The 51,928-nt window shown below is 65.6% G+C and carries 60 protein-coding genes, 3 tRNA genes, 1 other RNA gene and 1 pseudogene (1 of these 65 cut by a window edge); 28 read left to right on the top strand and 37 right to left on the bottom strand.

Annotation, left to right across the window (positions count from 1 at the left end; genetic code table 11):
- The 5 genes in view from cbiB to CB0205_RS14970 are tightly spaced (at most 60 nt apart) and all read right to left on the bottom strand, a layout consistent with a single transcriptional unit that may run on beyond the window.
- Nucleotides 1-215, bottom strand: partial view of an adenosylcobinamide-phosphate synthase CbiB gene (cbiB, locus tag CB0205_RS0113800; protein WP_010318137.1) — the start only. The gene continues 811 nt to the left of window position 1, outside the view; only the first 215 of its 1,026 coding nucleotides appear in the window; the start codon lies at nt 213-215; its stop codon lies beyond the left edge, outside the window.
- Nucleotides 216-234: 19 nt separating this feature from the next.
- Complete coding sequence (gene ilvC / locus CB0205_RS0113795; RefSeq protein ID WP_010318136.1) at nt 235-1,230, bottom strand: ketol-acid reductoisomerase; 996 nt, start codon at nt 1,228-1,230, stop codon at nt 235-237.
- Nucleotides 1,231-1,290: 60 nt separating this feature from the next.
- Complete coding sequence (locus tag CB0205_RS0113790) at nt 1,291-1,893, bottom strand: ATP-dependent Clp protease proteolytic subunit (protein WP_010318135.1); 603 nt, start codon at nt 1,891-1,893, stop codon at nt 1,291-1,293.
- A 36-nt stretch (nt 1,894-1,929) separates the two neighbouring features.
- Nucleotides 1,930-2,607, bottom strand: coding sequence for an ATP-dependent Clp protease proteolytic subunit (locus CB0205_RS0113785; protein ID WP_010318134.1), 678 nt, complete (start codon nt 2,605-2,607; stop codon nt 1,930-1,932).
- A gap of 32 nt (nt 2,608-2,639) precedes the next feature.
- Nucleotides 2,640-3,827, bottom strand: coding sequence for a PIN/TRAM domain-containing protein (locus tag CB0205_RS14970; protein ID WP_010318133.1), 1,188 nt, complete (start codon nt 3,825-3,827; stop codon nt 2,640-2,642).
- On the opposite strand from CB0205_RS14970, the gene hemW reads away from it, so the two are divergent.
- Nucleotides 3,811-5,097, top strand: a complete 1,287-nt coding sequence (gene hemW, locus CB0205_RS0113775) for a radical SAM family heme chaperone HemW (RefSeq protein WP_232197340.1) — start codon at nt 3,811-3,813, stop codon at nt 5,095-5,097. The two genes, CB0205_RS14970 and hemW, sit on opposite strands and share 17 nt — an antisense overlap.
- Here the strand turns inward: hemW and panB are convergent.
- Nucleotides 5,000-5,836 (bottom strand): 3-methyl-2-oxobutanoate hydroxymethyltransferase, encoded by an 837-nt coding sequence (gene panB, locus CB0205_RS0113770; protein ID WP_010318131.1) that lies wholly within the window; start codon nt 5,834-5,836, stop codon nt 5,000-5,002. The genes hemW and panB overlap by 98 nt on opposite strands.
- A 44-nt stretch (nt 5,837-5,880) precedes the next feature.
- On the opposite strand from panB, the gene ffs reads away from it, so the two are divergent.
- Nucleotides 5,881-5,977, top strand: an RNA gene (gene ffs / locus CB0205_RS15545) — signal recognition particle sRNA small type.
- 64 nt (nt 5,978-6,041) lie between these two features.
- Here ffs and ftsZ read toward each other — a convergent pair.
- The 5 genes from ftsZ to miaB form a co-directional block, all read right to left on the bottom strand.
- The gene (ftsZ, locus tag CB0205_RS0113765) at nt 6,042-7,184 is read right to left on the bottom strand and encodes a cell division protein FtsZ (RefSeq protein WP_029626421.1); all 1,143 of its coding nucleotides are present in this window, start codon (nt 7,182-7,184) and stop codon (nt 6,042-6,044) included.
- 106 nt (nt 7,185-7,290) lie between these two features.
- Entirely contained in the window at nt 7,291-8,127 is an 837-nt protein-coding gene (locus CB0205_RS0113760) for a cell division protein FtsQ/DivIB (protein ID WP_010318126.1), read from the bottom strand.
- Entirely contained in the window at nt 8,124-8,534 is a 411-nt protein-coding gene (locus tag CB0205_RS0113755) for a hypothetical protein (protein WP_010318124.1), read from the bottom strand. Before CB0205_RS0113755 ends, CB0205_RS0113760 begins: the two co-directional genes overlap by 4 nt.
- Nucleotides 8,531-9,625 carry a D-alanine--D-alanine ligase family protein gene (locus CB0205_RS0113750; RefSeq protein WP_010318121.1) on the bottom strand — a complete coding sequence of 365 codons (1,095 nt, stop codon included), beginning with the start codon at nt 9,623-9,625 and terminating at the stop codon, nt 8,531-8,533. The genes CB0205_RS0113755 and CB0205_RS0113750 overlap by 4 nt, the downstream gene beginning before the upstream one ends.
- Before the next feature lie 53 nt (nt 9,626-9,678).
- On the bottom strand, nt 9,679-11,064 hold the full coding sequence (miaB, locus tag CB0205_RS0113745; protein WP_010318119.1) for a tRNA (N6-isopentenyl adenosine(37)-C2)-methylthiotransferase MiaB: 1,386 nt from the start codon (nt 11,062-11,064) through the stop codon (nt 9,679-9,681).
- Between the two features lie 70 nt (nt 11,065-11,134).
- On the opposite strand from miaB, the gene CB0205_RS0113740 reads away from it, so the two are divergent.
- The gene (locus tag CB0205_RS0113740) at nt 11,135-12,196 is read left to right on the top strand and encodes a dipeptide epimerase (RefSeq protein ID WP_010318117.1); all 1,062 of its coding nucleotides are present in this window, start codon (nt 11,135-11,137) and stop codon (nt 12,194-12,196) included.
- Nucleotides 12,196-13,278 carry a DUF1611 domain-containing protein gene (locus CB0205_RS0113735; RefSeq protein ID WP_010318115.1) on the top strand — a complete coding sequence of 361 codons (1,083 nt, stop codon included), beginning with the start codon at nt 12,196-12,198 and terminating at the stop codon, nt 13,276-13,278. Before CB0205_RS0113740 ends, CB0205_RS0113735 begins: the two co-directional genes overlap by 1 nt.
- Before the next feature lie 45 nt (nt 13,279-13,323).
- Here CB0205_RS0113735 and CB0205_RS0113730 read toward each other — a convergent pair.
- Nucleotides 13,324-13,396, bottom strand: a tRNA-His gene (locus CB0205_RS0113730).
- A gap of 40 nt (nt 13,397-13,436) precedes the next feature.
- Between CB0205_RS0113730 and CB0205_RS0113725 the strand changes: the two genes are divergently transcribed.
- Genes CB0205_RS0113725 through CB0205_RS0113715 form a run of 3 tightly spaced genes read left to right on the top strand, consistent with a single transcriptional unit; the run spans nt 13,437 to nt 16,548 of the window.
- Complete coding sequence (locus tag CB0205_RS0113725; RefSeq protein WP_010318113.1) at nt 13,437-13,862, top strand: DUF4359 domain-containing protein; 426 nt, start codon at nt 13,437-13,439, stop codon at nt 13,860-13,862.
- A gap of 11 nt (nt 13,863-13,873) precedes the next feature.
- A complete protein-coding gene (locus CB0205_RS0113720) occupies nt 13,874-15,151 on the top strand; it encodes an amidohydrolase family protein (protein WP_043706205.1) in 1,278 nt (425 codons plus the stop codon).
- A complete protein-coding gene (locus CB0205_RS0113715; RefSeq protein ID WP_010318110.1) occupies nt 15,151-16,548 on the top strand; it encodes an FAD-binding oxidoreductase in 1,398 nt (465 codons plus the stop codon). The genes CB0205_RS0113720 and CB0205_RS0113715 overlap by 1 nt, the downstream gene beginning before the upstream one ends.
- Here CB0205_RS0113715 and CB0205_RS0113710 read toward each other — a convergent pair.
- From CB0205_RS0113710 to murA, 5 genes are all read right to left on the bottom strand, one after another.
- Complete coding sequence (locus CB0205_RS0113710) at nt 16,545-17,072, bottom strand: pentapeptide repeat-containing protein (RefSeq protein WP_010318109.1); 528 nt, start codon at nt 17,070-17,072, stop codon at nt 16,545-16,547. The genes CB0205_RS0113715 and CB0205_RS0113710 overlap by 4 nt on opposite strands.
- 21 nt (nt 17,073-17,093) lie before the next feature.
- Nucleotides 17,094-18,293, bottom strand: coding sequence for a folylpolyglutamate synthase/dihydrofolate synthase family protein (locus CB0205_RS0113705; RefSeq protein ID WP_010318108.1), 1,200 nt, complete (start codon nt 18,291-18,293; stop codon nt 17,094-17,096).
- Entirely contained in the window at nt 18,263-19,477 is a 1,215-nt protein-coding gene (locus CB0205_RS0113700) for an aspartate aminotransferase family protein (RefSeq protein ID WP_010318107.1), read from the bottom strand. Before CB0205_RS0113700 ends, CB0205_RS0113705 begins: the two co-directional genes overlap by 31 nt.
- 41 nt (nt 19,478-19,518) lie before the next feature.
- Nucleotides 19,519-19,600 (bottom strand) — tRNA-Leu (locus CB0205_RS0113695).
- A 19-nt stretch (nt 19,601-19,619) separates the two neighbouring features.
- A complete protein-coding gene (murA, locus tag CB0205_RS0113690; protein ID WP_010318106.1) occupies nt 19,620-20,915 on the bottom strand; it encodes a UDP-N-acetylglucosamine 1-carboxyvinyltransferase in 1,296 nt (431 codons plus the stop codon).
- A 186-nt stretch (nt 20,916-21,101) separates the two neighbouring features.
- Here murA and CB0205_RS0113685 point away from each other — a divergent pair.
- The 5 genes from CB0205_RS0113685 to trpC all read left to right on the top strand — a co-directional run bounded on the left by CB0205_RS0113685 (nt 21,102) and on the right by trpC (nt 24,716).
- Nucleotides 21,102-21,185 (top strand) — tRNA-Leu (locus CB0205_RS0113685).
- Between the two features lie 106 nt (nt 21,186-21,291).
- On the top strand, nt 21,292-21,540 hold the full coding sequence (locus tag CB0205_RS0113680) for a hypothetical protein (protein WP_010318105.1): 249 nt from the start codon (nt 21,292-21,294) through the stop codon (nt 21,538-21,540).
- Nucleotides 21,540-22,343, top strand: a complete 804-nt coding sequence (locus CB0205_RS0113675) for an RNA methyltransferase (RefSeq protein WP_010318103.1) — start codon at nt 21,540-21,542, stop codon at nt 22,341-22,343. Before CB0205_RS0113680 ends, CB0205_RS0113675 begins: the two co-directional genes overlap by 1 nt.
- A 35-nt stretch (nt 22,344-22,378) precedes the next feature.
- Nucleotides 22,379-23,821 carry a dihydrolipoyl dehydrogenase gene (gene lpdA, locus CB0205_RS0113670; protein WP_010318101.1) on the top strand — a complete coding sequence of 481 codons (1,443 nt, stop codon included), beginning with the start codon at nt 22,379-22,381 and terminating at the stop codon, nt 23,819-23,821.
- 10 nt (nt 23,822-23,831) lie between these two features.
- The gene (gene trpC, locus CB0205_RS0113665; RefSeq protein WP_010318099.1) at nt 23,832-24,716 is read left to right on the top strand and encodes an indole-3-glycerol phosphate synthase TrpC; all 885 of its coding nucleotides are present in this window, start codon (nt 23,832-23,834) and stop codon (nt 24,714-24,716) included.
- Nucleotides 24,717-24,793: 77 nt separating this feature from the next.
- Here trpC and rpsD read toward each other — a convergent pair whose 3' ends face one another.
- Nucleotides 24,794-25,402: a 30S ribosomal protein S4 gene (gene rpsD / locus CB0205_RS0113660; protein WP_010318097.1), complete on the bottom strand. Its 609-nt coding sequence runs from the start codon at nt 25,400-25,402 to the stop codon at nt 24,794-24,796.
- Nucleotides 25,403-25,533: 131 nt separating this feature from the next.
- On the opposite strand from rpsD, the gene yidD reads away from it, so the two are divergent.
- From yidD to CB0205_RS0113645, 3 genes are all read left to right on the top strand, one after another.
- Nucleotides 25,534-25,761: a membrane protein insertion efficiency factor YidD gene (gene yidD, locus CB0205_RS0113655; RefSeq protein WP_010318096.1), complete on the top strand. Its 228-nt coding sequence runs from the start codon at nt 25,534-25,536 to the stop codon at nt 25,759-25,761.
- Entirely contained in the window at nt 25,761-26,015 is a 255-nt protein-coding gene (locus tag CB0205_RS0113650) for a glutaredoxin family protein (RefSeq protein WP_010318094.1), read from the top strand. Before yidD ends, CB0205_RS0113650 begins: the two co-directional genes overlap by 1 nt.
- A 103-nt stretch (nt 26,016-26,118) precedes the next feature.
- Complete coding sequence (locus CB0205_RS0113645; RefSeq protein WP_010318093.1) at nt 26,119-27,630, top strand: UDP-N-acetylmuramoyl-L-alanyl-D-glutamate--2,6-diaminopimelate ligase; 1,512 nt, start codon at nt 26,119-26,121, stop codon at nt 27,628-27,630.
- Here the strand turns inward: CB0205_RS0113645 and CB0205_RS0113640 are convergent.
- The 5 genes from CB0205_RS0113640 to CB0205_RS0113615 all read right to left on the bottom strand — a co-directional run bounded on the left by CB0205_RS0113640 (nt 27,627) and on the right by CB0205_RS0113615 (nt 29,933).
- Complete coding sequence (locus tag CB0205_RS0113640) at nt 27,627-28,793, bottom strand: aminotransferase class V-fold PLP-dependent enzyme (RefSeq protein ID WP_010318092.1); 1,167 nt, start codon at nt 28,791-28,793, stop codon at nt 27,627-27,629. The two genes, CB0205_RS0113645 and CB0205_RS0113640, sit on opposite strands and share 4 nt — an antisense overlap.
- 12 nt (nt 28,794-28,805) lie before the next feature.
- Nucleotides 28,806-28,973, bottom strand: a complete 168-nt coding sequence (locus CB0205_RS16210; protein ID WP_156798005.1) for a hypothetical protein — start codon at nt 28,971-28,973, stop codon at nt 28,806-28,808.
- Between the two features lie 9 nt (nt 28,974-28,982).
- Nucleotides 28,983-29,183, bottom strand: coding sequence for a hypothetical protein (locus tag CB0205_RS0113630; protein WP_010318091.1), 201 nt, complete (start codon nt 29,181-29,183; stop codon nt 28,983-28,985).
- Nucleotides 29,184-29,442: 259 nt separating this feature from the next.
- Nucleotides 29,443-29,673: a hypothetical protein gene (locus CB0205_RS0113620; protein ID WP_010318088.1), complete on the bottom strand. Its 231-nt coding sequence runs from the start codon at nt 29,671-29,673 to the stop codon at nt 29,443-29,445.
- 50 nt (nt 29,674-29,723) lie between these two features.
- Nucleotides 29,724-29,933 carry a hypothetical protein gene (locus CB0205_RS0113615; RefSeq protein ID WP_010318087.1) on the bottom strand — a complete coding sequence of 70 codons (210 nt, stop codon included), beginning with the start codon at nt 29,931-29,933 and terminating at the stop codon, nt 29,724-29,726.
- Between the two features lie 190 nt (nt 29,934-30,123).
- On the opposite strand from CB0205_RS0113615, the gene CB0205_RS16435 reads away from it, so the two are divergent.
- Nucleotides 30,124-30,294, top strand: a complete 171-nt coding sequence (locus tag CB0205_RS16435) for a hypothetical protein (RefSeq protein WP_010318085.1) — start codon at nt 30,124-30,126, stop codon at nt 30,292-30,294.
- On the opposite strand, the gene CB0205_RS0113600 is transcribed toward CB0205_RS16435, so the two are convergent.
- From CB0205_RS0113600 to sppA, 11 genes are all read right to left on the bottom strand, one after another.
- On the bottom strand, nt 30,291-30,515 hold the full coding sequence (locus CB0205_RS0113600; protein WP_010318084.1) for a spectrin repeat-containing protein: 225 nt from the start codon (nt 30,513-30,515) through the stop codon (nt 30,291-30,293). The two genes, CB0205_RS16435 and CB0205_RS0113600, sit on opposite strands and share 4 nt — an antisense overlap.
- A gap of 16 nt (nt 30,516-30,531) precedes the next feature.
- Nucleotides 30,532-30,693 carry a hypothetical protein gene (locus CB0205_RS16430; RefSeq protein ID WP_010318083.1) on the bottom strand — a complete coding sequence of 54 codons (162 nt, stop codon included), beginning with the start codon at nt 30,691-30,693 and terminating at the stop codon, nt 30,532-30,534.
- A gap of 90 nt (nt 30,694-30,783) precedes the next feature.
- The gene (locus tag CB0205_RS0113590; RefSeq protein WP_010318082.1) at nt 30,784-32,271 is read right to left on the bottom strand and encodes an AAA family ATPase; all 1,488 of its coding nucleotides are present in this window, start codon (nt 32,269-32,271) and stop codon (nt 30,784-30,786) included.
- Complete coding sequence (locus tag CB0205_RS0113585; RefSeq protein WP_010318080.1) at nt 32,268-32,810, bottom strand: DUF177 domain-containing protein; 543 nt, start codon at nt 32,808-32,810, stop codon at nt 32,268-32,270. The genes CB0205_RS0113590 and CB0205_RS0113585 overlap by 4 nt, the downstream gene beginning before the upstream one ends.
- 3 nt (nt 32,811-32,813) lie before the next feature.
- Nucleotides 32,814-33,950, bottom strand: coding sequence for a membrane protein insertase YidC (gene yidC / locus CB0205_RS0113580; RefSeq protein ID WP_010318079.1), 1,137 nt, complete (start codon nt 33,948-33,950; stop codon nt 32,814-32,816).
- 41 nt (nt 33,951-33,991) lie between these two features.
- A complete protein-coding gene (locus tag CB0205_RS0113575) occupies nt 33,992-34,444 on the bottom strand; it encodes a PH domain-containing protein (protein WP_010318078.1) in 453 nt (150 codons plus the stop codon).
- On the bottom strand, nt 34,441-34,821 hold the full coding sequence (gene rnpA, locus CB0205_RS0113570; protein WP_029626418.1) for a ribonuclease P protein component: 381 nt from the start codon (nt 34,819-34,821) through the stop codon (nt 34,441-34,443). Before rnpA ends, CB0205_RS0113575 begins: the two co-directional genes overlap by 4 nt.
- A gap of 73 nt (nt 34,822-34,894) precedes the next feature.
- Nucleotides 34,895-35,032 carry a 50S ribosomal protein L34 gene (gene rpmH / locus CB0205_RS15540; protein ID WP_071778002.1) on the bottom strand — a complete coding sequence of 46 codons (138 nt, stop codon included), beginning with the start codon at nt 35,030-35,032 and terminating at the stop codon, nt 34,895-34,897.
- A 57-nt stretch (nt 35,033-35,089) separates the two neighbouring features.
- Nucleotides 35,090-35,677, bottom strand: coding sequence for a DUF2808 domain-containing protein (locus CB0205_RS0113560; protein ID WP_156798004.1), 588 nt, complete (start codon nt 35,675-35,677; stop codon nt 35,090-35,092).
- A 138-nt stretch (nt 35,678-35,815) separates the two neighbouring features.
- On the bottom strand, nt 35,816-36,187 hold the full coding sequence (gene aroH, locus CB0205_RS0113555) for a chorismate mutase (RefSeq protein ID WP_010318074.1): 372 nt from the start codon (nt 36,185-36,187) through the stop codon (nt 35,816-35,818).
- The gene (gene sppA / locus CB0205_RS0113550; protein WP_010318073.1) at nt 36,184-36,996 is read right to left on the bottom strand and encodes a signal peptide peptidase SppA; all 813 of its coding nucleotides are present in this window, start codon (nt 36,994-36,996) and stop codon (nt 36,184-36,186) included. Before sppA ends, aroH begins: the two co-directional genes overlap by 4 nt.
- Nucleotides 36,997-37,073: 77 nt before the next feature.
- Here sppA and CB0205_RS0113545 point away from each other — a divergent pair, with 77 nt between their 5' ends.
- From CB0205_RS0113545 to CB0205_RS0113535, 3 genes are read left to right on the top strand one after another with little or no spacing between them, the layout of a single operon-like run.
- The gene (locus CB0205_RS0113545) at nt 37,074-38,009 is read left to right on the top strand and encodes a DMT family transporter (RefSeq protein WP_043706200.1); all 936 of its coding nucleotides are present in this window, start codon (nt 37,074-37,076) and stop codon (nt 38,007-38,009) included.
- The gene (locus CB0205_RS0113540) at nt 38,006-39,094 is read left to right on the top strand and encodes a glycosyltransferase family 4 protein (RefSeq protein ID WP_010318070.1); all 1,089 of its coding nucleotides are present in this window, start codon (nt 38,006-38,008) and stop codon (nt 39,092-39,094) included. The genes CB0205_RS0113545 and CB0205_RS0113540 overlap by 4 nt, the downstream gene beginning before the upstream one ends.
- 26 nt (nt 39,095-39,120) lie before the next feature.
- Nucleotides 39,121-40,911: a glycosyl transferase gene (locus CB0205_RS0113535; RefSeq protein WP_010318069.1), complete on the top strand. Its 1,791-nt coding sequence runs from the start codon at nt 39,121-39,123 to the stop codon at nt 40,909-40,911.
- Here CB0205_RS0113535 and CB0205_RS0113530 read toward each other — a convergent pair.
- Nucleotides 40,905-41,465, bottom strand: a complete 561-nt coding sequence (locus CB0205_RS0113530; RefSeq protein WP_010318068.1) for a DUF721 domain-containing protein — start codon at nt 41,463-41,465, stop codon at nt 40,905-40,907. The genes CB0205_RS0113535 and CB0205_RS0113530 overlap by 7 nt on opposite strands.
- 76 nt (nt 41,466-41,541) lie before the next feature.
- On the opposite strand from CB0205_RS0113530, the gene CB0205_RS0113525 reads away from it, so the two are divergent.
- The 5 genes from CB0205_RS0113525 to CB0205_RS0113505 are packed head-to-tail and all read left to right on the top strand — an operon-like array spanning nt 41,542 to nt 45,547.
- A complete protein-coding gene (locus CB0205_RS0113525) occupies nt 41,542-42,309 on the top strand; it encodes a PspA/IM30 family protein (RefSeq protein WP_010318067.1) in 768 nt (255 codons plus the stop codon).
- 24 nt (nt 42,310-42,333) lie between these two features.
- Nucleotides 42,334-42,666, top strand: a complete 333-nt coding sequence (locus CB0205_RS0113520; RefSeq protein WP_010318066.1) for a co-chaperone YbbN — start codon at nt 42,334-42,336, stop codon at nt 42,664-42,666.
- Nucleotides 42,653-43,861, top strand: a complete 1,209-nt coding sequence (locus CB0205_RS0113515; RefSeq protein WP_010318065.1) for an aminotransferase class I/II-fold pyridoxal phosphate-dependent enzyme — start codon at nt 42,653-42,655, stop codon at nt 43,859-43,861. Before CB0205_RS0113520 ends, CB0205_RS0113515 begins: the two co-directional genes overlap by 14 nt.
- Nucleotides 43,843-44,589 (top strand): biotin--[acetyl-CoA-carboxylase] ligase, encoded by a 747-nt coding sequence (locus tag CB0205_RS0113510; RefSeq protein ID WP_010318064.1) that lies wholly within the window; start codon nt 43,843-43,845, stop codon nt 44,587-44,589. Before CB0205_RS0113515 ends, CB0205_RS0113510 begins: the two co-directional genes overlap by 19 nt.
- 22 nt (nt 44,590-44,611) lie before the next feature.
- Nucleotides 44,612-45,547, top strand: coding sequence for a M23 family metallopeptidase (locus tag CB0205_RS0113505; protein ID WP_050778507.1), 936 nt, complete (start codon nt 44,612-44,614; stop codon nt 45,545-45,547).
- Here the strand turns inward: CB0205_RS0113505 and CB0205_RS0113500 are convergent.
- Both CB0205_RS0113500 and CB0205_RS0113495 read right to left on the bottom strand, forming a co-directional pair.
- Nucleotides 45,544-46,254, bottom strand: a complete 711-nt coding sequence (locus tag CB0205_RS0113500; protein WP_010318062.1) for an ABC transporter ATP-binding protein — start codon at nt 46,252-46,254, stop codon at nt 45,544-45,546. The genes CB0205_RS0113505 and CB0205_RS0113500 overlap by 4 nt on opposite strands.
- The gene (locus tag CB0205_RS0113495; RefSeq protein ID WP_232197342.1) at nt 46,254-47,825 is read right to left on the bottom strand and encodes an NAD(P)H-quinone oxidoreductase subunit N; all 1,572 of its coding nucleotides are present in this window, start codon (nt 47,823-47,825) and stop codon (nt 46,254-46,256) included. Before CB0205_RS0113495 ends, CB0205_RS0113500 begins: the two co-directional genes overlap by 1 nt.
- A 129-nt stretch (nt 47,826-47,954) precedes the next feature.
- Between CB0205_RS0113495 and topA the strand changes: the two genes are divergently transcribed.
- The 4 genes and pseudogenes from topA to CB0205_RS14965 all read left to right on the top strand — a co-directional run.
- A complete protein-coding gene (gene topA / locus CB0205_RS0113490) occupies nt 47,955-50,672 on the top strand; it encodes a type I DNA topoisomerase (protein ID WP_010318059.1) in 2,718 nt (905 codons plus the stop codon).
- Nucleotides 50,672-51,076, top strand: a complete 405-nt coding sequence (locus CB0205_RS0113485) for a hypothetical protein (RefSeq protein WP_010318057.1) — start codon at nt 50,672-50,674, stop codon at nt 51,074-51,076. Before topA ends, CB0205_RS0113485 begins: the two co-directional genes overlap by 1 nt.
- Nucleotides 51,077-51,090: 14 nt before the next feature.
- Nucleotides 51,091-51,729 carry a DUF2232 domain-containing protein gene (locus CB0205_RS0113480; RefSeq protein ID WP_010318055.1) on the top strand — a complete coding sequence of 213 codons (639 nt, stop codon included), beginning with the start codon at nt 51,091-51,093 and terminating at the stop codon, nt 51,727-51,729.
- A pseudogene (locus CB0205_RS14965) lies at nt 51,726-51,928 on the top strand (NaMN--DMB phosphoribosyltransferase); the annotation flags it as partial. The gene CB0205_RS0113480 and the pseudogene CB0205_RS14965, both read left to right, overlap by 4 nt.

Raw genomic sequence — 51,928 nt, 5'->3', positions numbered from 1 at the left:
ATGCCACAGCCCGCCAGCCGCAGGCGCCTCGGGGATCCTTTGGCCCAGCTCTCCGCCAGCTGGCGCAGCCGGCTGATCCACCAGCCCATCACCACAACAGGGTGCAGGCACCAGCGGGGATCCCCCACCAGTCGGTCGAGGCCGGCCGCGGCGAGGACCAATAAAAAAGGGTGGATCCCCGAGAAGGAATCCACCCCTGAAGCGAGCAGCGTCATGGCTGCAGAGCGGCCTGAATCAGGCGGACTTCAGCCAGGAGAACATCGAGCGCAGGCCTTTGCCCACGTTCTCGATCGGGTGCTGGCTGTCGCGGTCGCGGATCTTCTGCATCTCAGGCTTACCGGCTTCGCATTCGGCCACGAAGTTGCGGGCGAAGGTGCCGTCCTGGATGTCGCCCAGGATGCGCTTCATCTCGGCCTTGGTCTCGGCGGTGATCAGGCGAGGGCCGCTGACGTAGTCGCCGTACTCGGCGGTGTTGGAGATGGAGTCGCGCATGGCGGTCAGGCCGCCCTTGACCATCAGGTCAACGATCAGCTTCACCTCGTGCAGGCACTCGAAGTAGGCCAGCTCGGGCTGGTAACCGGCTTCCACGAGGGTCTCGAAACCGGCCTTGACCAGCTCGGAGAGGCCACCGCAGAGAACGGCCTGCTCACCGAAGAGGTCGGTCTCGGTCTCTTCCTTGAAGTTGGTCTCCAGGATGCCGGCGCGGGTGCCGCCGACGCCCTTGGCGTAGGCCATGGCCAGGCCGCGGGCATTGCCGGTGGCGTCCTGGTGGATGGCGAACAGAGCAGGGACGCCCTGGCCGTTCTGGTACTCCCAACGGACGGTGTGACCGGGGCCCTTGGGGGCGATCATCACGACGTCCACGTCGGCGGGGGGCTTGATCAGCTCGAAGCGGACGTTGAAGCCGTGGGCGAAGCTCAGCACCTTGCCGGCACTGAGGTGGGGGGTGATTTCTGCGTCGTAGACGGCCTTCTGGGTCTCATCGGGCAGGAGCACCATGATCCAGTCAGCCTTGGCCGAGGCGTCGCTGACGCTCAGCACTTCCAGGCCATCGGCCTTGGCCTTCTCGGCGGAGCGGCTGCCTTCGTAGAGGCCCACCACCACGTTCACGCCGCTGTCCTTGAGGTTCAGGGCGTGGGCGTGGCCTTGGGAGCCGTAGCCAATGATGGCCACCGTTTTGCCGTTCAGCAGGCTGAGGTCGGCGTCGGTGTCGTAGTACAGCTTGGCCATCAGGGGCTTCGGTTCAGCGCTAAGCAAGGATCGAGCTTACGAAAGCGCCGGCCGGCTCCCTCAGGCTTCGTTGGGATGGGCGATCACGCGGTCGATCAGGCCGTAGTTCATGGCCTCCTCGGCACTCATGAAGTAGTCCCGGTCGGTGTCCTTCTCGATCTTCTCGACCGGTTGGCCGGTCATGCCCGCCATGCTGTTGTTGAGCATGTCCTTCATGCGCAGGATCTCCCGCGCCTCGATTTCGATGTCACTGGCCTGGCGCTGGCTGGTGCCGCCCAGGGGCTGGTGAATCATGATCCGGCTGTGGGGCAGGGCGAGCCGCTTGCCTTTGGTGCCGGCGCCGAGCAGGAAGGCACCCATCGAGGCCGCCAGGCCCACGCAGATGGTCACCACGTCACTCTTGACGTACTGGATCGTGTCGTAGATCGCCAGGCCCGCGGTCACCGAGCCACCCGGGGAGTTGATGTACAGGTAGATGGGCTTGCTGTTGTCATCGGAGTCGAGGTACAGCATTTGCGCCACCAGGCTGTTGGCGATGGCGTCGTTGACCTCAGAGCCGAGGAAGAGGATGCGCTCCACACCGAGGCGGGTGTAGATGTCGACCCAACGCTCGTACTGGCTACCGGGAAGGCGGTAAGGAACGCTCGGGGTACCGATGGGCATGGCTGGTCGGGTGAGTGAAGAACGGGGAAAGAGAAATCAGCCGATGCCGCCGGGCACGGGTGAGGGGAGGTCTTTTTGGCTCGTCAGGACCCGATCGATCAGGCCGAACTCCACCGCCTGCTCCGCGGTCAGGTAGGTCATCCGATCGGAGGCCTTGGAGAGTTCTTCGGTGCTCTTGCCGGTGTTGGCCGCGAGCATCTCGAGCATGGTGCGCTTGTTGTGCAGCACCTCCTTGGCCCGGATCTGGATGTCGCTGGCCTGGCCGCGGGCGCCGCTGCGGGGCTGGTGCAGCACGATCGAAGCGTGGGGCAGAGCAGCCCGGTGGCCCTTGGTGCCGGCGCTCAGGATCATCGCCGCGGTGCCCATCGCCTGGCCGATGCAGATGGTGTGCACCGGCGGCTTGACGTAGCGGATCGTGTCGGCGATGGCGAAGGCCTCGGTCTCAAAGCCGATGGCATCGCCTGAGTACCAGCTGGTGCCGGTGGAGTTGATGTAGAAGAAGATCGGCTTCTCCGGGTTGTCGAACTCCAGATAGAGGAGCTGGGCAATGATCAGCTCGGTGACGTCGATGCCCATCTGACGCTTGGCATCGTCATCGCTGAAGAGGGGCAAACCCAGATAGACGATCCGCTCCTTCAGCAAGAGGGAGGGAAGGTCAGGCGGTGGGGTGCGCATCACGGCCGAATCGCCGTAGTAGGGGGCTGACACCGACATCCGCGGATCCACTGCTGGCATGAAGCCGGAGCCTAGCGGGGGTTGGCGGGGTCCTGATCGCCTTTGCCGCCGCGTTTCCCGCTGGCCTTGCTGCGATTGCGTGCATTGCTACCGCTTCCCTTTGGAGGAGTGGGGCCTGCGCTCTCGGTTCCCTCCCAGCCATCGCGCTTGGCGAAGACCATCCGGCCGGTCGGGGTCTGCAGCGCGCCTGTGACGGTGACCTGGAGGCGCTCGCCGCTGAGGCCGTGGCCACCATCGACCACCACCATCGTTCCGTCCTCCAGGTAGCCCACCCCCTGGTGGGATTCCTTGCCATCGCGGACGACCTTGATGCTGAGTTCATCGCCCGGCTGCACCTCAGGGCGAAGGGCGATGACCAGTTCGCTGAGGTTCATCACCTTCAGCTCCTGCACCTCGCCGACCTTGGCGAGGTTGTAGTCGGCCGTCAGCAGGGTGCCGCCGGTGTCGGCGGTCAGCTTCAGCAGCTTGTTGTCGACACCGTTGCCCTCGTAGCGGGTGGTGTTGACCACCAGGCGACGCCCGTAACGCTCTCTCAGGTTGCTCAGCAGCTTGAGGCCGCGGCGTCCCTTGCCCCGTTTCTCGGTGTTGGAGGAGTCGGCCAGGGCCTGCAGCTCATCAATCACCGCCTGGGCCACGATCACCTGACCTTCCAAAAGCCCCGAATCAAGCAGTCCGCGGATGCGGCCATCGATGATCACGCTCGTGTCGAGGATCTTGGCGCTGGCGGGCATCAGCACCCCATCGGCCACCAGCAGGGCTTCGGTGCTGTTGGGGTTGAACAGGCGCAGCAGGGTGCGGCCATGGACCTCGGCGAGGTTGTAGCCCGAGACGCCAAAGAAGACGTTGGCGGCAATGGCCGCTAGCGGCTTCACCAGCACCAGCTCCCAAGGCAGGGAGAGGAACAGGATGGGGGAGATCAGCAGGTTGGCCACCAGCAGGCCCAGGATCAGGCCCACGGCCCGGCTCACCAGCAGATCGGTGGGCATGGTGCGCACCTGCTCCATCAGCCGGCGCCGTAGGCGCTGGAAGACAAAGCCCGCCAAGAGGCCCGCTAAGGCGCCGCCACCGCCCAGGATCCAGCTCAGCTGCTCCAGGTTCTGGATGCGGATTAACTGTTGCTCCGGCAGTAGATCCACCCCGAGCCAGCCCGCGGCGGCTCCGGAGATTACGAACAGCACCAGGATGAGGGTGTCCACCATGGCGGGTGCTGTGGCTGCCAGTCGCTCGGAAGCAGCATGCCCTATTGCGGCGGGTTTGGCCCAGGGAGGTAACCGGCCTCTCCCGCGCAGCGCCTACCTGCACATACCGTTTTGCCATCGCCGTTGCTTCTATTGCGACTTCCCGGTGGTGCCCCTGGGGGATCGAGCCGGTGGCGCGCCCGGGCAGACCGGCAGTCGCTCGATCGAGTCCTATCTGGAGCTGCTCTGCGGGGAGATTGAGGCCTCGCCGGCTGGACCGCCCCTGTCCACCATCTATGTCGGGGGCGGCACCCCATCAATGTTGACGGCCGAGCAGCTGCGGGCTGTGCTGCGGAGCTTGAAGAGGCGTTATGGCTTCGCGCCGGGGGCGGAGATCAGCCTGGAGCTGGATCCAGCCAGCTTTGATCACATAGGCCTGCAGGGCTATCTCAAGGCAGGGGTCAACCGGGTCAGCCTGGGCGGTCAGAGTTTTGATGACGTTGTTCTGGAGCGTCTGGGGCGCAGGCATCGCTGCAGGGACCTCCTTGAGGCAGCCGCCTGGCTTCAGCAGGCCCGCGCCCAGGGGGAACTGAGCAGTTGGAGCCTGGACCTCATCCAGAGCCTGCCGGGGGCGACGGCCGAGCACTGGCGGATGCAGCTGCAGCAGGCCCTCGCGCTGGAGCCCCCCCACCTCTCGGTCTACGACTTGATCGTGGAGCCCGGCACGGTGTTTGAGCGGCTGGAGTCCAGCGGTGAATTGCAGCTGCCGGAGGAGGACCTCTCTGCCGATTTGATGGAGCTGACCGCCGGCACCTTGGCGGCGGCTGGCTTTGGCCACTACGAGATCTCGAACTACGCCCTGCCGGGCCATGCCTCCCGCCACAACCGCGTCTACTGGAGCGGTGCGGGCTGGTGGGGCTTCGGCATGGGGGCGACGGCTGCCCCCTGGGGGGTGCGGCAGCCGCGCCCCCGCACCCGTGAGGGCTACGCCGCCTGGCTGCAACAGGACCCTGGCGAGCTTGGGCCTCCCCAGCCCATGCCCAACGATGAGCGGGTGATGGTCGGTTTGCGCCGGCGTGAGGGTGTCCTGCTCACGCCGCTTCTGGCAGGGCTCGATCCGGCGGGACTGATGCAGCGCTGGCAGCCCTATCTGGAGCGTGGTCTGCTCCGCCGGGAAGGCCAGCGCTGGCGGCTCAGTGATCCAGAGGGCTTGGCTCTGAGTAATGCGGTGCTGCGGGAGTGGTTGGAGTGGTGGGAGGAGCAGGCTGAAGGCCCCCCACCCAGCCCCTGAGGGCGTCCACACAGAGCTCGCGGCCCTGCAGCAGGGGCGGGCAGAACGGTGGTTGTTTGGCGGTGAGCCCCAGGAGGTCGGCGGTCACCCGCACCTGGCCGTCGCACTGTTCACCGGCGCCAATGCCAATGACGGGGATCTGGAGCTCTTGGCTGAGGGCGCCGGCTAACTCGGCGGGCACATGTTCGAGCACCAGCGCGAAGCAGCCGGCGGCCTGGAGGTCGCGGGCTGAGCGCTTGAGGCGCTCTTGGCTAATGGGGTCCTGGGCCTGGCGCCGGTAGCCCAGGCGATGGACCGACTGGGGGGTGAGGCCCAGGTGTCCCATCACAGGGATGCCGGAGCGCACCAGCCGATCGACAACGGCCAGGGTTTCCGGTTCCCCGCCCTCGAGTTTGACGGCGGCAGCGGGGCTGTTCTTCAGCACCTGTCCTGCTGCGGCCACGGCCTGATCGAGGCCGCACTGGTAACTGAGGAAGGGCAGATCCGTGATGATCAGCGGCTGCTGGTTGGCGGGGCGCTGCAGCCCGCGGCCCACGGCCCGGGTGTGCATCACCATCTCCTCCAGGGTCACCGGGAGGGTGGTGGCATGGCCGAGGACCACCATCGCCAGAGAGTCGCCCACCAAGATGGCGTCCGCCCCGGCCTCTTCCACGAGGGCCGCTGAGAGGGCATCCCAGGCGGTGAGCACGGCGATGGGCCGGCCCTCCTGCTTGCAGGTGAGTAGATCAGCAGGTCGCACCCGGCGATCACCTCATGGACGGGGCTCATTGCTAGCATCCGACCGACTCGGACCCATGCGGCCCGGACGCCCAAATCTGGTCAGGACCGGAAGGGAGCAGCCACACGGGATGCTCTTGGCAGGCGTGGACTCCGGGTCACCCCATTTCAACGGCAATAAAAAAGGGGCCCCTGGGGCCCCTTTTTGCTGGTTCTCAGTCCAGAACTCAGTTGTTGTTCTGGCGGTTGAGCAGGAAGGAGGGGATGGCTGCACCGGGCAGGTCGCCTTCGCCGCTGTCGCCGGCCACAAAGCTGTTCAAGGGCCGCTCGGGGCGATAGGCACCGCCGCCTTCGAAGCCCGTGGCGATCACCGTGACGTGAATCTCGCCTTCCAGCTTCTCGTCCACCACGGCACCAACAATGATGTTGGCCTCGGGGTCAACCACGTCGTAGATCACCTCAGAGGCGGTGGTCATGTCCTCAAGGGTCATGTCCTTGCCACCGCTGATGTTGATGACGCAGCCCTTGGCGCCGTCGATCCGTGCGGACTCCAACAACGGGCTGTTGATGGCGGCCTGGGCGGCTTCGCTGGCGCGGGAACGGCCGGAGCCGACGCCCAGACCCAGCAGTGCGGTGCCGGCGTCGTTCATGACCGAGCGCACATCGGCGAAGTCAACGTTCACAAGGCCGGGCTTGGTGATGATGTCGGTGATGCCCTTCACGCCCATCCGCAGGACGTCATCGGCGGCGCGGAAGGCATCCTGCAGGGGTGCACCAGCAATGGCTTCCCGCAGCCGGTCGTTGGGGATCACGATCAGGGTGTCCACATGCTCGGACAGGCGGGCGATGCCCTCTTCGGCCTGACGCATGCGGCGGCGACCTTCAAAGCCGAAGGGCTTGGTGACGATGCCCACGGTCAGGGCGCCGCATTCCTTGGCGACTTCGGCCACCACCGGAGCGGCACCGGTTCCTGTTCCACCGCCCATGCCAGCGGCGATGAAGACCAGGTCTGCACCCTGGAGGGTCTGCGCCAGATCGGTGCGGGATTCTTCAGCCGCTTTTTGGCCGATGGCCGGGTTGCCGCCGGCCCCCAGGCCGCGGGTCAGCTTTTGGCCGAGCTGAACGCGCTGTTTTGCTGCCGACTGCAGCAGGGCCTGGGCATCTGTATTGAGTACGCGGTATCCAACGCCCTCGAGATCCGAGAGGATCATGCGACCAACGGCATTGCTGCCGCCGCCGCCGACGCCGATCACCTCGATGCGAGCGGACTGGCTAGGCACGATCCCCGCAGAACCATTGCTGGTGACGGCACTGAGGCCCTCGGGTGCGATCTCCATAGCCGGTGCAGTGCCGTTGGTGCTTCGCTGCATTATGTCGTTGTTCCTGCCAATCACAGGCCTAGATCGGCATACCTTTGCCGGCAAAGGGCTTTAGCGCAACGCCCTGTCACCGTTTACGGGTTTTTGCTCCGGAGCTTCAGTCCGCTGCGGGCGGGGGTGTTTTGGCGGCCTTCGGGACCGGTTTGGCCGGTAGGCCCAGTTCGGGTTGATCCGGATCGCTGAGGTCAATGGACTTCAGCTTCAGATTTTTGATTTGACCGGGGAGCTCTGAGGAGAGGTGGCGCAGAACATCCAGGCGCTTGGCCAACTTGTCATCGGTGGGTCCGAGGTGAATGTCCCCCAGGGCCGCGGTGCGGAGCCAGAGGCTGCCATTGGGTTCAAAGCGCACCTGTAGCAGCGGACTGCCCAGGGCATCGCGCTCGGCCAGGACCCGCGAGAGTGAAGGGCGGAGACGCTCCTGCCAGCCCAGCACCATCACCGTCGGTGCGGCCGCCGGGGCGCCAGCGGATTGCTGCCGGCGGGTCATCCAGTTCCCCAGGCGATCGACGTAGCCCATCTCAAAGCCCTTGCGGGTTCGGCGTTGGGCCTGGGCAACGGCCTCTCGATCCACCAGGGAGATCTGGAGCCGAGGGGGGAGCATCAGGCGGTTGACCTGGACCTGCTCGACAGGCAGGCCCGCAGAGAGGCGTTGGGCCAATCGCTTGGGCTGCAAGGTCAGCAGTTGCAAAGGGAGTTGAAGGTCCCCCTCACGGATCACCTGGGCTCGACTGACCTGCCGACTGCCAAGGACTTCGATTTGGTCTGGATCACGCACCACCCAGCCCTGTTGCAAGAGGCCCCAGCCCAGGGCCCCGGCACTGCCGGCCAGCACGGTTACGCGCCAGATCTGCTTCAAACGCTCTTGCCGCCGTTCCTGCCGGAGCTGGCGTCTGCGCTCGAGGGCGTGGCCCGAGCGCGAGGAGGCTGCGCTCACAACTCGCAGCGGGAGCGGGACATCAGCTGATCCCGCCAGCGGCGTGCGCGCTCAGCATCGGCAAAGGGCACATCCGCTTGTTGGCCACCGCCCATCAGCCGCAGACGGCAGGCACCCTGCGCTTCCTCGGTCAGGGGCGCTTCCCCGGAACCCAAAGCCAAGAGGTCGACCTGATCGAGTCCCTTGACCTCAAAGCTGCCCTTCTCGTTGAGCTTTCCCGACTCGAAGACGCACCAGGCGATGGTTCCGTCAATCAAGCGGGCGCCGCCGCCGTCGTCCAGCTTGGAGAGTTCGGCACCCTCAGCCCAGGCCCGAAACAAATTTTGGCGGCGGCGCTCCAGCCAACCGAGGGCGGTGATCAACGGAAAGATCACCAACAGAGGCAACCAGATCAGACCGTGACTCATGCCGCTTCGGTCCTCCTGGAGTGGCTGGGCTGCGCCGATTCTTGCGCCAGTTGCACCAATTCGTGCACCAACTCCTCAAGCGGTAACCCTGTTTTGGCCCAGAGCATCGGGTACATGCTCTGGCTGGTGAAGCCCGGCAGGGTGTTGATTTCGTTCAGCCAAAGGGCGCCACTGGCCTGCTCATAGAAGAAGTCCACCCGGGCCAATCCGGAGGCGCCGACCGCTCGGCAGGCGGCGATGGCCATCGTTCGGGCCCGCTCGCTGAGGGCCTCGGGCACCTCCGCAGGAATCACCGTGTGGCTTTTGCCGTCGCTGTATTTGGTGTCGTAGTCGTACCAGTCGGCGTCAAAACAGATCTCGCCGAGCACGGAGGAGCGCATCTGCTGCCCCCCAAGGACCGCGCACTCCAGTTCCCGGGCTTGGATGCCCTGCTCCACCACCATGCGGGGATCGTGCTGGGCCGCCAGGGCAAGGCCTTGCATGAGCTCAGCGCGGTTGCTCGCTTTGCTGATGCCAACGGATGAGCCCAGGTTGGCGGGCTTGATGAAGCAGGGATAACCGAGCTGTGTTTCCAGCTGCTGAACCAGCACCTCCGGTTGCTGCTCGAGCTCCTGGACATCGACGCAGGCGTAGGGCACCTGGGGCAGTCCCGCCGCAGCAAAGGCGGCCTTCATCGCCTGTTTGTCCATGCCGACGGCCGAGCCCAGGACCCCCGAGCCCACAAAGGGCACCTGCATCAGGCTGAAGAGCCCTTGGATCGTCCCGTCTTCTCCGTTGGGGCCATGCAGCACAGGGACCCAGAGTTCAACGTCCAGGGCCCCTTCTGGAAAGCCTTGGAAACCAGGCCGCAGGGGTGCGGCGGGCAGTTCGCTGCGTTCGGCTGGTGTGCCCTTGGCCAGCACCGCATCGGCCACCGCCGGCGGCCACCAATGGCCCCATTGGTCGATATAGAAACAGTCGAGCCGATAGCGCTGGGCGTTGGCCCCGGAGCGCAGCGCAGCGGCGACGGTGTTGGCAGAGCGAATCGAGACGGCGTGCTCGCCCGTGACACCCCCAAACACCAAACCCAAATTGATGGTTTCGGAGCTCATAGGGGCGTCAGATCAGGGGCCAAACGTATCAGTGATTCCGCCCTTAGCCAGCGTCAGGACAGGGCGATTCCGCTGAGGGAGAACGCCCGGACCTCCTCGATACGAACCTCCACCAGATCGCCGGCTTGCCAGTGGCCTTCAGAGGCGCGGGCGGCGGGGAAGAAGGTCAGGCGGTTCGTGCGGGTTCGCCCCATCACCTGGTCCGCCTGTTTGGGATTCACCCCTTCAACGAGGACCTGTTCGGTGCGGCCGGCGTAGCGCGCGCTGCGCTCCTTGGCCTTGCGCTCCACCAGGGCGTTGATCTCCTGGAGCCGTTGCACTTTCACCTCTTCGCTCAACTGGTTGGGCCAGTCGGCCGCCGGGGTGTTGGGGCGGGGTGAGTAGGCGGCGGTGTTGACCTGGTCGAAGCCGATCTCGTCGATCAGATCGAGGGTGCGCCGGTACTGCGCATCGGTCTCACCGGGGAAGGCCACGATCACATCGGCGCTGATCGAGGCGTCGGGCATGCGATCGCGGATGCGGTCGATGATCCGGCGGTAGCGATCAATCGTGTAGCCCCGGGCCATGGCCTTGAGCACGTCGTCGTCTCCGCTTTGGAAGGGGACGTGGAAGTGCTCACAGACCTTGGGGAGATCTGCGCAGGCGTCGATCAGGCGCTCGGTGAAATAACGGGGGTGGCTGGTGGCGAAGCGAATCCGCTCGATGCCCTCGACGTCGTGGACAAACTGCAGCAGATCCGTGAGGGTGTGCTGACGGCGCCCCTCCGGCGTGATGCCAGGCAGATCGCGGCCATAGGCATCGATGTTTTGCCCGAGCAGGGTGATCTCTTTAAAGCCCTGGGCGGCCAGACCCTCCATCTCCAGCTTGATGGCCTCAGGCAGGCGCGACTGCTCTTTGCCGCGCACCGAGGGCACGACGCAGTAGGTGCAGCGCTCGTTGCAGCCGTAGATCACATTCACCCAGCCGCAGATGCTGCTGTCGCGGCGGGCGGTGGTGATGTCCTCAAGGATGTGGTGCTCCTCGGTGGCCACCACCTGTTGGCCCTGCTCCACCTGGCTGAGCAGGACATCGAGGCGATTGGCGTGCTGCGGCCCCATCACCAAGTCCAGTTCCGGCACGCGGCGGAGCAGCGATTCCCCCTCCTGTTGGGCAACACAGCCGGCCACCACCAGGGTCAGGTTGGGGTTGACGCGTTTGCGCTGGGCTTGGCGGCCTAGATAGCTGTAGACCTTCTGTTCGGCGTTATCGCGGATCGTGCAGGTGTTGTAGAGGACCAGATCGGCCTCGAGTTCAGCCGTGGCTTCGCTGTAGCCCATCGATTCGAGGATCCCGGCCATGCGCTCGGAATCCGCCTTGTTCATTTGGCAGCCGAAGGTCGTGATCCAGTAGCTGCCGCGTCCCGTCGTGGACTGGGGAGCGCTCAGTTGTGTCGCCGTCATGCCACCAGTTTCCGGTATGGGCGGCGCGGGGGGGCGATCCGTGCCAGCTTGAAGGGGCAACTGTCCTTCGATGCGCCTCCGTCTGAGCCGTTTTCGCCTCAGCAAAGCGGTGCCCTTGGCCATCAGCCGCGGCACGACCGCCGCTGTCGAGCACCTGCTGCTGGAACTGGAGCATGGCGGCATCACGGGCCGTGGCGAGACCGGCGGCTTTGATACGGGCCACCGGCACTACGAGACCGGCGCGGTTGCCGCGGAACTCGAGGCCCTGGCTCCCCAGTTGGAGTCCCTGGAGCCCCAGCCCCAGCCCCTGCAGGCCATGGAGCACCTTTTCAAGGACCTCAGTCCCCCGGCCCGCTGCGGCTTGGATTTGGCCCTGCACGACTGGTGGGGGCAGCGGCTGGGGCAACCGGTGCATCGGCTTTGGGGGCTGGATCCGGCGGCCTGCGTCGCCACCAGCGTCACCCTGGGATTGGGCGCCTTGGAGTCAGTTTTGGCGCGGCTGGAGCGTTGGCGGCAGCAGCTGCCCGCCACGCGGGTGAAGTTGAAGTTGGGATCCCCCGACGGCCTGGACCACGACCGTCAGTTGGTGGCGGGGGTGCGCTTGGCCCTGCGCCCAGGCGATGAACTGCAGATCGATGCCAATGGCGGTTGGACGCTGGATGGCGCTCGCCAGATGATTCCTTGGTTGGCGGATCAAGGCGTGGTGCTGGTGGAGCAACCCTTGCCGCCTCTCCTCGATCTGGAAGCCGACCGGGCGGGTTTTGCCGCGCTGCATGGTCTGGCGCCCATTCCCCTGGTGGCCGACGAGAGCTGTTGGGATCTGGGCGATCTGCTGCGTCTGGCCCCCCATGTCGATGGCATCAATATCAAGCTGGTGAAGTGCGGCGGCCTCAGCGAGGGATGGCTGATGGCCCGCACGGCCCATCGCTTGGGGTTGAAGGTGATGCTCGGTTGCTACTCCGATGGCGGATTGCTCAACAGCGGTGCAGCCCAGCTGCTGCCCCTGGTGTATTGGCCGGATCTCGATAGCCACCTCAACTTGGTGGATGACCCCTTCTTGGGGCCCGAGCGCCACGGGGACCGGCTGCTTCCGGCGGCCCGGCCCGGCCTGGGTGTCCAGGAGGTGGGCTGATGCTTTCTGCTGAGCGTCCGGTGGTGCTGCTGCAGCACGGCGGGCTGGACAACCTCTCGGGCAAGACCGGCCTGGCGATGTTGCGCTACCGCTCTGGCCCGATCGTGGCAGTGGTGGACCCGGCCCACGCGGGTGAGTCCCTCGAAGCGGTGACCGGGATTCAGCGCCCCGTCCCGGTGCTGGCGAATCTGGAGGCGGCGCTGCCCTATGGACCCGAGGTGGCGGTGGTGGGCCTGGCGCCCTCCGGCGGCCGCCTACCGCTGGAGATGCGGGCTGATGTGGTGCAGGCCCTGCGGGCGGGATTGAGCCTCGCCAGTGGTTTGCACAGCCGCCTGGCGGATGACCCGGAGTTCGCGGCGCTTCCCTTGGCGGCAGGCCAGTGGATCTGGGACCTACGCCATGAGCCGGCGGATTTGGAGGTGGCCACCGCCCGGTGCGCTGCCCTGCCGGGCCGGCGGGTGCTGGCGGTCGGCTCCGACATGGCCGTGGGCAAGATGAGCGCCTGCTTGGAGTTGCAGCGCTGCGGCCAGCAGCAGGGCCGGGACGTGCGCTTTGTCGGCACTGGTCAGGCGGGGATTCTGATCAGTGGCCAGGGCGTGGCCTTGGATGCGGTGCGCGTCGACTACGCCGCCGGCGCGGTGGAAGCGGCGGTGCTGAAGGCGGCCGAGGGAGCCACGGCCGAGACCTTGGTGCTGGTGGAGGGGCAGGGCTCCCTCTGTCATCCCGGCTCGACGGCCACTTTGCCCTTGATTCGGGGCAGTCAGCCGACGGCCCTGTTGCTGGTGCACCGGGCGGGGCAGACCCATGTGCGCACGCGGCCGGGGGCGGCTTTGGTGGCGATACCGCCAGTGCCTGAGGTGATTGCGGCCAACGAGGCCCTGGCCGCCCTGGCGCGCCCCGATGGCGCGCGTCCCAAGGTGCGGGCGATCTGCCTCAACACCGCCCTGCTGACGGAGGAGCAGGCCGAGCAGGAACGGTCGGCTTTGCAGGCGCAGACGGGTCTTCCCGTCTGGGATCCCGTTCGCCATGGAGCCTCTTCATTGTTGGCAGCCTTGCTGGAGGCTGCGATTTGCTCCAAATAGGGCGAATCCCCTGATCCTCAGAGAGAATCAGGGGATTCTGGAAGGGGCGAGCGAGGGGACTTGAACCCCCGAATGCCGGGACCACAACCCGGTGCCTTAACCACTTGGCTACGCCCGCCAGGGCGTGCCGATCCTACCAATGCAACGGCTCTCGATCGATGACTGCCTCCACGGGTGATGGTCGCTGGACTTGGGTGGCGGCAGCCGGTGTCGGCCTCCTGGCGTTGGCCGTGACCAACCCCGGGACAGAGGACTTCGAGGCCTTTGCCGGCGATCAGTTGGTGCGGGCCGCCTCCAGGGAGCTCTGCGCCCCTGGATCCCTACCGCTTCTGGCACGCTTGGTGATTCAGGACTGCCCCCAGCTGGTGGCCAGTCAGCGCAAGGTGCTGGGTCAGTTGGCGGCCGCCTCCAGCCGCCGCTACAACGCCGGTCTGTTCAGCGTTTACACCACTGAACTGGGCGGTCAGACCCTGTTGCCCGGCCTCACGATCCCCCGCTACCGGGCCGTGACCCTGGCTGGCGCTGGTCAGCTGCTGGTGGTTCAGAGTTCAGAACAAGCGGCGCAGGGTTTGGCGCAGCGTTGATCGCCTTGGAGATGGAGTCAGGCCTCGAGCAGCGGCTGCAGTGTCTGGTGCCGCGGGCCCTGCTTGATCCCGAGCGCAGGGACTTGCCCTGCGGCGATGCCCAGGGACTGCTCCCGGTCGAGTTGGCGTGGCAGGGCACTCAGCTCCGCTCGATCGAACCCTGCCGGCAGAGCGGGTTGCTGTTGGCGCTGACCCCCTTGGTGGATCCCCATGTCCATCTGGACAAGGCCTTCAGCTGGCCAGGGTTTCCCAATTACAGCGGCCGGATGCAGGCGGCCCTGGAGCTGAACCTTCGCGAGGGACAAGAACGCAGCGCCCAGCAGGTGCTGGAGCGGGGTGAGCGGGCCCTCGATCAAGCCTGGCGCTATGGCCTGCGGGGCCTGCGCAGCCATATCGACAGCGGTGGCCCCTGTTCGCGCCCCAGCTGGGATGCGCTGCTGCAGTTGCAGCAGCGCTGGCAGGAGCGGGTCCAGTTGCAGCTGGTGGCCTTGGCTCCCCTGGCCCACTGGGGCTCGAGTGAGGGCTTGGCGTTAGCCAAGCGGGTGGCGGCTGCGGGCGGTCTCCTGGGTGGAGTCTTGGGACCTCCCTTCCCCAGCAGTGGCCGCGATGGCGCGGAACTGGATCAGCTGCTGCGCTTGGCTGGCACCTTGGGGTGTGGCATTGATCTGCACATCGATGAGTCCTCCGAGGCCCCCGCCGCCGGAGTGCAATTGCTGGTGCAGAGGCTCGAGCGCTTCCACCCTGGGGTGCCGATCACCTGCAGTCACGCCAGCAGCATGGGGCTCTTGAGTGCAGCCCAGGCCAGGCCCTTGGCCCGGCGGTTGCAGTGCTTGGGAGTGGCGGTTGTGGCCTTGCCCACCACCAATTTCTGGTTGTTGGGGCGCGAGCAGAGCGTGAGCTCCGGCTTCCGTCCCCTGGCCCCCCTGCGGCTGTTGCAGCAGGAGGGGGTCGCGGTGGCCATGGGGGCCGACAACGTCCAGGACCCCTGGTACCCCGGTGGCGACTTTGATCCGTTGGATTTGCTGCGGCTGAGCTTCCGCGCCACCCACACCCCCCCTTGGGAACGTCAGGGACTGATGCCATTCACCACGACCCCGGCTCGCCTGCTGCAGATGGACTGGGATGGGGTGTTGCGGGTGGGCGGACCCGCGGATCTGCTCTTGACCAGTGCCGGGAGCTGGTCGGAACTGCTGGCCCATTCCCCCCAGCGCCGGGTCCTGCGGCAGGGCCGTTGGCTGCCGCTGCTGGACCAGGCCCATCCCGATCCTCGGCTTGCCAATTTGGGCTGATGCAGAGCACCCCCGATCTCCCAGGCTCCCTGCCCCATGGGCTCCCCGATCCCGCCAGCGCCGCTCAGTTGGAGGCCTTGGCGGCGGATCTGCGGGCGGCTGGATTGCCTCTCCTGCGGAGTGCCGGCGAGCTGGAGGGTCTGGCGGCCGATGGGTTCGTTTATTCCCCAGTGCTGCAACCGCTGCTCTGTGGTCTGCGCGCTCAGATCGGGGTGCGGGTGCAGGCCCCCGAGGAGGTTCTGCAGGTGGCCGCAGCCTGCAGCCGCCACGGCGTCAGCCTGACGGTGCGGGGCGCGGCGACGGGGAACTATGGCCAGTGCATTCCCTTGGCCGGTGGGATGCTGCTGGAGACCAGCGGTCTGAACCGCCTGCGGCAGGTGGATGCCAGTTCCGGGGTGTTTACGGCGGAACCCGGGATTGTCCTGGCGGAGCTGGATCGCCAGTTGCTCGCCCATGGGCGGGAGCAACGGCTGCTGCCGAGCACCGTGCGCACCGCCTGTCTCGGCGGCTATGTGGCGGGTGGATCCGGCGGGATTGGTTCGCTGCGCTGGGGGTTTTTGCGGGATCCCGGCCACCTGCTTGGGGTGGAGATGGTGACGCTTGAGGCGGAGCCGCGGCTGCTGCAGCTCGATGCGAGCGCCGCCCGTCCCCTGAACCACGCCTATGGCACCAATGGAATCTTCACGGCCTTGACCATGGCGTCGGCGCCGGCGGTGGCTTGGCGGCAGTGGGTGCTCGATTTTGAGGATTGGTCTGCTGCCCTGGCGGCGGCCCAGCAGCTCTCTGGCTCGGCCTTGGAACTCAAAGCGCTGTGTGTGCTGGAGGCCGCCGTGGCCGCACGTTTGCCCTGGCCCCAGGGCTGCCCGGACGGCAGTGGCGGCGCCCATCGCCTGTTGCTCCTGGCGGCACCGGATGCCACGGCCGTCCTGGAGTCGTGGATCAAGGAGTTGGGGGGACGGCTGAGTTGGAGCGCTCCCCAAGGGCAGAGCCGCGGCGTTCCCTTGCGGGAGCTCACCTGGAACCACACGACCCTGCATGTACGCAGTCAGGATTCAGGTTGGACCTATCTGCAGTTGCTCTTGCCGCAGCCGGAGGCGCCCGCACTGGAGGCCCTGCGGGAGCGCTGGGGCGAGGATCTGCTGTGGCACCTGGAGGCGGTTCGCAGCCAGGGTCGTCAGCGTTTCGCCTGTCTTCCCCTGGTGCGTTGGCGGGGAGCGCAAGCCCTGCAGGAGCTGATCGACCAGGCCCGTGATCTGGGCTGCCTGCTTTTTAACCCCCACGTCATCAGCGTGGAGGACGGAGGCCTCGGGGTGGTGGATGCGGATCAGGTGGATGCCAAGCGGGCCTATGACCCGGCTGGGTTGATGAACCCGGGCAAGTTGCGCGGCTGGACTTAGCAGCCCAGGCTGGCGCGGGTGTTGGCGCCCGTCGTCGGGTTGGTGCCCGAGGCGCTGATGCAGAAGTTGCGCTGATCGGCCCGATCGAGCAGGGCGTCGGTGAAGTCGGCGTTCTCCACCTGGGCACCGGTGAAGGTGCTGCCGGAGGCGATGACCCCAACCAGGACGGCATTGCGCAGGTCCGTGCCGCTCATGTCGGTGCGATCCAGCAGCACATCCGAGAGGTCGGCGCCGTTGAAGTTGGCATCGGGGAAGGCCCCTTGGGTCAAGATCGCGCCATGGAGATCGGCGCCGCTGAAGTTGGCGGCTTTACCCACGGCGCCGGCGAAGGAGGTGTTGGCCAGTTGCTGGCCGGAGAAGTCCTTGCCGCTCTGGTTGGTGAGGGTGTAGTCGACGGTGTCCTGGAACAGGGCCCGATCCTGGAGGCCCACTCCGGCTGAGGTGTCGAGGGCCAGGGTCAGGCCTGGGGCTCCCAGCAGGATCACCGCGGCCCACAGCCAGCTAAAGAGACGGGTGAAGGTCATGGCGGTGGTGGGGCCGGGACTTCAGTCTGTCGGGTCAAGCAGCGGCAGGAGGGCCGCCACCAAATAAAGGGAGCCGCAGGCGACCGGCAGGCGCTCTGATTGCACCAGCCACTCCAGGTTCTCGCTCAGGTCGCTGGACCCGTCTTCGATGCCAGGGACGTCCTGACGCAGTTCAGCGGCACTCCAGCTTCTGTGCTCCGGCAGGGTCACGACCCGGACCAGATCACCGGGCTCCAGCAAATGGCGCAGCAGATCGGGGGCGTCCTTGTGCGGTTGCATCCCGATCAACCAGCGCCGCTGACCGGGCTGCAGTTCCCGGCGTAGTGCGGCCGCGGCAGGCGGGTTGTGGGCTCCATCGATCAGAAGCGGCTGGCCGCGGAACTGGCGCCGCTCAAGCCGGCCGGGCCATCGGGCCTGCAGCAGCCCGCGGCGAATGGCCTCATCTGTGACCTCGAACCCCTTCTCCCTGAGGGCCTCCGCGGCGGCGATCGCCACGGCGGCATTGCTGCGTTGCAGCGCGCCGCTGAGCCCCAAGCGGGGGCCCCCATTGGCTTCGCTGGCGACAGGTTCTCTCCAGCGCAGTTCGCAGGTGCGCGCCTCGGCCTGCGCCTCCATCACGGCTTCGACCTCTGGGGCCTGGGGACCGCTGACCGCGATGGCCGAAGGCGCCATGACCGCCGCCTTCTCCTGGGCGATCGCCTCGAGGGTGGGGCCGAGGTGTTCGACGTGATCCAGTCCGATGGAGGCGAAGGCCAGAACGTCCCGCTGGGGGTGGACTGTGGTCGCATCGAGTCGCCCCCCGAGCCCCACCTCGAGGACGGCCAGCTCCACCTCCGCTTCAGCAAAGGCGACAAAGGCCGCCACGGTGATCAGTTCAAAGGGGGTGAGGTCATGGCGCAGCGCCAGCGGTTGCAGCCGTTGCAGCAGCGTTTTGAGAGCCTCTTCGCCGATGGGGCCCTCGGGCAGGCGGATGCGCTCACACCAACTCAGCAGGTGGGGGGAGGTGTAGAGCCCGCAGCGCGTCCCAGCGGCGCTGACGATCCGCTCGATCATCGTGGCGATGGACCCCTTGCCATTGGTCCCGGCCACCTGAACGGCTTTGAAGCGACCTTCGGGATGGCCGAGTTCAGCGAGAGCCGCCTGAATGCGGTTCAGCCCGAGGTCCACACCCCGACGGCTGAAGGGAGCAATCAGCTCGCTGAAGGGGTCGGGGAGGGACACGCCAGCAGGGCTTTCTCGAGTCGCTTGACCGCCAAGCGCAGGTGCCGCGGTTGGATCGTCAGGGGGGGAACAAAACGCACCACATCGGTGCCGGCTGGAACCAGCAGCAGACCCTGGTCCATCGCGGCCTTGACGACGTCAATCGCCTTGGGACCGCCTGCCTGCAGGACCAGGCCCTGCAGCAGTCCCCAGCCGCGCACGCCCTTGACCAGTTGGGGATGGCGTTGGACCAGCTCCAACAGGAGGTTCTGCAGCAACGCACCCATCTGCTCGGCATGGGCCGGCAGGTTTCGGCGCTGCAGTTCGGAGGCCACCGTCAGGCCGGCGCGGCAGGCCATGGGGTTGCCGCCGAAGGTGCTGGCGTGCTCGCCCGGTTTGAGCTGATCTGCTGAGGCTTTGACGCAGAGGGCGCCGATGGGGAAGCCACCGCCGAGGCCCTTGGCCAGGGTGAAGGCATCCGGTTCAACCCCCAGTTTTTGGTAGCCCCAGAGGCGGCCCGTGCGCCCCACACCCACCTGGACCTCGTCAAAGATCAGCAGGATCTTGTACTGATCGCAGAGATCACGAACCCGCTGGAAGAAGGCCACATCTCCGGGGTTCACTCCGCCTTCGCCCTGAAGGGGCTCCAGCAGGACTGCAGCGACGCGGGGGCCTGCGGCTTCGCAGCGATGCAGCAGCGCCTCAAAGGCGGAGATGTCGTTGTAGGGGAAGTAGCGGAAGCCCTGGACCATGGGCTCGAAGCCCTGGTGGTACTTCGGTTGACCGGTCGCGGTGACCGCCGCCAGGGTGCGGCCGTGGAAGCTGGCGTGGGCCGTGAGGATCAGCGGGCCCCGCTCGTGGCTGGTGTCGATGCCCCGCACCTGATGGCCGTGCTTGCGGGCGAGCTTGATGGCCGCTTCGTTGGCTTCGGCGCCGGAATTGCAGAAAAAGACGCTCTCTGCGCAGCTGTTGTCTCGAATCCAGCCCGCTAGTTGCTCCTGCTCGGGGATTCGGTAGAGGTTGGAGACGTGCTGCAGTTTGCGCAGCTGGCGCTCCAAGGCCTTGCGCATCACGCGGCTGCTGTGACCGAGGGTGCAGACGGCGATGCCGGCGACCGCATCGAGGTAGCGGCGGCCCTGCTTGTCCCAGACCCACACGCCGCGTCCCCGGACGAGCTCCAGGGGGAAACGGCCGTAGGTGTTCATCACCGCCGTCTCAGACGGCGATGTGGTCGGTGGGGGAGAAATAGGAGCGGTGGGACTTGAACCCACATGCCCGAAGGCGCTCGATTTTGAGTCGAGTCCGTCTACCAATTCCGGCACGCTCCCGCGTTGGTGACTTTAGGGGTCAGCCGAGTCGGCGGATCGAGGCGCCAACCGCGTTCAGCTTGCCCTCGAAATCGGCATAGCCGCGGTCGAGGTACTCCAGGCCCTGGACGGAGGTGATGCCCTCAGCGGCCAGGCCGGCGAGGACCATCGCGGCGGAAGCGCGCAGGTCGGAGCCCTGCACCGGTGCTCCGCTGAGCCGAGGGACCCCTTCGATGAAAGCGGTGTTGCCTTGGGTGCGAATCGCGGCTCCCATGCGCTGGAGCTCGGCGACGTGCTGCAGCCGGTTCTCGAAGATGTTTTCTGTGACGACGCTGTTGCCGTTGGCTGTGGCCAAGAGGCTCATGAACGGTGCCTGCAGGTCCGTGGGGAAACCCGGGAAGGGCTGGGTGCGCAGGTCCACCCCCTGAATGGCGTCAGCACTGATGGTCACGTTGGTGCCATCAATCTCCAATTTGCAGCCCACCTCTTCGAGCTTGGTCAGCACGGCGCCCAGGTGATCGGTGACCACCGGTGCCACGGTGAGGCAGGAGCGGGTGATGGCGGCGGCCAGCAGGAAGGTTCCGGCTTCGATGCGATCCGGGATCACGGCGTAGTCCGCGCCGTGCAGACGCTCGACGCCAACGATGGTGATCGTGGGGGTGCCGGCGCCGCGCACCTTGGCGCCCATGGCCAGGAGGAGTCCCGCGAGGTCCACCACCTCGGGTTCAAGGGCGGCGTTTTCAATGACGGTCTCGCCCTCGGCCAGGGCTGCGGCCATCATCAAGGTCTCGGTGGCACCAACGCTGGGGCAGTCCAGGTGAATCCGTCCGCCGGTGAGGCGGTGGCTGCGGCCCGGGACGACGGCGGAGACCACACCGTGCTCAATCGTGACCTGGGCGCCGAGGGCTTTGAGTCCTTTGACGTGCTCCACCACGGGGCGGGTGCCGATCTGGCAGCCGCCGGGCAGGGGCACCCGAGCGATGCCGGTGCGGGCGAGCAGGGGGCCGATGCAGAAGAAGCTGGCCCGCAGGCTGTTGACCAGCTCGTAGGGCGGAGCGGACTGGTTCAGTCCAGACCCATCCATTTCAAGGGTGTCGCCGTGGTGAGAGGTGGCGACACCCAGGGAGACCAAGATCTCGGCCATCCCACCGATGTCGGTGAGGGGAGGCACGTTGCGCAGGCGCAGCTGCTCGGTGGTGAGCAGGCTGGCGGCCATCAAGACCAGGGCTGAATTCTTGGCGCCACTGACACGGAGCTCGCCTGCGAGTCGGCGACCACCGGCAATTTCCAGTTGCGGGGTGAGAATCTGTTGAGACGGGACGAGAGTCGCGGTCATGGCTAAAGGCGTCCCGCCTGAGGGGCCCTATCCTGACAACAACGAATGAGACCGGCAAGACGGCCGGCATTCGAACTGGCTCGAAGCCATTGCTGGCCTGGTTTGTGGCCGATCTCGTCCCTCCCCAGGCCGGGTCCCTCGATGGGGTACATTTCGCTGGTCGCGCCGAGCGACGCCCCACACCTCGCGGATGTGGCGGAATTGGTAGACGCGCTAGTTTCAGGTACTAGTGGCAGCAATGTCGTGGGAGTTCAAGTCTCCCCATCCGCACTGAAGGCTCCTCCCCTCGGGGAGGAGCTTTTTTATTGCTGATCCAGGCGGCTGTTGCCAGCTTTGGGTCGGTGCCCACTCAGCGCTTCCTTCTGTTTTTGAGTCGATGCTCGTCCTGAAGATCTCCAATGCCCCGGAAGTGATGGCCTCGAAGATGGGGCGCTTCCTTGAGGCCCTCACGCCCGATGCCTTCGATCAGAAGACGATTGAAGACGTGCTGATCAAGGAGCTGATCAAAAATCTGCAGGCGGAGGGCCTCAAGGGCGAGGTGGCAGCGGTCCGGGGCCTGGACCTCGACGACAAAAGCCTCGTTGTGGGCGATGGCCTGCACGTGAGGCGCCACGAAACCTTCTGATGGAGCTGATCACCAGCCGCCGCAATCCCCTGGTTGGCCGGTTGCGTGCTCTGCACCAGTCCAAGGGACGCCGCGAACAGGGCCTGCTCCTGCTTGAAGGCACCCACCAACTCCAGGAGCTGCTGCGGTTGGGGCTCTCGCCCGAGCAGCTCCTGGCGACCCCGGCCTGGCTGGAGCGCCATGGATCGCTTTTGGGGAACCTGATCGAGCGTCTCCAGCCCGTCGGGGAAACCGTTCTGGCCGCTGTTGCCACGACTGAAACCCCCGACGGGGTGGTGGCGACGTTCAAGCGGGAGGCCTTGCCGAAGGCGCAAGGAATCGGAGCCTTTGTGCTGGCTTTGGATCAACTGCAGGATCCCGGCAACCTCGGCACCTTGATGCGCACGGCCCTGGCGGCAGGGGTCAACGATCTCTGGCTCGGGGGCGGCGCTGACCCCTGCCAGCCGAAGGTGCTGCGGGCTTCAGCGGGGGCGGCCCTGGCCTTGCCGCACTGGCGTGATCCCGATCGAACGGGACTGGTCGCGCGCCTGGCTGAGGCGGCCGCCGCGGGACACCAGCTGGTGGCCACGTTGGTGGATCCAGATCGGGCCATCCCCTACTGGGAGCTGGATTGGACTCGCCCGACGGTGCTCCTTCTGGGCAATGAAGGGGCTGGCCTGCATCCCGAGCTCGCGGCCCTGGCCAGCCATCGCGTCACCATTCCCCACAGCCCGGCCGTGGAGTCCCTCAACGTCGGTGTGGCGGCGGCTCCCCTGCTGCTTGAGCGATGGCGGCAGCAACACAACTTGGGATTGGGGGGCTGACAGGGGAGAATGCCCCCCAATTGGGCAGGCCTCAGGTGAGCGACGGCAGTTTCGACTTTGACGTCATCGTGATTGGCGCGGGCTACGGCGGCTTTGATGCTGCGAAGCACGCCGCTGAACACGGGCTGCGCACCGCGATCATCGAGAGCCGCGACATGGGCGGCACCTGCGTCAACCGCGGTTGTGTTCCCTCCAAAGCACTGCTCGCCGCCAGTGGTCGGGTGCGCGAGCTGGCCGATGCCGAGCATCTCAAGGGCTTTGGCATCCATGCCGCTCCCGTGCGCTTTGAACGTCAGAAGATCGCCGATCACGCCAACCAGCTGGTGGCAACGATCCGCACCAATCTCACCAAAACCCTGGAGCGTGCTGGGGTCACGATTATCCGTGGCACGGGCCGTTTGGAAGGCCCCCAGAAGGTGGGCGTGCGCGAGATCAACGGCGTTGATCGGGTGCTGAGCGGCCGTGACGTGATCATCGCCACCGGCTCAGATCCCTTTGTTCCCCCCGGCATCGAAACCGATGGCCGCACGGTCTTCACCAGTGATGAGGCCGTGAACCTCGAGTGGCTGCCCCGCTGGCTGGCCATCGTCGGCAGCGGCTACATCGGCCTGGAGTTCGCCGACGTCTACACGGCCCTGGGCTGTGAGGTGACGATGATCGAAGCCCTGGATCGGGTGATGCCCACCTTCGATCCCGACATCGCCAAGATCGCCGCCCGCAACCTGATTGATGGCCGCGATATCGACGCGCGCTCCGGCGTGTTGGCCAAGTCGATCAAGCCCGGTGCTCCAGTGCAGATCGAGCTGGTGGACATGCAAACCCGCGAGCCCGTTGAGACTCTCGAGGTGGATGCGGTCCTGGTGGCCACCGGCCGGGTTCCCACCAGCAAGGAACTCAACCTTGAGGCCTGCGGCATCGAGACCAACCGCGGCTTCATCCCCGTGGATGACCAGCTGCGGGTTCTGGTGAACGGTGCTCCCGTGCCCCACCTCTGGGCAGTGGGCGATGTGACCGGAAAGATGATGCTGGCCCACACCGCAGCGGCCCAAGGCACGGTGGCCGTGGACAACATCTTGGGCCACCCCCGCACGATTGATTACCGCTCGATCCCTGCGGCGACCTTCACCCACCCCGAGATCAGCTCGGTGGGTCTGAGTGAAGCCGACGCCAAGGAGTTGGCGGCCAAGGAGGGCTTTGAATTGGGCTCGGTTCGCAGTTATTTCAAGGCCAACTCCAAGGCCCTGGCCGAGCTGGAGAGTGACGGCTTGATGAAGCTCCTGTTCAACAAGGCCACTGGTGAGGTGCTGGGCGCCCACATCTATGGACTGCATGCGGCCGATCTGATTCAGGAGATCGCCAACGCCGTGGCCCGCCGCCAAAGCGTGAAGCAATTGGCGAATGAGGTGCACACCCACCCGACCTTGAGCGAGGTGGTGGAAGTGGCCTACAAGCAGGCCGCCATGGCCATCGCCGCCTGAGGAGACGACCATGGAGATCCGCCGCAGGCCCCCGAACCCCAAGGTGAAGGTGGCCCACCTTGAGTACGCCGTTCCCCACGAGGAGGGTGAGCCCCGCAACATCCTCGAGAAGATCGTCTGGGAGAAGGACCGCGAAGTGGCGGCGGCCCGTGAGCGCGTCAGCCTGGAGCAACTCAAAAAACAGGTTGCTGATCTGCCGGCACCCCGCGATTTTCTGGCGGCCCTGAAGGCCTCCTGCCGCAAGCCCGCGGTGATCGCTGAGGTCAAGAAAGCCAGCCCCAGCAAGGGCGTGATCCGCGAGAACTTCGACCCCGAGGCGATTGCCCAGGGCTATGCCGCTGGGGGCGCCAGCTGCCTATCGGTGTTGACCGATAAGCCGTTCTTCCAGGGGGGCTTTGAGGTCCTGGTGCAGGTGCGTCAGGTGGTGGACCTGCCGCTGCTCTGCAAGGACTTCATCCTCACGCCCTATCAGCTCTATCAAGCCCGGGCGGCCGGGGCCGATGCGGCGCTACTTATCGCGGCGATCCTCACCGATCAGGACTTCGGTTACCTGCTCAAGGTGGCCAAGAGCCTGGGGCTGACGACCTTGGTTGAGGTGCATGACGCGGCTGAACTCGAGCGGGTGCTGGCCCTCGATGGTGTTGAGCTGATCGGCATCAACAACCGCGACCTCGCCACGTTCCACACCGATCTGGCGACGACCGAGCAGTTGATGGAGCGCTACGGCGAGCAACTGCGCGCCAAGGGCTGCCTGTTGGTCAGCGAATCGGGTCTCTTTAGCCGCGAGGATCTCGACCGCGTCCAGAGCGCCGGAGCGGATGCCGTTTTGGTGGGTGAATCGCTGATGCGCCAGGACGACGTCACTCAAGCCCTGGAGACCTTGATCGGGGGCTGAGGCCTGCTCCTAACAGGTCGACACAAAAAAGCCCCCGCCGAAGCGGGGGCTGACCTGTTGAAGGTGTCTGATCGGAATCAGACCTTGCGGGAGTAGTACTCCACCACCAGCAGTTCGTTGATTTCCAGAGCGACCCACTCGCGCTCGCACTTGCTGATCACCTTGGCGACCTGCTTGTTCTTGTCGAGTTCGAGGTGGGGCGGGATGTTGGCCAGGCCCGGGAATTCCAGGTTGGCTTCAGCCAGCTTCTTGCTCTGCTTGCGCTCGCGGATGGCGACCACATCACCGGCTTTGCACTGGTAGCTAGCGATGTCCACGACGCGGCCGTTCACTGTCACGTGGCCATGGTTCACCAGCTGACGGGCACCGGGGACGGTGGGGCCGAAGCCGAGGCGGAAGCAAACATTGTCGAGACGGTTCTCGAGCAGCTTCAGCAGGTTGGTTCCGGTGGAACCCTCCTGGGCGCGCGCTTTCTTCACGTAGCGCACGAGCTGACGCTCGGAGATGCCGTAGTTGAAGCGAAGCTTCTGCTTCTCTTCCAGACGGATGGCGTATTCGGAGCGCTTGCGACGGGCTTGGCCGTGCTGACCGGGTGGATAAGACCGCTTGGCGGACTTACGGGTGAGACCAGGAAGGTCTCCCAAGCGCCGCGTAATCCTCAGGCGAGGGCCGCGGTAGCGAGACATAGGTGCGGATGTTCAGGTTGATCCAGACATGGCTTGCCTGAGAGCATGGAGCTGTGGTCCAGGGACCCCACTCCGCTGCAAGGCTTAACGCCACGCCAGTTGTTGATCCTATCGCTCGGCCCGAAGCACCAATGAACAGCCTGCTTCAACGCCTGCTGCTGGCCCTGATCGGCTTCTATCGCCTGGCGATCTCGCCGCTGCTGGGCCCTCCCCGCTGCCGTTTCATCCCCAGTTGCAGCGCCTATGGCCTGGAGGCGATCGAGCGCCATGGCCCCTGGCGGGGCAGTTGGCTGACGATCAAGCGCCTGCTGCGCTGTCACCCCTGGACGCCCTGTGGGTGTGACCCGGTGCCCGATTGATGGCAGCTCTGGTGCTTGTGACCCGTGTGGGCTGCTGCCTCTGCGAGGGGCTGGAGGAGAAGTTGCGTGCTGCTGGGGTGTCCTTCGAGGCGGTGGATGTCGATCTCGACCCCCAATTGCTGGCGCGCTTTGGCCTGGAGGTGCCGGTGCTGCTGGATCGAAGTAGTGGCGCAGAAAGGGTTTTGCCCCGCGTTTCACCGCGGCTGGGTGCGCCTCAGTTGGCCCTGTGGCTGGCCCAACAGGGGGTCCAGTAGCCGGCCCGCCTGGGGTGTCTTGATTGAGGCTCACGGGACTGGTCTCAGGGGCGACGTTTTCAGCGCAGAACCGACTTAAAACAGCTCTAACGCGCGCCCACCCATGGCCCAACGGCTCCACTCCCTGCTGCGAGAGGTCGGGCTGGCTGTCCCCCCAGGGCTGGGCAATGGCGACGTGCAGGGGGTGAGCTGCGATTCGCGCCGTGTGTGCCCTGGGACTGTCTTTGTGGGGCTGCCCGGCGCCACGGTGGATGGGGGAACGTTTTGGCCTGAGGCACTTCAGTTGGGAGCGGCCCTGGCGGTGATTGGGCGCTCAGCAGCGGAGGCCAGGCCCCCGGCCGATGGTGATGCGGTGTTGGTGGTTTCCGATCCCGTCTCCCGTTGGGCCGGCCTGCTGGCGGCGGAGTTCTGGCAGCAACCCAGTCAACGCACGGCTTTGATCGGGGTCACGGGGACCAACGGCAAGACCACCACGACCTACCTGCTGGAGCACCTGGCCAGCGCTTGCGGGTACCCAGCTGCCCTGTTTGGCACCTTGATCAACCGCTGGCCTGGCCACAGCATCACGGCGCAACACACCACGGCCTTTGCCGATGAGCTGCAGGCGCAGTTGGCCCTGGCGGCCGAATCCGGAGCACGGATTGCGGCCATGGAGGTGAGCTCCCATGCCCTGGATCAACAGCGGATCAGTGGCTGCCGGTTTGCCGGGGCGATCTTCACGAACCTGACCCAGGACCACCTCGACTACCACCCCTCAATGGAGGCCTACTTCGAGGCCAAGGCCAAGTTGTTTGCAGCGCCCTTGCTGGCCCCTGAGGCCCGGGCCGTGGTCAATGTCGACGACCCCTGGGGCAAGCAATTGGCCGAGCGCCTGGGGGATCGCTGCTGGCGGGCCTCCTTGGAGCCGGACTCTGACGCCGATCTACGGATGGAGGCGCTGCAGATGGGTTCGCAGGGGGTCAGCGGAACTCTGATTACCCCGCTGGGTCGCGGAGCGTTCAGCTCGCCGTTGCTGGGCAAGTTCAACCTGATGAACCTGCTGGAGGCTGTTGGTGTCTTGCTGCAGCAGGGACTCCCCCTGGGGGCGATGTTGGAGGCCCTGGGCAGCTTCAAGGGCGTTCCCGGCCGGATGGAGCGGGTTCAGGTGGCCCGCGCGGACTGCGGCGACGCCGCTGCTCCGGCGGTGCTGGTGGATTACGCCCACACCCCCGACGGTTTGGAGAGTGCCCTGAAGGCCTGCCGCCCCTTTGTGGAAGGGCAGTTGATCTGTGTCTTTGGTTGCGGGGGGGATCGCGACCGAACCAAGCGTCCCCAGATGGCGGCGATCGCTGCCCGCTTGGCCGATCAGGTCTTGGTGACCTCCGATAACCCCCGCACCGAAGACCCCGAGCAAATCCTCAAGGATGTGCTGGCCGGGATCCCTGAAGGCACCCCAGTCCAAGTGGACGTGGATCGGGCCCAGTCCATCGCGGCGGCCATCGCCATGGCTGGTCCCAAGGATCTGGTCTTGATCGCCGGTAAGGGCCACGAGGACTATCAAATCCTGGGGACCAAGAAGGTCCATTTCGACGACCGCGAGGAGGCCGAGAAGGCGCTGCGCAGTCGACCCTGTTAGGGAAGCAGCTCACTCACGGCTGCGCTCAGGGCCTCGATTTCGGTGGGGAGGGTGCTGAGATGGGTGCAGGCCCTGAGGCAATCCGGTGAATCCAACCGCCGGATCCAGAGCCCCGCTTGACCCAAGGCCTCAACCGCCTGCGCGGTCTCAACCCCCTCCAGGCGAAAGCTGACCAGACCAGCTGGCGGGGGTTCGCTCAAGAGGGTGCGGCAGCCGGGGAGTGACTGCAGGTTTTGCCAAAGCTGCTGACTGCCCCGGCGAATGCTCTCGAGGCGTTCCGTCTCGCTGCCCTCGGCACTGAGCAACTCCAGGGATTGCCGCAGTCCACTGAAGAGGGGCACACAGGAGGTGGCGACCTCAAAGCGGCGACCATCGCGGTGCCAGCTGCTGCCGGCACTGCTCTCCTGCTCAAGGCTGCGCCAGCCGATCAAGGTGGGCTGGCCTTGATCCAAGAGCCGCTCGGAGAGGGCGACTCCCCCCAGGCCCTCTGGGCCGCAGCACCACTTGTGCCCGGTGAAGGCGTAGATGTCGGCTGCCTGCGCCGCTTCGGCGACGGGAAGGCTGCCCATGGACTGGGCTGCGTCCACCAGCAGCCAGGGTTGTTGGGGGTGCGCCTGCAGGTGTTGGGCCACCGCAGCGATGGGCATCACGGAGCCGGTGTTCCAGAGCAGGTGGGAGAGGACCAGGAGCCGGGTTCTGGGCTTCAGGCAGGTCTGGAGCTGTTCCAGAACGGCTCCCTCAAGGGCCCGCTGGGCGGTGGTCTGGCAGAGCTCCAGCACCGGCAGGGTGGCCAGGGTCAGGTTGTGGCGGCGGGCCAGTTCTTGGCAGGCCGCGACCACGCCTGGGTGCTCGCAGTCACTGATCAGCAGCTCATCGCCCTCCTCCCAGGGCAAGCCCCAGAGGGGCAAGACACATCCACTGGTGACGTTCTCGGTGAGGGCAATGCGATGGGGGCCGACCCCACACCAGCTCGCCAGGCTTCGGCGCAGGCGGCTGGTTTCCTGCTCGATGAAGGGCCAGACATCAGTTGTAAAGGGCCCCAGCTCCTGAATGGTGTGCCAACTGGCTGTGATGGCCTCGAGCGATGGGGTGGGCAGAGGCCCCTGACCGCCGTAGTTGAAGTAGGTCTTGTTGGCCAGTGCTGGGCAGAGGTCGCGAAACATTCGGTGTTCTCTTCAGTAGCCCAAGCTGCGGAGTCCGGGCCGGGGAGAGCCCATGCCAGATGCCGGCAGTCCGCTGCCGCCGCTGGGTGTCGGACGCGGTTGTTGCCTCGTTATCCAGATCAAGAGGCCAATGCCCACGATCAAGAGGATGAAACGGAAGGCCCGTCCGCTGGCTGTCATCCCATCAGCCTAGGCAGCCTGATCCCACTCCACGCCCGCGGTTTGTTGTCTGCGATGGAGGCGGAGGAGCCGGAAGCGCTCGCGGCTGCTGAACACCTGGTAGACGAGCTGCCCCTCCGTTCCCGGTGCGGGCTGGCAGTCCACCTCAGAGGGGAGAACCTCGGAGCGCAGCAGATCGCCGTTGTTGAACTGGTACCAGTAACTGCCCATGGCCCCGTTCCCGTTAGGGACGATCCAAGCCAAAGCCGCGGCGATGTCAAGGCCGATGGTTTCATCAGTATTTCTTCCCCTGGTCGACTCCTGACTTCTGCTGGATAAGGGGGAGGAGCCGACCCCGTTCGATGAAACCCTCCGGTCTTCTGGGACTGACGCTTGGCGTTCTGGTGGTGTGTTTCTTTGTGCCGTCGTTCGCTCAAGTGTTGGTGTTGACCCTGCTCTGTTACTTGGCCTATGCGCGTTTCAGCCGGGTTTAAGCGGGCAGCTTCAACACCGCGATATTCATCCCCACGCCAGCGCTGATGCCGATCAGGTTGGAGAGGCCCAGCACACCGCTGAGGACGGCCCAGGTGGCCCAGAAGGTCCAGGTGGCGGCCAGGCAGAAAAACAACAGCGAGATCAACAGCGCTGGGATCCGCAGGGGATGCCCCACCGTCAGAAAACGAGCCAGGAACTCCGAGACCTTCCGGTAGATCTTGAACATGCGGCGGTTGGCCTGGTCTTTTGGGTTTTAACGGTTGCTGTGGGGGCTTGCTAGCGCCTGCGTTGGAGGCGTTGCCTCAGCCACGGCAATAGCAGGAAATCCATCAGCGCAAAGGTCAGCAGGCAGGGCAGGAAGCCGCGCTCGACGATGTGGCAGATCGGTCTGGTCGCATCAACCTGGCAAATCCACAACTTCCCGAGCCAATAGAGCGCAATCTTGATGGCGAAGTTGCGCCAGGAGCGAGCCGTTGGAGGTTGCATGGCGACCTAGGTGGGAGGCGTGATGCCCTGGGTGACGAAGTACACCGAGACGTACAAGCCAGCGAACACCAGTAAGAGTCCAATGACCACCAATCTCCCGTCCATGGCCGACCGTCCCCTGAGGGTTTGAACACTACTGGTGACAATCCCTTGTGGGCCGCCAACGTGCGAGCTCTAATGGCGCATCGGCATGCATTTGATGGACTTTGAGCCCACAACCGATGGTCTCGGTTACAAGGTTTGCCTGACCAAAGATGGCCATACGGCCTGCGCCTTTGTCAGCAGTGCGCATTTGATTGAAGACAAGCGCCGCCAGCTCGAGGCCTCGATCAAGGCCGATGCTGAGCGCAGCGCCCGCTAGGAGGATTTGCCTTCTTCGATCAGGTCCTTGAGCCAATGGGCCGCCACGGCCCTGGAGATCGAACGGCTGATCAGTAGGTCGCAGATCAATTTCCAGAGCGGTTCACGGCCGGTCTGGGCGTAGTCCTTGGCAAAGGCCAGGCGTTCCTGGGTGCTCCGGCAGGAACGCAGGGCATCGATCAGGCTTTCCCGCTGACTGGTTGAAAGCGTGTCTGCGGGCATGGCCTTGCGCTCGGGTCTAGAGGACCTGGCCCACCAGGACGGCTGCCAGGGCTGAGAACACCGTAATGCTGAGGGCGGTCAGGGGATTCTGTCCCTGGGCGACCGCGTAGCTGGTGATCACGCCGGCCCCAAGACCAGCAACCATCAGTTGTGTAGCAAGGGCGGGGCGTTGATCCATTGCCGCTTGGGTGCGTTCCGTGCAGCTTGGGCCTGTCTTCAAAAAGGGCGAGAGCGAACCGCGGACTTCTTTACCTGCAGTTGATCTTCTTTACCCGCCGCAATGTGTTGAAGCTGGGCGGGCCCTGCCGCTGCTGGCCCACTGTTGCAGTTGCTCCAATTGTTCACGGGCCGTGCGCGAGAGGGGTACGAGTTGTGCCGCGGCGCTGGTGAGGTCGGCCTCTGCGAATTCCCGGGATTCGCTGAAGGCCTGGTGCATCGCTTCAATCACCACCTGCTCGAGTTCTGCCCCAGAGAAACCCTGAGTGCGATCAACCACCACATCCAATGGAATGTGGTGTTGGGGACGTCGTCGGCGGAGTTGCAAATCGAGGATCGTTCGACGCTCTTGGGCATCGGGAAGATCCAAGAGGAAAATTTCATCGAACCGTCCCTTGCGCAGCAGCTCGGCGGGTAGCTTCTCCACCCCATTCGCCGTCGCCACCACGAAGACCGCCGTCGTTTTCTCCGCCATCCAGGTCAACAAACTCGCCAGTACCCGTTGGCTGGTGCCGCCATCGCTGCGGCCATCGGCACTGCCAAAGCCCTTGTCGATCTCATCAATCCAGAGCACGCACGGGGCCATGGCCTCGGCCCGTTGAATCATGTCCCTAGTGCGCGCTTCTGAGGCTCCCACCAGCCCGGCAAACAGCCGGCCGACATCCAAGCGGAGTAGCGGCATGCTCCAGCTGTGGGCAATGGCCTTGGCCGTCAGTGACTTGCCGGTGCCTTGGGGACCCACCAGTAGGACCCCGCGGGGAAGCGGCAGCCCGTAGCGGCGCGCCTCATCGCTGAAGGCCATGTGCCGTTGCTCGAGCCAGCGCTTCAGGGCATCCAACCCGCCGATATCAGCCGGTGTGGCTTCCGTTGGGCAGTACTCCAGCAGTTCGCTGCGGGCGATGGCCTGGCGCTTTTCTTCGAGCACCTCATCGAGGTCCGCGCTGCCGAGTTGTCCCCGACTGGCCAGGCCGCGGGCGGCCACCTGGCGGATCCGCTGCTCACTGAGCCCGCTGCAGCTGTGGGTGAGCAGCTCCAGAAGATCGGCGCCGATGGCCTGGCCACTGGCTTGGGCGATGTTTCCCAGCAGGGCCTGGATCTCCTGTTGGTTGGGCAGAGGAAGGTCCAGCAGGGTGATGCATTCCTCGAGCTCCCGAGGCAGCTGCCATTCCGCCGCGGTGATCACCAGGGTTTGCGGCCGTTGGCGCAGGCTTGAGGCCAGGTTGCGCAGCTTGCGGCAGATGCTGCTGTCGTCGGCGTAGCGGTGAAAGTCGTGCAGCACCAGCAGGGCTGGCTGCTCAGCGGGGAGGGCGCTGAGGCTCTCCAGGGCTGCCAACGGATTGCGCGCGGCTTCTCCGTCCCGGCCGGGCCAGCCCTTGAGCCCACTGATGAAATCCCAGCGGGCCAGCGCTCGCTGATCGAGGCGCTTGGCGGCATCGCCCAAGAGGTTCGCGATCCTCTCCTCCTCCTGGCTGCGGATCCAGAGGATCGGCGTCCGGGCCCGGATCAAGAGATCAAGGTGATCTGCCCAGGCCTGGCTCATGGCTGCAGGTTCTTCAGGGCAGCCCAGCGGGGATCGACGGGCCCATCGCCCGGTTCTGTCTTCAGGTTGGGGCCAGGACACTCCGCGCCGCAGCGATTCACGACCGGCAGCTGGAGGTTGAGTTGCTCAAACACCCAGTGCTCTGGATCGAAATCCGCCCGGGGGTCCATGCTTTCGGTCAGTTCATCGGGATCGAGTTCCAGCACCTCGCTGCCGGCCTCCAGCACGGTCTCCAGATCCATCCCTTGCTCCCGGGCCTGCTCCCCCAGCCAAAGCACCTCGCGGGTTTGGAAGCTCAGGGGGTGGTTGAACTGCTGTAGGCAGCGGTCACAGCAGAGGGTGACGATGGTGTTGGCCTCGCCGTCCAGTTCGAGGACATTGCCTCGATGCACGGCAAGCAGTTGGCCGCGCACCGGGGTCAGGCTGTCAAGTTCGCCGAGCCGTTGGTCGATGGTCCAGTGCTTGCCCTGCTCCAGCAGCTTGAGCTCCTGGAGTGGAACGGGAGTGAGGGGGTCACCGGTCTGGAGACGGTCGCCCATGCCCTATTTCTTGCCCTTCGGTTCGAACGGCATGCGGCTGCTACCCGTGACCGTGGCGGTCACTGTTTTGGCTTCGGCAGCCAATTGCTGATCGAGGATCGACTGCAGGTTGTCGGGCAGCGCCTCGCGGGTCAGCAGGAAGGTCTGAACCGCCTGGAAGACGTTGGCGATCACCATGTAGAGCAGAACACCAGCGGGCAGGGGGAAGAACAGGAACATCCCGGTGATCATCACGGGGGTGATCTTGTTGGCCGTGGCCTGTTGGGGATTGGCGGGCATGCCCATCCCCGAGAGGATCTGACTCAGGAAGAGGGTGACGCCGAAACCGCCCACAAGGATCGCGATATCCCAGTTGATGGCGCCATCGGTGTAGAAGCCAACCTGTCCCAGGGCTTTGATGAAGAGGAAGCCGCTGCGGGCCGCCAAGCCAGGAATCTTGGCTTCAACCGTGACATCACCTGGGGCGATGGCATGGATCGCGCCGTTTTGGTCCACGCTCACCAGGCCTTCGCCCTTGGTCACCGACCAGGTGGGGGCAAAGGCGGAACCGTTCTCGACGCCGCTGAGGACGGAGGCAAAGCTGGCGCCATCCTTGGTGTGCAGGCTGACGGTCTCGGTGTCACCCACGCCGAGCTTGGTTCCCTTCTCCAAGCTGGCGATCACGGGAACGTGATCGGTGCTGGTCACAAAAATGGAGTGGCTTGCACTGTTGAAGGGCTTGGGTTCAACAGCAGCGATCTGATCAGCCGGCAGGACCTTCAGATTGAGGGTGTAGGGAACATCGGCAAACGGTGATCCACGCAGGGTTGCGAACAGCGCAAACAGGATCGGCATCTGCACCAGCAGTGGCAGGCAGCCGGAGAGGGGGCTGCCGAACTCCTTCATCAAGGAGCCCAGTTCCTCCTGTTGCTTTTGCGGGTTGTTGGCGTATTTGGCCTTGATCTCAGCCTGGCGCTTTTGCATCACCGGCTGGGCGATGCGCATGCGGCGGGCATTGCGAATCGAGCCGGCGCTCAAGGGGAAGAGAGCCAGGCGGATCACCACCGTGAGGGCAATGATCGCGAGCCCGTAGCTCGGTACCAATCCGTAGAAGAAATCCAGGATTGGCAGGAGCAGGTTGTCGGAGATGTATCCGATCACGGCGTCGCTAACGGTGGGGTAGGGAGGTGTGAGTCAGTGTCTCAGGCGGCGGCGTCGCCACCGAATCCGGCGGTGCCAGAGCTCTTGGCGGCGGGACCGGATTTCAGCCGTGCCTCGATGAAGGCTTGGGCATCGCGGTAGCGGGGTACCGCGCGCATCTCCAGCTTCATGCCATCGCTCAGGACGAGCACCATGTCACCCCAGAAGCCGAAGCCGCGGGAGACCGAACGAACCTCGCGAATCTGGCTGTAGACCACCTGGGTGCGGTCCCGGCCGAGCCAGCCGCCGGTGACTTCAACCCGGCGGCTGGTGATCCGGAAGCGCAGCCAGAGGGCGCGCACCAGGGCGCCCACGGCGAAGGGGATGCCGATCAGGGTGAGCCCGAACAGCAGGTTGGTGATCAGATCACCCTTGGCAGGCCCGCCTTCATAGAAGACCTCCTCATTGATGCTGGCCCCCGGGGCGACGGGAGCGGGTTGGGAGGCAGCGCTCATGGTCTCAGTCCTGCCTTGGCAACGAGTTCGGAACATTCTCCCAGGAGGAGTTGCTCTTCCGTGTCCGCACTACCCGGTTTGAGCGAGATCAACAGCCAAATCCCCTCGCCCTGATTGGCGATCAGTTGGCTGAGATGGCCATGCAGCAGACGACGCAACCGGTTGCGTTCCACGGAGCGTTTGCTGACCTTGCTGCTGACCACAACGCCCAGGCGGCAGCTCAAGGGGGTGTGGTCCCGTGGATCGGTTTTCAGCAGTTCGGGCTTGGCGGCCATGGTTCTGAGGACCATCCACTGGCCGTGGATCCGCCGACCCTTTTGGTAGATCCGATCAAACACAAAACGCCCCCTCAGCCTGTGTTCCCGAGAGAGCGCCATGGCTTGGGGCTACGCGGGGTTGGCTGAGGGGGCGTTGCTGCCCTCGCTCTTCGAGAGCAAGGGCTTCAGGGGATCAGACCGATAGACGGGCCCGGCCGCGCTTACGGCGGGAGCGGATCACGCGACGGCCGGTGTGGCTCCGCATGCGAACACGGAAACCGGACACCCGTTTGCGCTTACGGCTGGTTCCTTCAAGGGTGCGCTTGGTCATGGCTCCGGCTCGGCTGCGCCTTCAACGTCGATCGCCCAATTTATCAGCTGGGGTGACTCAGAAATCCGAGGTGGCGTCCACCTGGATCAGCCAGCTGCCCAGGTAACCCGAGATCGGCACGGCGCCGGGGGCCTGCGCTAGGGCGTTGAGCTGGAACATGCCTGCGCTGCGCGGATTGATCACCTGCATGTAGACGCCAATGGTCTTGCCGACGGGAACCGGGGTGTCCGGGAAGATCTCGATCGAGCGGCCGTCGGTGGTGACCTCCACGGTCGCCGGAATGGTCTCCTCGCAGCGGGTGCGCTTGGTCATGCTGCCCGACTTCATGTAGCAGAGCTTGATCTTTTGCGGATCAATCGTTGTGTCGAAGCTCTGGGGAATCGAGATAGCCAGCTTCAAGATCGCGGTTTTGCGATCCTTCGGCTTGAGCAGAAAATAGTATTCAGCGCGCTGTTGACGAACGGTGTTCGTTGTGAAGTAGTAGAGCTTGCGGTAATCCTTGGTGTTATCCCAGCGGAACTCCATGATGCTGGGCGTTCCCTGGGCCAAGGCTGCTTTGGGAGCCAGTCCAAGCTGGGCTCCGGCTAGTGCAGCTCCGCAGCCAGCGAAGGCGGCGAGCTTGATCGCTGTCTGTTTGAGGGACATTCGTTTCAAAGAGATCCGCTTGCGATTGATCATTGCGCCTGAAACTTGACCCGTTTGGCCCATTCTCAGGGGGGCAGGGGTTCAGGTCGGGGTCGGTGGGCGGCCAGGCAGCTGGCAGTTGTGACCAGATGCGACTCCCTAGGAGGCGGCGAGGTCGGGCCTGAGCCGTGCGGCCTCCCGCAGATAGGCATGGCGAGCGGGTCGCTCGAGCCAGACGTGGGCCAGGAGGCGAATGCAGCGCTCCAGATCACCGGCCACAGCCATTTGCTGGCAGTCGAGCAGGGCGACCCCATCCCAGCCGGGCCGGTGCCGTGCGATGGCAGCCGGGAAGCAGGCGTCCAGATCAGCGGTGACCGAAAAGGTCAGCGAAAGAATCTGAGCGCCTTCGAGGTTGTTGCGCTCCACCAGAGCGTCGAGCAGCTCGTTAACCGCCTCCTGAATGGCTTCACGGCTGTTGGCCGTCGCGGTGGTGGCGCCCCTCAGGGCGCGGAGCGATTGCTCAGGGCTCATGGGCGATGCAGCCAAAGGGGTTGGCCGCTGCTGCTCAGCTCCAGCTTGAGCCACTGCAGGGCCAGGGAGATCTGGGACCGTCCAGGGATGACCCCTGCGAAGCGCTTTTTCTCCTGCCCAAAGGTGATGGGCTTGGTTTTCTCCAGGTCCAACTCGGCCAGTTCGCAGGCCAGGCGCCGGGCCTGCTCTTCATCGCCCAGGGCATCGACGAGACCCAGCTCTTGGGCTTGGGCACCGCTGAAGACGCGTCCATCGGCAAAGCGACGGACCTCGTCTTCGCTGAGTCCCCGGCCTTCGGCAACGGCGCTGACGAACTGCCCGTAACTGGAGTCGATCAACTCCTGCAGCACCTGCCGCTCGCCACTGCTAAGGGCCCGGTCCGGGGAGAGGATGTCTTTATAGATGCCGCTTTTGACGGTTTCAAATTGGATGCCGATCCGCTCGAGCAGGCGCGAGAGGTTGTTGCCCCGCAGGATCACACCGATTGAGCCGGTGATGGAGCCGGGATTGGCGACGATCTTGTCGGCGGCCACACCGATGTAGACGCCACCGGAGGCGGAGATATTGCCGAAGCTGGCAATCACCTTGCACTGCTTCTCCCGCAGGCGCAGCAGGGCCGCATGAATCTCCTGGCTGTCTCCCACGGTTCCGCCAGGGCTGTCGATGCGCAGCAGTAGGGCAGGGAATTCGCGTTTTTCGACCTCGCGCAGGGCCTTCAGCACCCGTTTGCGCGTGCCGGAGGCAATGGGCCCTTCAATGGCAATCCGCGCGAGTTTGCGGCGTGACTTGCGTCGCCAGGGCCAGGGCATCGAGTCGATCTGCAGTGGCTGGATCTTAAAAAGGAGCCTGTGGGCGATTGGAGCCGGTGAATCTGCGCTGGCTGGCCATGGTCCTCCCCTTCGCGCTTTGGGGAACCGCGATGGCGGCAATGCGGCCCCTACTGGATGGGGCGGGCCCCCTGACCTTGGCTTGGATGCGGCTTCTGCCTGCGGGGCTGGTGGTCTTGCTGGCGGCCCAGCTCCTGGGTCGCTCCATGGCGGTCGATCGCCGCGATTGGTTTTGGTTTGCCCTATTCGTCGTGGTGGATGCCACGGCATTTCAGGGGTTGCTGGCGCGGGGCTTGGGCGGCACCGGCGCGGGCTTGGGCTCAGTCCTGATCGACTCCCAGCCGCTGCTGGTGGCCCTGCTGGCCCGCAGCCTGTTTGGCGAGGCGATTAATCCTGTGGGTTGGGTGGGCCTGCTGGTGGGCTTGCTCGGCATCCTCTGCCTCGGGCTGCCGGAATCCCTGCTGCGGCAGTGGTGGCTGATGGGCCCGGAGGTCTTCGGTGAGACCGCCTGGAGCCATGGTGAGCTCTGGATGTTGGCCGCGGCGTTGGCCATGGCTTTGGGGACGGTCTTGAGTCGCTATGCCTGCCGCCACAGCGATCCAGTGGCGGTCACCGGCTGGCACCTGGCCCTGGGGGCGCTGCCTCTTTTGGCGGGGGCAGCCTTGGAGCCGCTCTGGAACCCCGCAGCCCTGGGCCCCTGGCCGCAGTGGTCAGGCACCGGCTGGCTGCTGATGGCCTACGCCGCCCTCTTCGGCAGCGCCCTGGCCTACGGACTGTTCTTTTGGTTCGCCAACAATGGAGAGCTGACCAGTTTCACGGCGCTGACCTTTTTGACCCCCGTTTTCGCGCTGCTCTGCGGCGTGGCTCTGCTCGAGGAGAGCCTGAGTGCCTTGCAGTGGCTCGGCGCGGCCTTGGCCCTGTTGAGCGTGGTTTTGATCAACCGCCGCACCCAGTTGTGGCAACCGGACTCGATGGAGCAGGAGGTCACGCCATGAGCGCGCGCGCTTTGTCGATCCTTGTGGTGGCTCCTGCCCTGGGCCCGCTGGGCAGCGGCAAAGCGGGGGGCGTGGAGCTCACCTTGACCAGCCTGGTGAGCGGGCTGCTCGAGCGGGGCCATCAACTGACGGTCGTGGCGGCCGAGGGCTCCCGCTTGCCCCCGAGCTGCGATGGGGCCGCCCTACTGGCTGAAGCAGGAGCGCCCCAGGAGAGTTGCCAGCACGCCCCAAGGGCTTCGGATGTGCTGATGCCAGCCGAGGGACTGCTGCCGCGGCTTTGGCAAAGGGCGCTGCGGGAGCCCTGCGATCTGGTGCTGAACCTGGGCTACGACTGGCTCCCCTTTTGGCTGACCCCTCTGGTTGAGGTGCCGATCTTTCACCTGGTGAGCATGGGCTCGGTGAACCAAGCCATGGATGCGGCCATTGCGGAGTTGGCCCGCTGGGATCAACGCCGGCTGGCCTTCCATACCGCCACCCAGGCCGCTGATTTCGCCCTGCCGCAGCCCCCCGTTGTGGTCGGCAATGGCTTTGATCTCTCCGCCTATGACCTCTGCCAAGAACCCGAGCCCCTGTTGGGCTGGGTCGGCCGGGTGGCGCCTGAAAAAGGCTTGGAGGATGCGGCCGTCGCCGCGGCTCAGCTGGGGCAGCGCCTGGCCGTCTGGGGCCTGGTGGAGGACCCCGCTTACGCCCAGCGGGTTGAAGCCTCCGTTCCCTCGGGCACCCTGGATTGGCGGGGGTTTCTGCCCACGGATGCCCTTCAGGCGGAATTGGGTCGCTGCCGGGCCTTGCTGAACACCCCGAAGTGGAATGAGGCCTACGGCAATGTTGTGGTCGAGGCCATGGCCTGCGGTGTGCCGGTGGTGGCCTACCGCAGGGGCGGACCTGGTGAATTGATTCAGCCCGGCCTCAATGGTTGGTTGGTGGAACCCGACCAGCCTCGGGCCTTGGCAGAGGCGCTGGAGAGGGTTGATCAGATCGATCGCCGTCAGTGCCGGCAATGGGTGGAGGGCCAGGCCTCCAGGGCCGTTCTGGCAGAACGGCTGGAGCAGTGGTTGGAAGCCGGCCTGATGGGGAAAGGGCGATAGGGTCGGGCCTGCTTCGATCCAGCAACGTGCGCAACCGCAAGCCCTGGTTGGTGCTGTTGCTGGTGGCGGTTGCCGGTCTGCTGCTGTTTGTTTGGCGGCTCGGCATGACGGGTCTGGTGGATGAGACCCCCCCGCTGTTTGCCGCGTCCGCCAAGGCCATGGCGGAGACCGGTGATTGGCTGACGCCGCGGGTCAACGGTTTGCCGCGCTACGACAAGCCGCCCCTGGTCTATTGGCTGATGGGGTTGGGCTATGCCCTGCCCGCTCAGGACCTCTGGAATCCTTTCGGCACCTGGGCCTCGCGGCTCCCATCAGCACTCAGTTCCATCGGCTTGATGCTGCTGATGGCCCTCACCCTGCTGCGCCGCCCCCAGGGCCAGCCCGATGGGGCCCAGCAGGCCGTCACGGCCATGGCGGCGGCCTTGGCCTTTGCCCTCTCGCCACTGGTCCTGCTCTGGAGCCGCATCTCGGTCAGTGATGCGCTCTTCAGTGGCTTGTTGTCGGCGGCACTGCTGTTGTTTTGGTGGCGCTACGCCGGCCTCTGCCGTTGGTGGGTTCCCTGGTTGGTGCTGGGTCTGGCCGTGCTGGCCAAGGGGCCCGTGGCGGTGGTCCTGGCGGGGCTGACTGCGCTGCTGTTTGCCCTGCTGCAGCGTGATCTCCCGGGTTTATGGGCCCTTTGGAGACCCTGGCGTGGCCTGGCCCTGACGGCGGCGGTGGCCTTGCCCTGGTATGTACTTGAGCTGTTGGTGGAAGGGCAGCCCTACTGGGACAGCTTTTTCGGTTACCACAACCTTCAGCGCTTCACCGGCGTGGTCAACAACCACCTCCAGCCCTGGTGGTTTTTCTTCCCTGTGCTGGTGGTGGCATCGCTGCCCTTCACCCCCTTGCTGCTGGCTGGTCTGGTGGGGGCCCTGCGTCTCCAACCGGCCCCCCCCGAGCAGTCCTTGCAGCGCTTTGCGGCCTGCTGGCTGCTGGCGGTCTTTGTCTTTTTCACCGCAGCGGCCACCAAGCTCCCCAGCTACTGGATCCCCGCGACACCAGCCGCAGGGCTTTTGATTGCCTTGGCTGCGCAAAACCTGCGGCCGGGATGGCGCTCCGCGGTCCTAAGGGGGAGCACCCTGGCCCTGGTGGGGGTGCTGACGGCCGGTCTGGCCGCCGGGAACCTCTGGGTTCCCTTGATTAATGAGCCGGAGATGCCGACCTTGCCCTCGGCCCTGCTGGCCAGTGGAGCGCTGACGCGCGCCTCGCTCTGCTTTGGCGTGGGTGGGGTGGCGGCACTGCTGCTCTGGTGGGGCCCCTCCAGCGCCCGCAGGGGCTGGCTGCTGGTTCAGCAGTTGGGCATGGGGGCGTTTGTCGTGACCGCGCTGGTGCCCATGGTCGAGTTGGGGGACCGCCTACGTCAGCTCCCAATTCGCCGTATGGCCTCCCTGGCGCTGGAGCAGCAGTGGCCTCAGGAGCCCCTGGCGATGGTGGGCATCCTCAAACCGTCGCTGCACTACTACACCCAACAGGTGGTGGTCTACGAGGGGGTGCAGCCCAATGGCCCGCTGAACCTCAATGACCGTTTGGCCAAGGAACAGCGGCGCGGCCAGCAACCGTCTCCGGCGTCTCCAGGGGCCAGCGTTCTGGTGGTGATCGACGGCAATACCGCGACCTTGCCCCACTGGCGTGGGGTGCCGCACCAGCGCCTGGGAACGATCGGTCTCTACGAGCTTTGGCGGGTTCCCCGTCCAGCCCTGAACCAGTGGTCTAAGGACCTGGCGGAACGGGCGGGTTTGGCTCCGGATTGGCAGGAGCCCCGCCCCGAGCGCTACTGATCGGTCTCGCTGGGGGTGCCCATGGCGACCCCTTGGTCCATCGTGTCCCGTTGGCAGAAGCTGCAGTGCCCCCAGCGCTGGAGTTCCCCGACGGGTGAGGGGCGTTTGCAGGTGGGACAGGACCCCATGCCAAAGACGTCCACACGGCTGGGATGCTGCGCCCAAATCTCCTCCTCCAGGCCACTGCCCGCTGGGGGCAAGGGCGTGCTTTGGTGTTGCTGGAACTGTAGGTCCTTGACCGCAAATCCAGCGCCACGCAAGGCGCCGAGCAGTTGGTGCTTGTTAAAGCGAAGGGCCTGGAGCCATTGGGGGTGCTGGGCTCCCACCACAAGTCGTCCGCCCTGCAGGCGCAGCGGCCGGCAGTGGGGTGCGAGCTGGGGGCCGGCGATCCGCGGCCAAGCCTGCCAGAGCCCCGCCAAGCTCCCCTCGTCCTTCCACTCCTTCTGCAGGCTGCTCAGGGAGTCCCCCAGCCCTTGAATCGGTGGCCTGGGCGGCGGCACCAAGAGGTTCACGTCCCCTTGGCGTCGCGTTTGGTTGCGGGGGGCGATGCCCATGGGGAGACCCTAGGGGAATTGGCGCTGTGCAGGGCGGCCTGCGCTGGTTAGTCTCGGCCTCAGCTCTGCTTGCTCCATGGGCTTTTTTGATCGCCTCGGCCGGTTGGTTCGTGCCAACGCCAACGCAGCCCTGAGTGCGGCTGAAGATCCCGTCAAGATCCTCGACCAATCGGTTGCGGACATGCAGGCCGATCTGGTCAAACTGCGCCAGGCCGTCGCCACGGCGATCGCCAGCCAGAAGCGGATTCAGAACCAGGCCGATCAGGCCGATGCCCAGGCCAAAACCTGGTACGAGCGTGCCGAGTTGGCCCTCAAAAAAGGCGAAGAGGACCTGGCCCGTGAGGCCCTGGGGCGCCGTAAGACCTGTCAGGACACCGCCATCGCACTGCAGGGCCAGCTGCAGAGCCAGTGCGGCCAGGTGGATCAGCTGAAGAAGAGCTTGGTGCAGCTCGAAAGCAAGATCGCCGAAGCCAAGACCAAAAAAGACATGCTCAAGGCGCGGGCCCAGGCGGCAAAAGCCCAGGAGCAGCTGCAGAGCGCAGTGGGCAGCCTCGGGACAAATTCCGCCATGGCTGCCTTCGAGAAGATGGAGGAGAAGGTCCAAGCCCTGGAGGCCCGCAGTCAGGCCGCCGCTGAACTGGCCGGTGCAGATCTGGAAAGCCAGTTCGCCGCCCTGGAGGGGGCACCTGAGGTCGATTCCGAGCTGGAGGCCCTGAAGGGCAAGCTCTCGGGTTCTTCCGAGGCCCCGTCCCTGCCCGCCGGTGCTGAGGGGGTGCAGCCGGTCAAGGTGAGCGAGGTTGATACGGAGCTTGAAGAGCTCAGGCGTTCCATCGACAAGCTCTGAGCTCTCCATACAATCGCCAGACCCATGACAGCAGCCGTGTCCGTTCTTCAGCTCACCGATGCCAACTTCCAGGCCGAGGTGCTGGAGTGCTCGACCCCAGTGCTCGTCGACGTTTGGGCCACTTGGTGCGGCCCCTGCCGTCTGATGGCGCCGATGATGGATTGGGCGGCCCAGGAGTACGCCGGTCGCCTGACCGTGGGCAAGTTGGAGGCTGACCCCAACCCAGCGAGTCGCGATTTGATGCAGGTGCAGGGCCTGCCCGCTCTGGTGCTGTTTAAGGACGGCCAAGAGATCGCTCGCCACGAGGGCGCCATGGCGAAGCCCCAGCTCCAGGCTTTCTTGGATGCCCAGCTCTGATCCGTTCTCGATTTCCGAACGGGTTCGTGGGCTAGGTAGCGGCGTTTTTGCCCGCAATGACCAACGCAAGGTGGCCTATCGGGCTCGGTCAGAGGCCGGGCTGGCCCCCCTACTTGACCTGTCCTTGGGGTCAACCGATCTCCAACCACCGCCGGTGGCGATCGAGGCCATCCGCCAACGCCTCGGCCATCCCGACAGCGCTTCCTACTGCCTGCACGGCGCGACGGCCCCGCTCCGTGAAGCCATCGCGGCGTGGGCCGAGCGGCGCTTTGGGGTGGCGGTGGACCCCGCCAGCGAGGTCCTGTTCCTGGTGGGATCCCAGGAAGGCACCGCCCACCTGCCCTTGGCGGTGCTCAATCCCGGCGATTCCGCGCTCCTGCTGGATCCCTTCTATCCCTCCCACCTGGGGGGGCTGCGCTTGGCATCCGCGCAGCCGCGCTTCCTGCGTCTGGAGCGGGAGCGGGGCTTTGCCCCCAACTTTGATCAGCTGAGCGCTGCGGAGTGGGATGCGCTCAAGTTGATGGTGCTGGGCTTCCCCCACAACCCAACGGCCACCACGGGAGAGCAGGGCTGGGTGGATGAAGCGGCCGCGCGGGCCGTTCGCCATGGCCTGGTCTTCGCCCACGACAACCCCTATGTCGATTTGGCCCTCGAGGGGGAGGCTCCGTCTCTGCTGCGCTCCCCCCATTGGCGCCAGTGCGGCATTGAGTTTTTCTCCTTCTCCAAAGGTTGGTGTCTGGGTGGATTCCGGATGGCCTTTGCGATTGGTGCTGCACCCCTGATCCAGGCCCTGCGCCAGCTCAAGGGGGTGGTGGATTTCAACCAGTCCTTAGCCCTGCAGGCGGGGGGAATTGCGGCCCTCGAGCAGGCGCCCGATTGGCCAGAGCGGCTCAAACCGGTGTACCGGGAGCGCCGCGACCGAATGATCGCGGCGTTGACGGCGGCCGGTTGGCCCGTGCAGCGCCCGTCGATGGCGCTCTACCTCTGGCTGGCCTTGCCTGAGCAGGCCCGCCAGCGCGGTTGGACCTCCGAGCAGTTCTGCGGCCAGTTGCTGGAGGCGACAGGCGTCTGCCTGACCCCCGGGAACGGCTTCGGGGAGGGGGGCGAGGGGTTCGCGCGCTTGGCCTTGGTCCATGACACGGCGGCCCTGGAGGCCGGCGCCCAGCGCATGGGGGCATGGCTGAGCAGCCTTTAAGCGCCGCGGCTCTGGCGCGGCAGTTGCGCCAAACCCCAGGGGACTATCCGCTGCCTTGGCGGATTCAGGTGCTGCCGATCTGTGCGAGCACGGAACGGGAGCTGGATCAGTGGCTCCGGCGTGATCCCATGGCTTCAGCCGCCCGCGTGGTGCTGGCTCGTCGCCAGGGATTTGGCCAGGGCCAGCAGGGACGCTCTTGGTCTTCTCCCGCCGGTGGGATCTGGTTGAGTGCCGCCTTGCCCTGGCCTTGCGAGGGGGATCGAGCGGCCTCCCTGGCCCTGGCGGTGGCCGTCGGTTTGGCCCTGCAGTTGGAGGGGCTGGGCTTGGCGCCGGCGATCAAATGGCCGAACGATCTGTTGGTCTCGGGCCGCAAGCTCTGTGGATTTTTGCCGCGCCTGGCCTGGCGTTCCGGCGCCGTTCGCCACGCCCGCATTGGTTTGGGCCTCAATGGCTCCAATGCCGTACCGATGGGGGCGATCAGCCTGGGACAACTGCTGGGCAGGCAGCAGCCGGCTGCCTTGGCGGCGCGCGTACTGCGGGCCTTGGAATGGGCCGTGGCCGCGGCGGACCAGCCCGAGCTGGTGCGGCGGCAGGCCGAGCAACGCCTCTGGGACCCCGGTGGCGTTGAGCATGACGGCCAGCACTGGACGATCACGGGCCTCAGCCAGGACGGTGGCTTGCAGCTGCAGAACGGGTCCGGTTCGCTGGTGCTCAGGCGCCGTTTCTAGGGCTTCCTAGGATGCGGATGTGATGCGCCCTCCACGGCTCCGTTGGCTGCTGTTGACGCCGGTGCTTCTGGCTGGACCGGTTGCGTCTGAGCCCAGTGGACCCTTGGAGCCGCCGCCCCTGCGTCCCTCCCTGCCGCAGCTTCAGGCGCTGCCGCCGCCGAAGCGGTTTGATCAGTCCCTGGATGCGCTGGTGCGCCAGGGCATCGTCACCCCCTCGGAGCGTCGGGCCCTGCGGGGGGGCGGAGGGGAGCTCCGGCCCCTGGATGTGGGGGCCTTTCAACAGGCCTGTCGCAGCGGTGCGCTCTCCGCCCGTGAATGCAGCGGTGGCATCGCCTTGCGCTGGGGTCTGCGGCGTGAGGGGTCCCGGCGTCCTCCCCTGTCGGTTCCGGTGTCGGCCTTGCTCGGCGGCCGCTTTGACCTGGCCAAGGTGTTTCGGGTGACGCCTCGGCCGGCACCGGTGGCGGGTAATGGCAACCGCCGGTTGCTGCTGCCGATCATTGGTTCGGCCTTCAAGTCCAGCGGTTTTGGCTGGCGTTTGCATCCCCTGCTTGGGGGCTGGCGTCTTCATGCCGGAGATGACCTGGCGGCCCCGGAGGGCACCCCGGTGGTGGCGGCGTTGGCCGGTCGGGTGGTGAGCAGTGGCTTGGCCGGTGGCTATGGCCTGGCGGTGGAGGTGGAGCACCAACGGCCGCGCCGCCGCAGCCTTTACGGCCACCTCTCTGAGCTCTATGTCCGCGCCGGTGATCGGGTGTTGCAGGGGGAGGTGCTTGGCCGGGTGGGCAGCACCGGCTTGAGCACAGGGCCCCACCTGCATTTCGAGCTGCGTCAACCGGTTTCCGGTGGCTGGGTGGCCGTTGATCCGGGGGAGTTCGATCCCGGTTCAGCCCTGCGCGGGAGCGATGCGGTGGCCCTGTTGATGGGGCAACTGATCAGCAGCCTGGAGCGACCTGGGGGCTAGGGCTGGGATCCAGCGCCAGCACTCACCAGACGTCCATCGTGGAAGTGCACGACCCGCTGGGCCCGCGCCGCCACCTCGTGTTCGTGGGTCACCAGCAGGATGGTCACCCCCTCCCGCTGGTGCAGTTCATCAAACAGATCCAGGACCTCGGAGGTGGTGCGGGAATCGAGGGCCCCGGTGGGTTCGTCCGCCAGCAGCAGGTTGGGTTGGTTGATGATCGCCCGGGCGAGGGCGACACGCTGCTGTTGTCCGCCGGAGAGCTGGTTCGGTTTGTTGTAGAGGCGCTCGCCAAGGCCGATCCGCTCAAGGGCACGGATGCCCCGCTGCTCACGCTCCTCAGCCGGAACGCCTGCATAGACCATGGGCAACATCACGTTCTCCAGGGCCGTCAGCTCCTGGAGCAGGTGAAATTGCTGGAAGACAAAGCCCAGTTCGCGGTTCCTGAGGTCGGCGAGTTGATCGTCGGAGAGTTGCTCAACGGCGGTGCCGTTGAGGCGATAGCTGCCGCTGGTGGGCCGATCGAGGCAGCCCAGGATGTTCATTGCGGTGCTCTTGCCTGAGCCCGAGGTGCCCATGACGGCGACGTACTCACCGCGTCGCACGCTCATGCTCAGGTCATCGAGGGCAATGACTGTGGTGTCACCGCTGCCGTAGGTCTTGCGAATGTGCTCGAGTTCGGCAACGACGGGCCCGGTGCCGCTTGCCATCAACCCACAGGCAGGCCCGCGGCCGAAGCGAGGGCTTTCTGAAGCATCGGGGTGCCGGAGACCGCACCACTGGCCCAGGTGAACAGCGGGTTGGACAGGATGCCGCCCACGGCCGTGACCACGACACAGGACACCAGGGCGGCCCGAAGGGGCTGCAGTCCAGCAAGGTTCCAGTTGAGGTCTGGGTAGGCCTTGACCACCTCAGAGGCCTCTTGGGGCTCCTTGACCACCATCATCTTGATCACCGAGATGTAGTAGTAAATCGAGACCACGGAGGTCAGTAGGCCGACCACGACCAGCAGGTACTGGTGGTCTGCCCAACCGGCGAAGAAGAGATAGATCTTGCCGAAGAAGCCCAGCATCGGAGGGATGCCACCGAGGGAGAGCAGGCAGAGGCTCAGGCCCAGGGTGATCAGTGGATCCTTTTGGTACAAGCCGGCGTAGTCGCTGATTCGATCACTGCCCGTGCGCAGGGAGAACAGGATGATGCAAGCGAAGGCCCCCAGGTTCATGAACAGGTAGGCGGCCATGTAGAGAACCATTGCCGCGTAACCGTCTTCGGTTCCGCAGACCAGGCCGATCATCACGAAGCCGGCCTGACCGATGGAGCTGTAGGCCAGCATCCGCTTCATCGAGGTCTGGGCCAGGGCGACGACGTTGCCCAGGACCATGCTCAAGATGGCCAAGACGGTGAAGAGAAGCTTCCACTGGGCCTCGAAGGGCTCAAAGCAACCCACCAGGATCCTCAGGGCCAGGGCGAAGCCAGCGGCTTTGGAGCCGACCGAGAGAAACGCCACCACTGGTGTGGGCGAGCCTTCATAGACGTCAGGGGTCCACTGGTGGAAGGGCACCGCTGCGATCTTGAACGCGACGGTGGCCAGAACGAACACCAAGGCCAGGGCAGCCACCGGCGAAGCGCTGGTTTGCAGTGCAATGCCGACAGCCTCCAGGCTGGTGCTGCCGCCGGTCAAGCCGTAGAGCAGGGAGGCGCCATAGAGGAACACTGCAGCAGCGGCGGACCCCACCAGCAGATATTTCAGTGCGGCTTCGGAGCTGCGGGCATCGCGCTTCATGTAGCCCGACAGCAGATAGCTCGCCACCGAGAGGGTCTCGAGGGAGACAAAGATGCTGACCAGGTCGGTGGACCCGCAAAGCAGCATTGCGCCAAGGGTGGCCGCCAACAGGATCGAGGCGTATTCACCAACGGGGGTGCCCGCCCGCTCGACGTAGCGCCAGCTGATTAAGAGGGAGACCAGGGTTGAGGCGGCGACCACTGCGCGAAAGGCAATGGCCAGGTTGTCGGCCAGGAAGGAGCCGAGGAAGGAGGGTTCAAGCGGTGCTGCGTCCCATTGCAGGGCGAGCAGGACCAGAGCGCTGCCCAGTCCGAGATAAGAAAAGAGGGGGACCCACCGTGCAGCTGCTTTTTCCCCCGCCAGGTCCACCAGCAGGCAGGCCAGCATCGCGAGCAGGACTGCACCCTCCGGTGCAATGGCTCCTGCATTGAGCTGCAGCGATGTGATGCCACTCACCAGGGGAGCAGCCGCAGTGGAAACGGTCTCGGCGGCAGCCAGGAGAGAGAACACAGCTGTTGGATCACGCCCGTTGGGCTGGACTGTAGCCGCGCTGGCGTCGTCCTTCGGACTTTCTCGCCGGGGTTGACCGCCGGTGCGATAAAGAGGGAAGCGGTTCACCGCCTGCCTGTGGCGCACACCCTCGTCATCGTTGAAAGCCCCACCAAGGCCCGCACCATCCGCGGGTTCTTGCCGAAGGACTTCAAGGTTGAGGCCTCGATGGGGCACGTGCGCGACTTGCCCAACAACGCGAGCGAGATCCCCGCTGCCCACAAGGGCGAGAAGTGGGCCAATCTCGGCGTGAACACCACCAACGACTTCGAGCCGCTCTACGTGGTGCCGAAGGACAAAAAGAAGGTGGTCAAGGAACTCAAGGACGCCCTCAAGGGCGCCGATCAACTCCTACTGGCGACCGACGAAGACCGGGAAGGGGAATCGATCAGCTGGCACCTGCTGCAGCTGCTCAACCCGAAGGTGCCGGTGAAGCGGATGGTCTTCCACGAGATCACCAAGGAGGCCATCGGTCGCGCCCTGGAGCAGACCCGAGAGCTCGATATGGAGCTCGTCCATGCCCAGGAAACCCGGCGGATCCTCGATCGCCTGGTGGGTTACACCCTCTCCCCGCTGCTCTGGAAGAAGGTCGCCTGGGGCCTGAGCGCCGGACGGGTCCAGTCCGTGGCCGTGCGGCTGCTGGTGCAACGGGAACGGGCCCGCCGTGCCTTCAAGAGCGGCAGCTATTGGGATCTCAAAGCCCAGCTGGCTCAAGGCAGTTCCCCCTTTGACGCCAAGCTCACCCACCTCAAGGGCGAGCGCATTGCTGGTGGTTCCGATTTCGACGAAAACACCGGTGGACTGAAGGCCGGCAGCAAGGTTCGTTTGCTCAGCGAGGCCGATGCCCGCAGCCTGCGCGAGGCCGTCTTGGCTGCGCCCTGGCGGGTGTCGTCCGTGGAGGAAAAGCCCTCCACCCGCAAGCCGGTGGCCCCCTTCACCACCAGCACCCTGCAGCAGGAGGCGAACCGCAAGCTGCGTCTCTCGGCCCGCGAGACCATGCGCACGGCCCAGGGGCTCTACGAGCGGGGCTTCATCACGTACATGCGCACCGACTCGGTGCATCTCAGTGACCAGGCGATCAATGCGGCCCGCAACTGTGTCGCCGATAAATACGGCAAGGACTACCTGAGCGGCTCACCCCGTCAGTTCTCCACCAAGGCCCGCAACGCCCAGGAGGCCCACGAGGCGATTCGCCCCGCCGGTGAGAGCTTCCGTGATCCCTCCACCACTGGCTTGGACGGCCGGGACCTGGCCCTCTACGAGCTGATCTGGAAACGCACCGTCGCCTCCCAGATGGCGGAAGCCCGCCTGACCATGCTCAGCGTTGAGTTGGAGGTGGATGGCGGCAGCCTCGGACCCGCCAGCTTCAAGGCCAACGGCAAGCGCATCGATTTCCCCGGTTTCTTCCGCGCCTACGTCGAGGGAAGCGATGACCCCGATGCGGCGCTGGAAGGCCAGGAAGTCCTGCTGCCAAGCCTGAAGAGCGGCGATAGCCCCAGCTGCAAAGGCGTGGAGGCGCTGGGCCACCAAACCCAGCCCCCCGCTCGCTACAGCGAAGCGGCCCTGGTGAAGATGCTCGAGAAGGAGTGCATCGGTCGCCCCTCCACCTACGCCTCGATCATCGGCACGATCGTCGACCGCGGCTACGCGACCCTGCAGAGCAATGCCCTGACCCCGAGCTTCACGGCCTTCGCTGTGACGGCCCTGCTGGAGGAGCATTTCCCCGATTTGGTGGACACCAGCTTCACGGCTCGAATGGAGGGCACCCTCGATGACATCTCCACCGGGAAGGTGCAGTGGCTCCCTTACCTGGAGAGCTTCTACAAGGGTGATCAGGGGCTCGAGACCCAGGTTCAGCAGAGGGAAGGGGATATCGACCCCACCGCCTCCCGCACCATTGCCCTGGAGGGGCTGCCCTGTGTGGTTCGGATTGGTCGCTTTGGGGCCTATCTGGAAACCAAGCGCGTGGCTGACGACGGCAGCGAAGAGCTCCTGAAGGCCACCCTCCCCAATGAGATCACTCCAGCGGATCTCGACGCGGACAAAGCGGAATTGATCCTCAAGCAGAAGGCCGATGGGCCTGAAGCGTTGGGTGAAGATCCCGAGACCGGAGATTTGGTCTATCTGCTGTTTGGCCAGTACGGGCCCTACGTGCAGCGCGGTCAGGTCAGTGACGAGAATCCCAAGCCCAAGCGGGCCTCCCTGCCCAAGGGCACCAAGCCCGAAGACCTGACCCTGGAGGACGCCCTGGGGCTGCTGCGTCTCCCCAGGCACCTGGGCGAACACCCCGATGGCGGCAAGGTCGAGGCCGGTCTGGGTCGGTTTGGCCCCTATGTCGTCCACCACAAGGGCAAGGGCGAGAAGGACTACCGCTCCCTCAAGGCTGAGGACGATGTCCTGATGGTGGGCCTCTCCCGTGCCCTGGAGTTGCTGGCGATGCCCAAGCGGGGTCGCGGCGGCCGCACGGCCCTGAAGGATCTCGGCACTCCTGAGGGCGGCGATGACGCCATCCAGCTCTTTGATGGTCCCTATGGCCTGTACGTCAAGCAGGGCAAGGTGAACGCCTCGCTGCCGGAAGGAACAACAGCCGACACCATCACCCTTGAGCAGGCGGTGGAGTTGCTGGCCGCAAAGGCGGCCTCGGGCAAAGGCAAGGGCCGCAAGAGCGCAGCGAAATCCACCACCGCCAAGAAACCAGCCGCCAAAAAGCCCGCGGCGAAAAAAGCGCCGGCCACCACCAAAACCGGTCGGCTTCGGGCTAGCGCAGTGAGGATCATCAAGGCGGCCGACAGCTGATGGCGCCACTGCGCTGGGGTTCGCTTGTGTTGCTCGCAGCGGCCTTGGCCGGCTGCCAGGGCACCCCCCTTGGCGACCAGCTGTCGCGGAGTTTTTCCAGTCCGCTCCCCGAGGCACCGCCTGCGGCCGCCCCGACTCAGCCCGCCGAGCCCAAGAAGGAGGAGAAACCCGTGGCCCAAAAGCCGGCGCCGAAACCCCCTGAAGCGCCAGCAGCTCCTCGCCCCAGCGCACCACCGGCTCCCTATCGGGTGACGATCAAGTTGCCCGCCGCTGACCCTTCCGCCCCTGCGGAGGTGCTGACCCAGGCCTTGCGCGCCGCTGGCTTGGCCTTTGAAGTGGAGACCATCGAGCGCGTCCCCAACGGGACGACGCCCACACGCACTGCTGCGCCTGAACCGCGCTAGGCCGGCCCGATCCCATGTCCTTGAGTCGCCGTCAGGCCCGACAGCTCACCGATACGGCCTACCTGGCGGCGGCCACAGCCTTGCTCTGGGTGGGCCTTTACTACCTCCCGGTGGGTGGTGCCCTGTTTCGCCTGGCGCTGCCCTTGCCCCTGGCGTTGCTGCAGCTTCGCCATAACGGCCGTTGCGCCGTGGAGGGTGTGGCCGTGGCGGCCCTGCTCTTGGTGGCCTTGATGGGGCCGATTCGCGGTCCGTTGGTGCTCTTCCCCTATGGCTTCCTGGCCCTTTGGCTGGGCTGGTGTTGGAGACGTGGTCTGAGTTGGTACCTGAGCTGGGGCGTGGGTGTGTTGATCGGCGCCGGTGGCTTCCTGGTGCGGGTGGCGGTGCTCTCGATCCTCCTGGGCGAAAACCTTTGGGTCCTGATCACCTCCGCCGCCTCCCAGATGCTGGAGCGGCTTCTTGGCTTGGTCCAGATCGGCGGTGGACCGGATCTCTTTCAGGTGCAGCTGATGGCCCTTGCCCTGGTGCTGGTGCAAAACCTGATCTATGTGCTGGCCCTGCATGCGGTGGCCCTCTGGATCTTTCCCCGCCTGAAGAGTCCGATCAGCGAGCCTCCGGCCTTGTTGCGCCCCCTATTGGCCCTGGATCCGCTTTGACACTGGAGCGAATCAGCGGCGAGGCGGCCTGGGCGGAGCAGTGGTGCCAGCGCCTCAGGGCCGCTGCCAGCGAGACCCGAGTGTTGTTGCTTCTGGCTGGAACGGACACGGCGGCGGTGCCGGGGATCTCGGCCGCCGGGGCCACCCCTGAGTCGCGCCGCTTCACGGCCGCCGCCGATGCCGAGTTGCTCTGGCAGGG

Source organism: Synechococcus sp. CB0205 (assembly GCF_000179255.1).
GTDB lineage: Bacteria > Cyanobacteriota > Cyanobacteriia > PCC-6307 > Cyanobiaceae > Vulcanococcus.
The sequence above is the reverse complement of the archived record's forward strand: the minus strand, read 5'-3'. Positions and strand labels throughout refer to the sequence as shown.

What these genes read in the sequence shown, in the direction of transcription:
- CB0205_RS0113680 (WP_010318105.1), top strand. Translation starts at nt 21,292, where the DNA reads ATGCTCGTCCTGAAGATCTCCAATGCCCCGGAAGTGATGGCCTCGAAG.
- CB0205_RS16435 (WP_010318085.1), top strand. Translation starts at nt 30,124, where the DNA reads ATGCATTTGATGGACTTTGAGCCCACAACCGATGGTCTCGGTTACAAG.
- CB0205_RS0113675 (WP_010318103.1), top strand. Translation starts at nt 21,540, where the DNA reads ATGGAGCTGATCACCAGCCGCCGCAATCCCCTGGTTGGCCGGTTGCGT.
- CB0205_RS0113750 (WP_010318121.1), bottom strand. Translation starts at nt 9,625, where the DNA reads ATGAGCTCCGAAACCATCAATTTGGGTTTGGTGTTTGGGGGTGTCACG.
- CB0205_RS0113735 (WP_010318115.1), top strand. Translation starts at nt 12,196, where the DNA reads ATGCTTTCTGCTGAGCGTCCGGTGGTGCTGCTGCAGCACGGCGGGCTG.
- CB0205_RS0113545 (WP_043706200.1), top strand. Translation starts at nt 37,074, where the DNA reads ATGGTCCTCCCCTTCGCGCTTTGGGGAACCGCGATGGCGGCAATGCGG.
- CB0205_RS0113480 (WP_010318055.1), top strand. Translation starts at nt 51,091, where the DNA reads ATGTCCTTGAGTCGCCGTCAGGCCCGACAGCTCACCGATACGGCCTAC.
- CB0205_RS0113725 (WP_010318113.1), top strand. Translation starts at nt 13,437, where the DNA reads ATGACTGCCTCCACGGGTGATGGTCGCTGGACTTGGGTGGCGGCAGCC.
- CB0205_RS0113515 (WP_010318065.1), top strand. Translation starts at nt 42,653, where the DNA reads ATGCCCAGCTCTGATCCGTTCTCGATTTCCGAACGGGTTCGTGGGCTA.
- CB0205_RS0113575 (WP_010318078.1), bottom strand. Translation starts at nt 34,444, where the DNA reads ATGAGCGCTGCCTCCCAACCCGCTCCCGTCGCCCCGGGGGCCAGCATC.
- CB0205_RS0113510 (WP_010318064.1), top strand. Translation starts at nt 43,843, where the DNA reads ATGGCTGAGCAGCCTTTAAGCGCCGCGGCTCTGGCGCGGCAGTTGCGC.
- ftsZ (WP_029626421.1), bottom strand. Translation starts at nt 7,184, where the DNA reads ATGCAGCGAAGCACCAACGGCACTGCACCGGCTATGGAGATCGCACCC.
- rnpA (WP_029626418.1), bottom strand. Translation starts at nt 34,821, where the DNA reads ATGGCGCTCTCTCGGGAACACAGGCTGAGGGGGCGTTTTGTGTTTGAT.
- rpsD (WP_010318097.1), bottom strand. Translation starts at nt 25,402, where the DNA reads ATGTCTCGCTACCGCGGCCCTCGCCTGAGGATTACGCGGCGCTTGGGA.
- CB0205_RS0113710 (WP_010318109.1), bottom strand. Translation starts at nt 17,072, where the DNA reads ATGACCTTCACCCGTCTCTTTAGCTGGCTGTGGGCCGCGGTGATCCTG.
- ilvC (WP_010318136.1), bottom strand. Translation starts at nt 1,230, where the DNA reads ATGGCCAAGCTGTACTACGACACCGACGCCGACCTCAGCCTGCTGAAC.
- CB0205_RS0113650 (WP_010318094.1), top strand. Translation starts at nt 25,761, where the DNA reads ATGGCAGCTCTGGTGCTTGTGACCCGTGTGGGCTGCTGCCTCTGCGAG.
- CB0205_RS0113590 (WP_010318082.1), bottom strand. Translation starts at nt 32,271, where the DNA reads ATGAGCCAGGCCTGGGCAGATCACCTTGATCTCTTGATCCGGGCCCGG.
- CB0205_RS0113620 (WP_010318088.1), bottom strand. Translation starts at nt 29,673, where the DNA reads ATGTTCAAGATCTACCGGAAGGTCTCGGAGTTCCTGGCTCGTTTTCTG.
- CB0205_RS0113525 (WP_010318067.1), top strand. Translation starts at nt 41,542, where the DNA reads ATGGGCTTTTTTGATCGCCTCGGCCGGTTGGTTCGTGCCAACGCCAAC.
- CB0205_RS0113715 (WP_010318110.1), top strand. Translation starts at nt 15,151, where the DNA reads ATGCAGAGCACCCCCGATCTCCCAGGCTCCCTGCCCCATGGGCTCCCC.
- CB0205_RS0113740 (WP_010318117.1), top strand. Translation starts at nt 11,135, where the DNA reads ATGCGCCTCCGTCTGAGCCGTTTTCGCCTCAGCAAAGCGGTGCCCTTG.
- CB0205_RS0113790 (WP_010318135.1), bottom strand. Translation starts at nt 1,893, where the DNA reads ATGCCCATCGGTACCCCGAGCGTTCCTTACCGCCTTCCCGGTAGCCAG.
- miaB (WP_010318119.1), bottom strand. Translation starts at nt 11,064, where the DNA reads ATGACGGCGACACAACTGAGCGCTCCCCAGTCCACGACGGGACGCGGC.
- CB0205_RS0113785 (WP_010318134.1), bottom strand. Translation starts at nt 2,607, where the DNA reads ATGTCGGTGTCAGCCCCCTACTACGGCGATTCGGCCGTGATGCGCACC.
- aroH (WP_010318074.1), bottom strand. Translation starts at nt 36,187, where the DNA reads ATGAGCCCTGAGCAATCGCTCCGCGCCCTGAGGGGCGCCACCACCGCG.
- CB0205_RS0113615 (WP_010318087.1), bottom strand. Translation starts at nt 29,933, where the DNA reads ATGCAACCTCCAACGGCTCGCTCCTGGCGCAACTTCGCCATCAAGATT.
- CB0205_RS0113505 (WP_050778507.1), top strand. Translation starts at nt 44,612, where the DNA reads ATGCGCCCTCCACGGCTCCGTTGGCTGCTGTTGACGCCGGTGCTTCTG.
- CB0205_RS16210 (WP_156798005.1), bottom strand. Translation starts at nt 28,973, where the DNA reads ATGACAGCCAGCGGACGGGCCTTCCGTTTCATCCTCTTGATCGTGGGC.
- CB0205_RS0113485 (WP_010318057.1), top strand. Translation starts at nt 50,672, where the DNA reads ATGGCGCCACTGCGCTGGGGTTCGCTTGTGTTGCTCGCAGCGGCCTTG.
- CB0205_RS0113560 (WP_156798004.1), bottom strand. Translation starts at nt 35,677, where the DNA reads ATGTCCCTCAAACAGACAGCGATCAAGCTCGCCGCCTTCGCTGGCTGC.
- hemW (WP_232197340.1), top strand. Translation starts at nt 3,811, where the DNA reads ATGAGGGTGTCCACCATGGCGGGTGCTGTGGCTGCCAGTCGCTCGGAA.
- trpC (WP_010318099.1), top strand. Translation starts at nt 23,832, where the DNA reads ATGGAGATCCGCCGCAGGCCCCCGAACCCCAAGGTGAAGGTGGCCCAC.
- CB0205_RS0113700 (WP_010318107.1), bottom strand. Translation starts at nt 19,477, where the DNA reads ATGAACACCTACGGCCGTTTCCCCCTGGAGCTCGTCCGGGGACGCGGC.
- CB0205_RS0113600 (WP_010318084.1), bottom strand. Translation starts at nt 30,515, where the DNA reads ATGCCCGCAGACACGCTTTCAACCAGTCAGCGGGAAAGCCTGATCGAT.
- CB0205_RS14970 (WP_010318133.1), bottom strand. Translation starts at nt 3,827, where the DNA reads ATGGTGGACACCCTCATCCTGGTGCTGTTCGTAATCTCCGGAGCCGCC.
- CB0205_RS0113755 (WP_010318124.1), bottom strand. Translation starts at nt 8,534, where the DNA reads ATGAGTCACGGTCTGATCTGGTTGCCTCTGTTGGTGATCTTTCCGTTG.
- sppA (WP_010318073.1), bottom strand. Translation starts at nt 36,996, where the DNA reads ATGCCCTGGCCCTGGCGACGCAAGTCACGCCGCAAACTCGCGCGGATT.
- CB0205_RS0113645 (WP_010318093.1), top strand. Translation starts at nt 26,119, where the DNA reads ATGGCCCAACGGCTCCACTCCCTGCTGCGAGAGGTCGGGCTGGCTGTC.
- CB0205_RS0113630 (WP_010318091.1), bottom strand. Translation starts at nt 29,183, where the DNA reads ATGGGCAGTTACTGGTACCAGTTCAACAACGGCGATCTGCTGCGCTCC.
- CB0205_RS0113720 (WP_043706205.1), top strand. Translation starts at nt 13,874, where the DNA reads ATGGAGTCAGGCCTCGAGCAGCGGCTGCAGTGTCTGGTGCCGCGGGCC.
- CB0205_RS16430 (WP_010318083.1), bottom strand. Translation starts at nt 30,693, where the DNA reads ATGGATCAACGCCCCGCCCTTGCTACACAACTGATGGTTGCTGGTCTT.
- CB0205_RS0113585 (WP_010318080.1), bottom strand. Translation starts at nt 32,810, where the DNA reads ATGGGCGACCGTCTCCAGACCGGTGACCCCCTCACTCCCGTTCCACTC.
- CB0205_RS0113500 (WP_010318062.1), bottom strand. Translation starts at nt 46,254, where the DNA reads ATGGCAAGCGGCACCGGGCCCGTCGTTGCCGAACTCGAGCACATTCGC.
- murA (WP_010318106.1), bottom strand. Translation starts at nt 20,915, where the DNA reads ATGACCGCGACTCTCGTCCCGTCTCAACAGATTCTCACCCCGCAACTG.
- CB0205_RS0113530 (WP_010318068.1), bottom strand. Translation starts at nt 41,465, where the DNA reads ATGGGCATCGCCCCCCGCAACCAAACGCGACGCCAAGGGGACGTGAAC.
- CB0205_RS0113640 (WP_010318092.1), bottom strand. Translation starts at nt 28,793, where the DNA reads ATGTTTCGCGACCTCTGCCCAGCACTGGCCAACAAGACCTACTTCAAC.
- CB0205_RS0113520 (WP_010318066.1), top strand. Translation starts at nt 42,334, where the DNA reads ATGACAGCAGCCGTGTCCGTTCTTCAGCTCACCGATGCCAACTTCCAG.
- yidD (WP_010318096.1), top strand. Translation starts at nt 25,534, where the DNA reads ATGAACAGCCTGCTTCAACGCCTGCTGCTGGCCCTGATCGGCTTCTAT.
- rpmH (WP_071778002.1), bottom strand. Translation starts at nt 35,032, where the DNA reads ATGACCAAGCGCACCCTTGAAGGAACCAGCCGTAAGCGCAAACGGGTG.
- CB0205_RS0113540 (WP_010318070.1), top strand. Translation starts at nt 38,006, where the DNA reads ATGAGCGCGCGCGCTTTGTCGATCCTTGTGGTGGCTCCTGCCCTGGGC.